Source organism: Persicimonas caeni (assembly GCF_006517175.1).
Lineage (GTDB): Bacteria > Myxococcota_A > Bradymonadia > Bradymonadales > Bradymonadaceae > Persicimonas > Persicimonas caeni.
Map to the genome: position 1 here is coordinate 5,529,583 of NZ_CP041186.1, position 56,555 is coordinate 5,586,137.

Consider the following 56,555-nt stretch of genomic DNA (forward strand, 5'->3'; position numbering starts at 1 on the left):
TGCACTGTTCGACAATTTAGAGATCGTCGAGCCCACGCTGTTGGTGGTGATCTCGCTGCCGCTGCTGGTGGCCGCCGGGTTGGCGTTCGACGACACACGCCGCGCAGCATCGCTGTTGGCGCCTTGGATGGCGCTGCCGGCGGTGCTGCTCAGTGTGGTCGTCTCGCCCGGTCACAGCGAGATGCTCGACTGGCTGGTGCTGGGCACGCTGCTCTCCTACGACGAGATCGGCCGCCTCTTTCTGTTCTTCACCGGCTGGATCTGGCTGTTGGCGGGCCTCTTTGCCAACTACTCCCTCGACGAGAAGGAGCGCAATGCCTTCTGGGCGTTCTACCTGCTCGCCCTGAGTGGCAACTTGGGCGTGGCGTTGGCGCGTGATTTGCCCGGATTCTTGTTCTTCTTCAGCTTGATGGGCTTTGCCTCCTACGGGCTGGTGCTGCACCGCCGGGACAAAGCGGCGATCCGAGCCGCTCGCGTCTATATCGTGTTGTTGGTCGTCGGCGAGGGCTTGCTGTACGCCGCGGCGGTCCTGGCCGCCATCAACGCCGACTCCTTCGAGGCCGCGGCCATCGCCGACGCCGTGGCGCGCTCGCCGCAATCCGAGCTGATCGTGGTGCTCTTCTTCGCCGGGTTCGCCACCAAGGCGGGCATCTTCCCGCTGCACATCTCGCTGCCGCCGGCCTATGACGCCGCCCCGGCGTCGGCCGGCGCGGTGCTCAGCGGGGCGATGAGCAAAGCGGGCGTGCTCGGCTGGATGCTCTTCTTGCCCGTAGGCCTCGACGTCTCGCCAGTCATGGGGCCAGACACGGTGTCTGACACCATGTCGAGCGCCATATCAAACGCCGGCCTGCTCTTTTTGCTCGCCGGGCTCTTCTCGGTCTACTACGGCGTGGTCGTGGGGTTGGCCCAACGCACGCCCAAGGCGCTGCTGGCCTACTCGAGCATCAGCCAGATCGGCTACATGGCCCTGCTCATCGGCGTGGGCCTGCAGAGCGGCCAGATGTGGGAGGCCGCACTGGTCGCCACCGCGGTCTACGCCTTGCACCACGGCCTCAACAAAGGCGCGCTCTTCTTGAGCGTGCGCATCTGCGAAGATGGCGTCTCGGGACGCTGGCCTCGCCGGCTGCTTCTGGGCGGTCTTCTGCTTCCGTCGCTCGCGCTGGCGGGCGCCCCGCTGACGACCGGCGCGGTCGCCAAGAATGCGCTCAAAAAGAGCTTGGACGTCGACATGCTCACGGTGGGCGCGTGGTTCGAGACGCTCATCGTCGTCGGCTCGGTGGGGACGGCGCTGCTCCTCGCCCGGTTTATCTTTCTGGTGTGGCCCGCGCCTCCCGAAGAGAGGGCCCGAGTCACCGATACCCCTCACCAGAATCCGCCGCGCGGGCTGTGGATTCCGTGGGGACTATCGCTCGTCTCCATCATCGTCGTCCCGTGGGTCTTTCCCTGGGACGAGATGCAGACGTTGACCGCCGACGTGCTGTCGTGGTCGAAGATCTGGGGCGAGGTGTGGCCCCTGTTGGTAGCGACCCTGCTGGTGATCGTTACGGTTCGGGCCTTCCGTCGTTATATGTGGGGTCAGGTCGTGCGCATCCCTCCCGGCGACCTGCTCTTGCCGCTGGGTTGGTTGACCCTCTTCTTGCTGCACTCGACCGGTCGCGTCCTCGATTGGGTGCAACGCGAGGCTGACCTGATCCAGGAGCGCACCATTCACTTCGTCACCCGTCCCACCGGCCTGGCCTCGAAGTCTCGCGAGTTCGAGGCGTGGCTGACCAGCTTCCACGTCGGCATCACCCTGGTGGTCGTGCTCGCCGCCGCCCTCATCGCGCTGGCCGCCGTTTGGCCCTGAGCCGCGCGTTTCCACAATGGAAATGTGGCAAAAATGTTGCTATGTAACTCGGCGTAAACAAGAAATGAGCCACTTTTGCTGAGGAAGTAGCGAATGAAGTACCGAAGTCTCTTTGTGATGCTGATCTGCTCGATGGCCCTGGTCGCCTGTGGCGACGACTCCGATGACGCCAACAACACCGCCAACAACACCCAGGCCGACGCCGGCACCGATGCCATGGGTGAAGACGCCGGGGAGGAGGACGTCTCCACCATCGGCGACGTCTCCCAGCAAAACGGTCTCGAAGACCACCGCTGCGGCGACGCCCCCATCGCCGACTGGCCGCTCAACGAAGCCGTGTCGACCGAGTCGATCACCTCCACGAACGCCGACGGTGTGACCACCCTCGTCATCGAGGCGGCCGCCGGCGGCTCGCAGGCCTCCGCCGACAACCCGTTCATCTATCTGGACCTGTCCACCGGTGAGAAGGTCGAGGTGAACGACGTCGAGGCGTACTCGAATACCGACTGGGACCTGGCCTTCAAACGCTACATCATCCGCTCCAACGGCGCCGACTCCGGCCCGGGCGACGTCTCGATCTCCAAGATGACCGGCACGACCTTCGCCGACGTCACCGAGGCGCCCACCGACGAAAACGCTTGGGAGCAAGACGTCTCCTACGAAGACGACTGCACCCCCATCACCGACCCCATCGGCACGCTGGTCACCGCGTTCAACTACGTCAATCCGGGCAAGAGCTCTGGCTCGTGGTACGAGTACCCGGGGATTTCGCCCACCGACGGTGAGATCTACTTCGTCGACGTCCCGGAGGAGAGCAAGACCTACAAGCTCGAGATCGAGAGCTGGGAGAGCGGCACGTACACCATCCACGTCGCCGAGCTCTAAGCAAAGCGTCACGATTTCGGCATAGGCTAACGGTCTTCCCGTGATCGTGATCGTGATCGTGATCGGTTGTTTGCCCGCTCAGGGAACCCACAGCCGATCACGACCACGATCACGACGACGAACACGGGGATGTCCGACCGCGGTTATTTGGAGCGCCCCGATGAAACTCGCCCCCACCTCGTACGTCCTCTCCGCCCTCATCCTCGCCGTCGGCCTCACCGGCTGCGGCGAGGTCGACGACTCCGCCCACTCGGGCGAGAATAACGGCCGCGTCCACGTCGAAACCCGCACCGCCCAACAGGAGCTGCGCCCGACGAACTCCTCCGATCCCTTCGGTTACGAAGGCGCCGAGGCGCAGTCGATTGTCAGCCCGGGCGGCGACTACCGAGTGTGGTGGACCGACGAGGGCGAGCACGCGGTGCCCGGCGCCGACGTCGACGGGAGCGGGGTGCCCGATTATGTCGAGATGGTCGCCGAGGTGGCCGACGAGGTCGCCCAGAAGCTGCACGACAACGGCTGGAAGATCGCGATGAACGACGACGCAGGCGGCGCCGGCGAGCCGCCGGGCGGCGACGGGCTCTTCGATATCTACCTGGTCGACTTCTCGGCCGGCGACGGCCACTACAGCCGCGATTGGTGCACCACCAACGAGCACGGCGTGCAGCAATGCGCCGGCCACTTTCGCCTCGAAAACGACTTCGCCGGGCTCAACTACCCGTCGCCGGAGTACGCCGCTCGCCTCGTGCTCAGCCACGAGTATTTCCACGCGGTCCAAAACGCCTACACCTCCGACTTGCCCCAATGGTTCAGCGAGGGCTCGGCGACCTGGTTCGAGGAGTATTTCGACCCCTCCCAGGACGACTTCGAGCGGCTGACTTCGCTCTACTTCGACGAGCACGACCGCACGCTCAACGACCGCGGGCGCGGCCCGTCGGACGCCTTCGCCTACGGCGCGTCCATCTTCGTGTACTTTCTCGAGTTGCATATCGGCGCCGACGGCGTGCGCGCGGTCTTCGAGCGCCTGGCCACCGGCGAGGAGCTCTTGGCGGCCATCGAGGCCGAGGTCGCCGACACGCTGGGCTCCCTGCAGGAAACCTTCGACTTGTTTGCGACCTACAACCTGTTCACCGGCACCTACTGGGTGAGCGACAACGGCTATCCCGACGCCGAGCGCTTCATGGGCGTCGAGGTCGAGTCGCAGGTTGTCGACGGGGCCTTCAACTGGAACCTCGACGCCGACCCGTGGGCGGCGCGCTACATTAAGCTGACCTTCGACGAGGCGATCACGCTTCAGAAAACCCCGCTCGACGACTTCGTGGGCATGCCCGAGTTCATCGCCGTGCGCCACGCCGAGTACACCGCCGACGGCACCATGCACGTCGTGGGCAGCGACGAGGCCACGCGCTTCGGCCCCGAGATGTCCCCGCTCTTCGTCGTCATCTCCAACGGCCACACCGACGATGTGCGCGCCGCCGCACTGCAGGTGCGCCTCGCCGGCCCCGACGACTCCGGCCAAGGCGACGAGATCATCGTCGAGCGCAACGACGACAACGCCGAAGAGGGCGGCTGCTCGACCACGCCGGGCGGCGTGCCGGCGGCGGGTCTGGTGTGGTTTTTGTTCGTGGCGGTCGCCTTCAGGAGGAGCGGCGCCGGCTATTAGGGGCGCCTGAACTGCGGCGCAAACTACAATTTGAGGGTCGTGACAATGCGGCTCATGTGGTGATTGAAACGACCCTCAAATTGTAGTTTGTCCGCTCAAATAGCCGCATGATTTGCCCACAACCCCCAATCGCCCCACATTCATAGCTGCGGGTTGTCGCAGTTATGATTCAGTCAGGGGCGTACGATGAACTACTGGTTATTCGTTGGGGGCGCGCTTATCGTGTTGTTCATTTTCATGGACGCCCTGTGGACCACCCTGTGGTCCGAGGGCGGCGCGGGACCGCTGACCGACCGGATCAGCACGATCATCTGGAAAGGCTTCAAGAAGGTCGCCGGCGCCGGCGGCAGCATGAACCACTTCTTACTCAGCCTGGCCGGGCCGGTGGTTTTGGTCGTCACGGTGGTCACCTGGCTGCTGCTGATGTGGACGGGCATGGTAATGATGTTCGGCGCCCACCCCGACGCAGTCGTGGTCGCCCTGACCAAAAACCCCGGCGATCTGACCGACCGCATCTGGTTCGTGCTCTTCACCACCACCACCGTGGGCAACGGCGGATTCGCACCCAATACCGACTTCTTCCAAGTGCTGGCCGGATTCATCGGCGCCAGCGGTATGGCGATGATGACCCTGGCGATCACCTACTCGTTCCAGGTATTGAGCGCGGTGGTCAACAAGCGCACCTTCGCCAGCCAGGTGCTGAGCCTCGGTGAGACCACCTCCGAGCTGGTGCGCGCCCTGCAGCACGCCCCGCCGTCGAGCATCGCTACCCAACTGTCGTCGATGGGCGAGCGCCTGGGCTCGATCACCGAGCAGCACAAGGCGTACCCGGTTTTGCACTACTTCCACCCCTCCGACCGCCACCGCTCGACCGCATGCGCCGTAGCCGCCATCGACGAGGCGCTGCGCATCTACTGCACGGGATTGTCCGACGACGACATCGTCGTCGATACTTCCGTCTTCCAGCCCCTGCGCCGCACCATCGGCACCTTCCTCGAGGAGCTGCGCGAGAGCTACCTGGTCGGCACCGAGGAGAGTCCTCCCAGAGCCGATATCGGCGAGATGCGCCAGCAGGGTGCGGACATCTCACACCCGCAACGCGTCCACGAGGCGGCCGAAGAGGAAGACGAACGGCGTAAGCTGCTCGAAGGGCTGGTCAGCTACGACGGCTGGCAGTGGGACGACGTGGTCCAGCGGACTTGAGGCGCGCCCCGGATGCTACGCCGGCGGCAAGCCCGGCACCGTGTCGATCACTCCGAAGCTCTCCAGGCTGATCCACACGACGAACACCAGATAGATGAACAGCAAGAACCACGCCTCGCGTCGGCTCAGAAGCATGTGAGTGCGCATCATCAAGAAGAGCGCCAGGGTCGCCACCGTCAGCACGGCCATCATGGGCGCGGCGATGCTGAAGTTGACCGTGGCCACCCCGGCGATGAGGACGCCGACGGGGATGCACACCAAGAGGTCGAAGATATTGCTGCCCAGCACGTTCGCCAGGCTGGTGGTCGCCTTGCCGGCGCGCGCCGTCTTGATGCTCACGAAGGCGTCGGGGATGCTCGTGCCCGCGGCGACGACCGTGATACCCCATAGGAAGCTCGGCGTGCCGAGTACCTCGCCGAAGGTCAGCGCCGACTGCACCAGGCCCTCGACGCCCGCCAAGATGATCGCCAGGCTCGCCAGCAGCAGCATCCACTGCTTGCCCACCTTGATGTCGGCGTCCTCGACCTCGGGTTCGTAGTCCATCGTGTCCTGCCATTGGACGAACACGTACAGCACGTACATGGCGATCGGCAGGGCAACGAGCACGCGGTTCATCTCGCCGAGGATGGCGCCGTCGCCGTTTTCGACCGGCGCGTAGATCGCCGCGAACGAGAACGTGATCAGCAGCACCGCCACCGACAGCATGTAGAACTGCGCCTCTTTGTAGACCAGGTCGCGGTTCGAGGTGAGCTCGCCCTTGCCGTACAGGCCGGCGAGGCCGGGGATGACCAAGATGTTGAAGAGCGCCGACCCGACGATCGCCGAGACGCCGAGCTCGAACTCACCGTGGACCAGCGTCGAGATGACCGTGGTCGCAAGCTCTGGAAAGCTCGAGCCGACCGCCACGACGATCGCGCCGGTGACGATGTCGGGCAGCTGGTAGTGGATGGCGAGCTTCTCGCTGGACGACTCCAGCATCTCGCTGCCTTTCCAAATGACCCCCGTCGAGACGATGGCGACGAGCGAATAGATTAGAATCGTAACCATAAATCACATTCCTTGACCAAGTGCTTTCGTTCGGTGCGTGGGTATCTCGCCCCCGCACCGATTAAAGTCGCTCGGCGAGCTCCTCCCACAGCTCCATGGCCATCAGCAACTCTTCTTCGAGCTCGTTCTGCTCGTCGGCCAGCTTGTGGACGGCCTCGTAATCGGCGGCCTGCTCGACCATCTCGCCTTCGATCTCGCCCAGCCGCGCTTCGATCTCCTCGATGCGCGCCTCGAGCCCCTCGAGCTCTTTTTTCTCTTTGTAGCTCAGCTTCTTGGGGCCTTCATCGGCCTTCTTGGGCTGGGCGGCGGCGCGCTCGGCCTCGCGCTCGGCGCGGCGTTGGGCGGCTTCGGCGGCCTCTTGCTCCTTTTTGTGGTCGTACCAGGGACTGTACGAGCCGGGGAACCGGTCGATGTGGCCCTGGTCGTCGAAGACGAGAAGGTGGTCGACCGCGCGGTCCAGAAAATGCCGGTCGTGGCTGACGACCACGAGTACACCGCCGAAGCTGTCGAGATAGTCTTCGAGAATATTGAGCGTCTCGACGTCCAGATCGTTGGTCGGCTCGTCGAGGAGCAAAAAGTTCGGCGAGCGCATCAGCACGCCGAGCAAGTAGAGCCGGCGGCGCTCGCCGCCCGACAGGTTCTTGATCGGCTCCCACTGCCGGTTGCGGCTGAACAAAAACTTCTCGAGCATCTGCGTGGCCGTCAAAAAGCCGTCGGCGGTCTCGACCTTGTTGGAGATGCCCACGATGTAGTCGTGGACGCGCTCGTCCTCGTCGAGGTCCATCGCCTCCTGGTCGTAGTAGCCGAAGACGACCGTCTCGCCGACGTCGACTTGGCCGCTGTCGGGCTCGGTCTTGCCGGTGATGATGTCGAGCAGGGTCGACTTGCCCGCCCCGTTCGGCCCGACGATGCCGAGGCGATCGTCGCGGGCGAAGTTGTACGAGAAGTCCTCGACGACGGTGAACGGGCTGCCGTCCTCGCGCGTCCACTCCTTGTGGATATGCTCGAGCACGACCGTCTTTTTGCCCAGACGGCTCTCGACGGTGTCGATCTCGACCTCGCCGCGCTCCTCGGGCAGGTGCGAAGTCTCCAGAAGCTTGTGGGCACGCTCGACGCGCACCTTGCTCTTCGAGGTCCTCGCCTTGGGCCCGCGTCGCAGCCACTCGAGCTCTTGGCGGGCGAGGTTCTTTCGCTTCTCCTCGCGCTTTCGGAGCATCTCGTAGCGCTCGGCGCGCTTTTCGAGGTACGTCGAGTAGTTGCCCTCGTAGCGGTGCAGCGTCTGCTGGTCGAGCTCGATGATGACGCTGCAGACCCTGTCGAGGAAGTAGCGGTCGTGGGTGACCATCAGCAGCCCGCCGGTGCGGTTTTGCAGGTAGCCCTCGAGCCACTCGATGGTGTCGACGTCGAGGTGGTTGGTCGGCTCGTCCAAAATGAGCAAGTCGGAGGGGCGAATCAGCGCGCGGGCGAGGGCGACGCGGCGACGCTGGCCGCCCGACATCGTGCCGATGCGCTTGTCGAGGTCGTCGATGCCCACCTTGGTCAAGATCGCCTTGGCGTCGTTCTCCAAGGTCCACCCGTCGACCCGGTCCATCTTCTCGGCGAGGTTGCTCACCTTCTCGATGAGCGAGGTATCCTCGGGATGCTCGGAGAGCTGGCGCGAGGCCTTTTCGTAGGCGCGCACCACCTCGAACTCGGGCGGCCCGTCGACGAGCACTTGGTCGAGCGCGCTGAGCTCGTCGTCGAGGTCTGGCTGCTGGTGCAAGAACTCCAGGCGCATGTTGTTGGCCGTCGAGATCGTGCCGCCGTCGGGCGGCTGCATGCCCGCCAAGATGCGCAGCAGCGTCGACTTGCCGGTGCCGTTGACCCCGACCACGCCGATCTTGTCACGGTCGGCCACGCTCAGGTTGACGTCCTTGAAGAGAGTGCGCACTCCGTAGGACTTGGAGATATTTTCGGCGGTCAGTAGGACCATGGTGGTGGGGGCTAGGGGTTTAGGGGTTTGGGGGTTTGGGGCTGCGAGTTGTGAGGCGCGGGCGATTCGCAGACCCCAATCCTTAAGTGCCCAAATAGGGAGCGCCGCGAGTCTGCACCACGCTGCGGCTCACCGCAACTTCTGCAAGGCGTACTCTCCTGTCAAATCCCAACGCAAAACAAAAAGGCCCGACGCCCCCAAGGGGCGCCGGGCTCTTCTCGTCGTTCGACAGGCGAGTCGAGAGGTTACTTCTTCTCGAAGAACTCGACCTTGCTCACCGTGACTTCGATCTTGTCGTCCCAGGCGTCGGGGGCGTTGGTGGCGTACTTGGTGAACTTCTTGCTGTGGCCCGGCTTGAAGGCTTTGGCTTCTTTGCCGTAGGCGAACACGGGGGTCGACGAGTCGGAGTGAATCTCCTTGCCGTCCTTGTCGAAGAACTTGATGGCCAGCTCGACGCGGTCGATGACCTGGTCGCCGTCGTTCTTCAGCTCACCGACGATGCGCTTGGAGCCGTACAGGTTTTTGACCTCGACGCCGTTGAGCGCGATCTTTTCGCGGTAGGCGTCCTGGGCCTTCTTCTTTTCGGCCTTGGCTTCCAGCTCGCTGATCTTCTCTTTGGCCTTCTCAGCCTTGATGGGCGGGAACTTCCAGTCCGGATTGATCTCGACGATTTTCTTGTAGTTGGCGATCGCCTTCTCGAACTCGTCTTCGCGCTCGAGCTTGCGGGCCTCGTCGTAGAGGATGGAGACTTCCAGGTTCTTGACGTCTTCCTGGGCCTCTTCGAGGTTGCGTTCACCCAGCTTCTTCTTGGCTTCCTCGAGCTTGGCCTTCGCCTCTTTGATCTTGCCCTTGATGGACAGGTCGCGGCCGGCGTCGACGATCTCTTTGACCTCTTCTTGGGTCTTCAGGTCGACGAAGACCAGCCACTTGTCGCCCTCTTTGCGAAGTTCGAACTTCTGGTCGACCGTCTCGGTGCCGAATTCCTCTTCTTCGAGCACGGAGGCGACGGCGTCCTGGATGGCTTTGTTCTGCTCTTCTTTGCTGGCGTCCTTCTTCTCTTTGGCGACCTCGAACATCTTGCCGATGACCGCTTTTTGCAGCTCTTTCTCGTTCGGCTGGGTGATCTTGGCGCTCACGTTCATCGTGTCGCCGTCGACCTTGGCCTCGGCAATCTCAACCTTGAACTGGTCACCGAGCTTGTTCTGAGCGAGCTCGGCCAGCTTGTCGGTGTCGATCTTGGAGTCTTTCTTCTCCTCGAGTTGCTTGTCGATGACCTCACGGTCGGCCTTGACGAGGTACTGCTTGACCGCGCCTTTACCGCCGAGCATGTCGGCCACGACATAGCCTTCGATGGTCGCCTTGGCCTTGTCTTGATCGCTCTGGCAACCGGTAGTCCACACCAGGCTGGTCACAAACAGCACGACGAGTGCAGCAAAAAGCTTGCGCGTCTTCATAGAATCTCCTTCTACGGTCGAATTTTTAGAAGTGCGATCCTGAATAGACGAAGTTGGGTGTGACTGTAAAGCAACATTTGAGGGGCATCTGGCCGGGGGTTTTACGCCGAGCGACGGTCGCGTTATCGTGCGCGCACACCAAATTAGATCTGTGGGACCTCAACGATAATCTGGCTGCGAGGAGACAATGATTAAGGATTTCGAACAGTTGCGTAAGAGTCTGAAGACCCCGTCGAACCAACGGCTGGCCGTGGCGGCGGCTACCGGCGTGAGCACATTGAAGGCGGTGTGTGCCGCCCGCGACAAGGGGATCGCCGATGCGATCTTGGTCGGCGACGAGCGCAAAATGCGCCAGAGCGCCGAAGAGGCCGAGCTCGACCTGGAGGGGTTCGAGATTCGTGACGTCGCCGACCCGGCCGCGGCGGCCCATGAAGCCGTCTCGGCGGTCAGCTCCGGCGAGGCTAGTGTGTATATGAAGGGCTATATCCACACGAGCGCCTTCTTGCGCGCGGCGCTCGACCGCGAGGTGGGCCTGCGCTCGGGCCATCTGTTGAGCCACGTCTTCATCCTCGACGCCAAGCGGCTGGGGCGCCTGCTCTTCGTGACCGACGGCGCGCTCAACATCGAGCCGGACCTGGCCGCCAAGGCCCAGATCGTGTCCAACGCGGTCTCCCTGGCCCACCACTTCGGCCTCGACGAGCCCAAGGTCGCCGTGCTCTCGGCGGTCGCCGCCGTCAAGCCGACCATCCCCACGACCATCGACGCGGCCAGCCTGTCGAAGATGGCCGACCGCGACCAGATCGAAGGCTGCATCGTCGACGGCCCCTTCGCCCTCGATAACGCCCTCAACCCCGAGGCTGCTGCCTATAAGGGCATCGTCAGCCCCGTGGCCGGCAAAGCCGACATCGTCTTGGTGCCCAACGTCGAGACGGGCAATATCCTGGCCAAGAGCTTCCCGCATATCGCCGGGGGCGCCATGGCCGGCCTGGTCGTCGGCGCTACTCACCCGATTGTGCTACCCAGCCGCGCCGACTCCCTCGAGAGCAAGCTGATGGGCATCGTCGCCGCGGTCTACCAGGCCCAGCAGATGACCGGCGACCGCCTCGAAGTACAGACGGTGCATTTCTAGAGCGTGAAACGTCGCCCCTCGAACCTACGTTTGAACTGGTTCGAGCCCGGGCGGCGTTATGCGAAAAGAGCAGCCAAATCATCAGTTTGTCGACCACACCGGCGAGGTCGAGCTGCATCTCGAGGCGGCCGACCTCGCCGGGCTCTTCGAAGAGGCGGCGCGTGCCCTCGCCGAGCTGATGCTGGGCGAGGCGGCGGGCGCCCTCGGTGAAGCCGCGCGCGTCGAACTCGCCGCCGAAGCGCCCGCCGAGCTTCTGTTCGACTGGATCAACGAATTGGTCTTCTTGTCGGAGACCCGAAAGCTCGTCTTCACCGACGTGTCGGTCGACGATATCAGCGACCAGCACCTCGTCGCCCAGATCTGCGGCGTCGAACCCAGCAGCATCCGCACCGCCGTCAAGGCGGCGACCTTCCACCATCTCAGCGTCGAAAGAGTCCAGGGGGGCGTGCGTGCGACCGTCGTCCTGGACGTGTGAGGCACCCATGGACCTTTCCAAACTCGAACGCGTCGAGGAGTTCATCTACGAGATTCCGGCCGACTACCGCGACGACATGAACGTGCCGGCCCGGATCGTCGCCGACCGCAGCCTCCTCGAGCAGATCAAAGACGACCTGAGCCTCGAGCAGCTCATCAACGTCACTACGCTGCCGGGGATCGCCTTCTGGGCTTTGGGGATGCCCGATATCCACCAGGGCTACGGGTTTCCGGTGGGCGGAGTCGCGGCCACGAAGCTGCCCGACGGGGTTATCTCGCCGGGGGGCATCGGCTTCGACATCAACTGCGGGGTGCGCCTGTTGCGCACGGGCATCGTCCACAGGGACGTGCGCGACAAGATCGAACCCTTGGTCCACGAGCTGAGCCGGTCGGTGCCCAGCGGCTACGGTCGCAGCGGCCGGCTGACGCTGGCGAACGCGCAGATGGTGGAGGGCGTGCTTGAGGGCGGGGTGCCGTATCTGGTCGAGCGTATCGGAGTGGGAGAGCCCGACGACGTCGAGTTTATCGAGTCGGGCGGGCGCATCGACGGCGCGAATATCGCGTTTGTCTCCGAAAAGGCGAAGCAGCGCGGCAGAGACCAGCTCGGCACCCTCGGCGGGGGCAATCACTTCTTGGAGGTCCAGGTGATCGACGAACTCTTCGACGAGGCGGCCGCCGAGGCGATGGGGCTCGTGCCCGGTGAGTTGACCGTGCTCATCCACACCGGATCGCGCGGGCTGGGTCATCAAGTCTGTACGGATTATCTGCGCGAGTTCGGCCGGGTGATGGCCGAGCACGACATCGAGCTTCCTGATCGTCAGCTCGCCTGCGCGCCGATGTCCTCGGAGGCCGGCAAACGCTACTTCGGGGCGATGTGCGCGGCGGCGAACTTCGCGTTTTGCAACCGCCAGGTGCTTACCCACCGGGTGCGCCAGGTCATCGCGCGCGAGCTCGGCGAGGCGGTCGACGCCAAGGTCGAGGTCGTCTACGACGTCGCCCACAATATCGCCAAGGTCGAGGAGTTCGACGGCGACGAGTACTGCGTGCACCGCAAGGGAGCCACGCGAGCCTTCGGCCCGTCGATGCCCGATGTGCCCACAGCCTATCGTGACATCGGCCAGCCGGTGTTCATCCCCGGCAGCATGGGCACGAGCTCGTTTGTGTTGGTGGGCACCGACGAGGCGGCGGCCGCGTCGCTCAACAGCACCTGCCACGGGGCAGGGCGCCAGATGAGCCGTACGGCCGCCAAAAAGAGGATCGGCGGCAAGGAGCTTCGCAAAGAGCTCGCCAGCCGCGGCATCGTGGTGCGCTGTCCGTCGAACGCCGAGCTCGCCGAGGAGGCGCCGCTCGCCTATAAGGACGTCGACCGGGTCGTCGACGTCGTCTCGCAGGCGGGCATCGCCAACAAAGTCGCCAGGTTGCGACCGGTGGGCGTGCTCAAAGGATAACGTTTACCGGACGGCTTGCTCGTCCTCCTCGGCTTCGATCTTCTCACCGTCGGGCGACATCAGGTACCACTCGGCGCCGAAGCCCTCTTTGTCCTGGCCCATCGTGTCGCCGGCGTTGGTATCCTTGACGAACGTGTAGAGCGGCCAGCCGTTGTAGGCGACCTGCATGGTGCCATCGGGGCGCTCGATGGTGCCGAGCATGGCGTCGTCGAGCTCTTCGCTGGCGGTGAGCATTTCGGCGCTCTCGACGGTCACCGGCGGCCACGCCTCGGCGCAGGCCGCGTCGCAGGCGCTCTTCTCGCCCTTGGTGTCCGCTTCGAACATGTACAGGCTCATGCCCTCGGCGTTGACCAAGTACTCGCCGAAGGGCTCTTTTTCGGCCACCTCGATCATGGCCATCTCTTCTTCGGCCTCGGCCATCTCTTCCTGGGCTTCGGCCATTTCCTCCTCGGCTTCGGCCATTTCCTCCTCGGCTTCGGCCATCTCTTCTTCGCCTTCGGCCATCTCCTCTTCGGCGCGGGCCTCTTCGGTGGTCGTCTTGGTTCGGTCAGTGTCACGCTCGGCTTGGTCGTCGCACGCCGTGAGTCCCAGCGAGACGAGGGCGGCGCATAACAGGGCTAGCAGGTTCTTCATGGTTCCTCCGTCGTGGAAGACATGTCAGACTGCGTGTGCTTCGTTTCCCTACATGCAGGCACATCTGTGGAATGTAGCCTCCGGGCGAGTTGAGGCGAATAATCCTGAGGCGAATAATCGAGGCGTTGTCTTTGCTGGTGCGCGGCGCTTGCTATTAGGGGCGAGGGCTGAAATGCGCCCTCGCGGAACAACAATTTGAGGGTCGTTTCAATGCGGCTTATGTGGTGATTGAAACGACTCAATGCGGCTTATGTGGTGATTGAAATGACCCTCAAATTGTAGTTTGCGCCGCAGTACAGGCGCCCAAAATAGATGGCGCCTCAACCCCGCAAGGCCATCGCTAGCCTCGCCTGTCGAGGGCGAGCTTGGAGAGTCCGAGCAGTGCAGCCAGGCCGAGCCCGCCGGCGAGTTTGGCGGCGGTGCTCGAGCGTTTCTCGGGCACGAAACGCACGCCGTTTTCGTCGGCCAGCGCCGGCAGCCTGATGTAGCGACCTTGCTTGGGGACGGCGTCGCGGGCGAAGTGACGCTCGAGCGCGTCGAGCTGGCTGCGAAGCTTCTCGCCGCGCATGGGTACCCCGTGGCCGGTGGCGGCGACTTCGGGACGAAGCTCGGTCAACCTGCGCACTGACTTCCACGCCTCGACCCAGTCGCTGGTGAAGTAGGCCGGAGGCCGATGAACCTTCTTGTGCTGGGTGAGCACGGCCAGCGCTGACTCCTGCTTGACAGTCACGAACGCATCGCCGGCAATCAGCACCCGGTCGCGGTCGCGAAACAACGAGATGTGTCCGTGGGTATGTCCGGGCGTGGGCACCCAGCGCCAGTCGCTTACGCCTGGCACCCGGTGATTAGTCGGCAAGGCGTGCGCGCGCTGGCCGAGATCGATGGGCTCGTTCGGGTAGAGGGGCGCGAGCCGTGCCATCAGACCTCCTCCCACGCTCGGATCGGGCGGCGGGTAGGCCGCCTGGCCGGTGATATAGGGCATCTCGAGCTTGTGCGCATAGACCGGCACGTCCCAATACTCGGCGAGTCTCTCGACCGAGCCGATGTGGTCGAAGTGCCCGTGAGTCAAGATGATCGCCCGCGGCCGGCTACTGGGGCCAAACCGCCGCGCCGCGGCTAGCTTGATGCGCTTAGCCGCGTCGGCAAGCCCGGCGTCGACGAGCACCCACTTTCCGGACGGAGCGCCCTTGGTGCCAACCAAGTAGGTGTTGACGATGTGGTCGGGTACACGCACGACATCGGGCGCGACCTCATGAGTTTTTCGGCTGCCCATAACTCTCCCTCCAATAAATCGGGAACTTGGTGGTCTGACGGGTCGAACATAACCACGTTCAGGGTAGGTGACGTCACTGGGAGCCCTTCGCCTGCCGATCATCCTGATGACTCATCCGGTAGATCATGGCGTTGGCGGTCGTGACAGCCCTGCAAGGCCATCACCTCGAAGAGTACGTCTTGCAGGGCGCACACGCCTGCTATTGACGTAGATACTATTGAAGGGCGGACGATTCGCGGCGTTTGCGCGAGGCGGTGCGTGTAGGCAATAGCCACGTGGCTTATCAGCAAATCGACCGCCTCGCGCAAACGTGTCGAATCGTCCGCCCTTCAATGCTAATTCCACCTCAATAGCGGTCGTGACAGCCCTGCAAGGCCATCCCCCAACCCACGCACCGAAAGACGAGGGCAAGATGCTCACGTGTCCGAAGAGTTTGTAAAGGAGCGATACCGCAGCATTTGGTTCGGCTGGTGCGCTGCCCGCCGTGCGAGCCGCGCGAGGTCTTGGTGGTGGTCCGACAGCTCGCAAACCGGATCGGGGTTGGCGGCATCGCCAGTGAGCGCGAATGCCTGGCAGCGACATCCTCCCCAGTCGATCTCGCGGCGATCGCAGCTTCGGCATGGCTCGGGCATCCACCCGGTGCCGCGAAATCGCTCGAAGGCCTGGGAGTGGCGCCAGATCTCGCCGAGCGGGCGATCTTCGACGTTGTCGAATTCGAGGCCCTCGATCGATTGCGCGGCGTGGCAGGGCAGGGCGAGTCCCGACGGGCTGACGACCAGCAGGCGCCGCCCCCAGCCGCCCATGCACGCCTTCGGGCGTCGGGCATGGTAGTCGGGGGTAACATAGTCGATCTGCATCTGACCGGCGTAGTCGTCGCGGGCCTCGTCGACCAGCCGGGTCGCCTCGCGCACCTGCTCGGCTGTGGGCATCAGCGCCGCCCGGTTTTCGAGCGCCCAGCCGTAGTATTGGGTGTGGGCGACCTCGAGCCGGGAGGCGTCGAGCTCGGCGGCCATCTCGATGATTTGGGCGAGCTCGTGCAGGTTTTGACGGTGGACGACGGCATTGATCGTCAGCGGCAGGTCGAATTGTCGCACCCAGCGCGCCACCTCGAGTTTCTTCGCGTGCGCTCCGTCGAGGCCTGCAACCCGGTCGGCGCAGCCGGCGCTGGCCGCCTGCACGCTCAACTGCACGTGGTCGAGCCCGGCGTTCACCAAGGCTTGCAGTCGGTCGCGGTCTAGCAGCACGCCAGAGGTGATCAGGTTCGTGTAGAGGTCGACCCCGCGCGCGGCTTCTACCAGCGCCTCGAGGTCTGGGCGCACCGTCGGCTCGCCGCCGCTCAGATGGACCTGGAGGACGCCCAGCTCGGCCGCCTGAGCGAAGACGCGCTCCCAACTCGCCGTCGAAATCTCGGCCGACTTGCGCTCCAGCGCGACCGGATTCGAACAGTAGACGCATCGCTGCGGGCAGCGGTGGCTCAGCTCGGCCACGAGCCCGATCGGTGGTTCGAGAGGAGGGTGGGCGTCGCTCATACGGTGACGATTCCCTTGTCGACGAGATCCTCGAGCATGATGCGCACGTCGCGGGCGATCTCTGCGCGCGACGCGTCATACTCGCCGGTGAGTTGGTCGATGAGCTCGGCGAAGCTCGTCTGGCCGTCGACTCTGCGTAGGATGTCGCGGCCGACGGCGTCGGGCACATACAGCCGCTCGGGCCCCATGATCACCCAACGGTCGCGCGACTTGTCCTCGCGCCAGCGCACATGCTCGGCGAGGGCGGGTTTGGCGTCGTCGGCGATGGTCGTGGGTCGGGTCATTATCGGTACCTTCGTGGCCGGTCGGTGGACTCGTCTTGCGGTGCGAATGCCCCCGGCGGGATATGCCCGGGGTCGACGTAGGCGTGGTACAGCGCGTCGAGCTGGGCCCACAGCACGTCACACTTGAAGCGCAATGCGTCGAGCACGCTCTCCTGTTGCTCGACGGTCTCGGCACGCTCGAGCACCCACTCGAGCGCGAAATCGACGTCGCGCGGCGCCTCGGTCAACCGGCGGTCGAAGTAGGCCATTGCCTCGTTGGAGACGAAATCGTAGTGGGCGAGCATGCCGCGCATGCGGTCGGCGATGATATCGGGGGCGAACAACTCGGTCAGTGACGAGGCGACCGCCTCGAGCAGCGACTTCTCGCGCACGAAGTGGACGTAGGCGTCGACCGCAAAGCGAGTCGCCGGCAGAAGCCCGTCGAGTGACTCGACCTTGCGGCGCTCGAGGCCGACGGCGGCGCACAGGTTGAGCCAGCGCGCGATGCCTCCGTGGCCCGGCTCGTCGCCGTCGTGGTCGGCCAGGCGCTGACGCCAAACGCGGCGCAACTCGGCGGAGTCGGCGCGCGAGATGAGCGCGGCGTCCTTCTTGGGGATCGAGCGCTGGTAGTAGAAGCGATTGAGCGCCCATGCTTGAACCTGGCCGCGCCCGAGTTGGCCGTTGTGCAGCAGCTCGTGGAACGGGTGCCGGTCGTGATAACGCCGACGACCGATGGCGCGTAGCTCCTCTTCGAGTTCAGAACGATTCAGCGCCGCGCTTGTCTTGGCCCTCATAGGGTCAGCTCCATGCCGTCGTAGGCGACCTCCCAGCCGGCACGCTCGACGGCTCGACGCTCGGGCGTATTTGGCAGGAGGACCGGATTCGAGTTGTTGAGATGCACAAAGATGCGTCGGGTGATGTCGAGCCCGTCGAAGGCCTGAAGGCTGCCGCCGTCGCCGCTCATGCTCACGTGCCCCATGCGTCGGCCGGTCTTATGGCCGAGCCCCTGGGCGATGAGCTCGTCGTCTCGCCACAACGTGCCGTCGAACATGACGGCCGCCGCTCCGTCGAGGCGCGCGGCGAGTCGGTCGGTGAAAGCGGCGCACCCGGGGATGTAGTAGAGCGATGATTGCGAGCCGCGCGCTGTGATGCGTAGACCGACGTTGCGGTCGTCTTCGGCGTCGAGCTGCGGGGTTTGGGCGCTCTCCTCTTGGTACAGCGCGACCTTGCCGGGCACCGAAAAGACGTCGAATTCGACACCCAGCGACTCACCATCGGCGTCGGCGGGCTCGAAGGGCGTGTCGAGCTCGAGCGCGCGTCGGCTGACCAGTTCTGCGTCGAGCGCCCCGAAGATCGCCGAGGCGTCGAGCGCCTCGAGGGTGGCCGGCGCACCGTAAATAGCGAAACGATGACCCTCGCGAAGATTCAGCAACCCGGCGACCTGGTCGACCTCCGCGCCGGTCAAAACAGCGGCCGCGATGGGGCTGTGCCGCCCGTCTTCGGCCGGCCAGAGCTGTCGGTTGTCGAGCAACTGCCGGCGCAGGTCCGGCGAAGCGTTGACGAGCACCCATCGCTCGCCGTCGGCGCTCACCGCGATCGACGACTGAGTACGCGTCGAGGTGCCCTCGGCGCCGCGTCGCACGCACCGACACACCCGACAGCGGCAGTTCCACTGCGGTGAACCTCCGCCTGCGGCCGAGCCGAGCACCAACACGCGGAGCGCAGGGGCGGGCTTTGCATCGCTCTGCATGAGTCTTCCGGCCTACTAGTCGCGCTCATCGGGCAATTCGGCGCTCATGTAGGCGGTGACCTCCATGCTGACGACGATTTCGACTACCTTCGGTGTGCGCCACGTCTTCATCGATATCCTCCCCGCTGGTTTGGGATGATAGGAAGTGATTGGAAGCTATGTGCAATGGAGTGCGGGTCAAGATTCGATGGAGGATGGCGCGACGCACCTGCAAGGCCGTCTCTATTCGCCTCGATGCCATCGCTCCATATGATGGCGGTGTGTCTCGAGATACGCCCCCGGCCCATAGAACTCGTCGTAGAAGTCGCGGTCGAGGTGCTGGGCCTGCAGGTACATCAGCGTGAAGATCGACGGCACCGTCGCCGGGAATTTGCCGAAGGTGTCGTAGATATACTGCGCCTGCAGGGCCACGCAGTCGATGAACTCCTCGGAGTGGACCTGGGCGGCTCCGCGCACTTCGTGCGAGTCCTTCCACGGCCCGGGCGTCTCCGGGTTGAAGGGGCCGCCGGCGCCGAATTTGCGCTCGTAGACCGAGCGCGTGGCCGCGTGCATGTCCTCGAAATGCGGCGGGCAGTGGCCCTCCATGACACCATCGAGGCCGGTGACGTTGGGCGTCGTCCAGCGCTCGTCCTCGTCGAAGCGAAAACCCAGCCCGGGCACGTCGGCTTCGCCGCTGGCGCCGAGCACCGAGAACGGGTCCATCCCGTTGTACATCCAGCCGCCCAGCCCCATCGCCTGCAGCATCAACGCGCCTGCGTAGCAGCTCGTGCCCACCTCGACCGACATCTCGCCCAGGCTCAACTGGTCGAGGAAGGTCACCGGCCACACCGCGCCCTCTTCGTACAGGTGGCTATACGCCTCGATGCCGGGCACCGGGCGGTCGTGGACGTCGTCGTAGACGACCTGACCGTTTTGCAGCATGTAGCACAGCCCCAGGAGGGTGTGTTGGGCGAGGTCGCCCACCGGGATGACGAGGAGGGTGCCCTCTTGGTTGGCGACCCACGTGTTGTGCGCCTCCACGAAGGGCACCTCGGCCGGAAGCCCGAGCCGGCCGTCTTGGAGCTTGGTGACCTGGCCGCGCAGCGCGTCGAGCACCGCGTCGAGGTCGAGGTGGCCGTCGGCGTCGGGCTCTGCCGAGGCCGGCGCGTCGCGGTTGTCGAGCACATAGACGCCGTCGTCGTCGGTGAAAAACGTCATGCTCGTGTGGAAGCCCGCCGCCGACGGAAACGTGCGCCCGCCGGCCGCGCCTGCGTAGTTCGACAGGTGCGGTGCGTAGCGCTCGGCGCGGTAGATCAGGTTGTTCCAGCCGGTGTTGCCGGCGCAGGCGCCCACGACCAGCAACTTCTCGAACTCCGACAGTGGCTCGGGATCGTGCTTCGATTTGTAGGCGAAGACGCCGTCGGGGAGCTCGGCCCCCATGAAGAACCGGCGTGAGCGCCGGCCCACGAGCGCTTCGACGAGGCCGAATTGGAGCATGCTTTCGAATCCCTGCGGGATTTCTTCGGTCATGGTTGCCTCCTTGGTCGTCTTGTTGTTTAGGAGTTACGACGGAGTAGGCCCTGCAGGTGAGCGACGCCCGCTATTTGGGGCGAGGGCTGAAATGCGCCCTCGCGGAACGGCAATTTGAGGGTCGTTTCAATGCGGCTTATGTGGTGATTGAAACGACCCCCAAATCGTAGTTTGCGCCGCAGCACAGGCGCCCCAAATAGATGGCGCCGCAGCCCTGCAGGGCCGTCGCATCTCAAGCCCGCGCCTTCGCCGGCCGGATATTGTGGTTGATCCGAAACAGGTTGTCCGGATCGTACTCGGTCTTGATGGCCACCAGACGGTCGTAGTTGTCGCCGAAGGCCGCTCGGATCATCTTGTCGTCCTCGTCGCCGAACAAAAAGTTGGTGTAGCCGGTGCCCACCGAGTACGGCTCGAGGGCCTCGAAGTATTCACGCACCCACTGCTTGATGGGCTCGAGGCCCTCGGCGGTCTCGGCGATGCCGACGATATTGGCCGCGTACTGCACGTCGCGGTAGTTGAACGCAGTCTCCTTGGGGCCGACCCGGTGCACGGCACCGTTGAGCGGATACATGTGCATCGTGGTGTGAATATTGGCCACGCGCGGGCCGAACTCCTTGTGCACTTCGATCGCCTCCGCAGGCAGGTCGCGCAAAAAGACCGACTTCCAGTAGTGGTGCAGGCCGTGGGGCATCAGCCCGTCGAACATGCTCTGGAGCTCGGTGTAGGCAATGGGGCCGACCATGCTGAACGTCGGCGGAATGCGCGAGGTCAGCGGCTCCATGACCTCTTTGGCCTCGGCCTCCGAGCCGTTGTAGCACCAGACGATCGCGCACATCGTCTCCAGATGATGATCCTTCGGGAAAGGGGGCATCGGGGGGACGATGTGGAAGCTGATAAACGCGCTGACCTGCGTGGGGGCGCGGCGGATGAACTGGTCGTAGGCGGCAAAGAGCTCTTCGGTGTGGTCGAGCGACCAAAACATCGGCCCGCCGATGATCGACTTGGCCGGGTGCGCCGCGAACTCGAAGGAGGTGACCACGCCATAATTGCCTCCGCCCCCTTTGATCGCCCACAGAAGGTCGGGATGGTGGTCCTTGTCGACGTAGCGAAGCTTGCCGTCGGCAGTGACGATGTCGGCCGAGCAGAGGCTGTCGCAGGTCAATCCGTACTGGCGAGACAAGTGGCCGAAGCCGCCGCCCAGGGTCAGTCCGCCCACGCCGGTCGTCGAGATAATCCCTGCGGGCACGGCCAGCCCGAACGCGCAGGTCGCGTGGTCGAGCTCGCCGATGGTGCAGCCCCCCTCGACACGCACGCGCCGCTTTTTGGGCTCGACGCGGATTCCGCGCAGGTTCGACAGGTCGATGAGCACCTCGTCGTCGACCGTGCCCAGCCCGCCCACGTTGTGGCCACCCCCGCGAATCGCCGCGGCCCTGCCAGTCTCACGGGCAAAGTCGACAGCGGCGATGACGTCGGCGACGTCGCGGCATCGCGCGATGAGGGCAGGATGGCGGTCGATATTGGCGTTGTAGACACGCCGCATCTGCTCGAAGACTGGATCTCCGGGCTCGAGCACCTCACCGCGAAACTTGTGGCGCAATGCGTCGGCTCTCGGCGTGAACTCACCCTCCATCGGTTGTCGTTGCTGCGTGCTCATCTGTGCCTCCCCTGACAGTCCCAAGATTCGGTGGCGTGTCTCCCTGCACCCACTCCGACGAAAGTGCGCACGTTAAAATGTGGTCAAATGATGAGCTGGGTTAACTTAACTGGATTCACGGAAGCCTTTCGCGATGTTTGTTCGGTGCGGGGGCATCTTGCCCTCGTCTGCGAGAGCTGGAAGCACTCGCACCGAAAGATGAAAGTCCTCCGTTTTTGCACTTAAGTAACTGCACGGAGATTGTGCGGGAAAGCTCGGCGAGCAATCGGCGGCAAGCACAAGGAGACAGCCCGCAGGCGATGCCAGCGGCATCGTCGAGGGATGGCGACGCAGTGATTGGCGTCGAGAGCCGCCGAGATGACCGACAGAATCTTCGTGTAGTTACTTAGGCCTTGCGGAGTTGAGCTCCTGCTACATAAGCAATTAAGGACATGAGGGTTGCGAGTTGGGACCACATGGCGATACGCAGCCCTATGTCCTCACACGTGGCGATACGCAGCCCCTATGTCCTTAATTGCCTATGTAGAGGGCGTTTTTGCATCCTGTAGGCCTTGCAATGGGAGTTGAATATGGGAATGGGTCACACGCACGAGCACGGGCATAGTCACGGTCACAGTCACCATCCCGAGCGCGGCAACCGCGAGCGCAACCGGAAACGGTTGGCTTGGACCCTCGCGCTGGTGATGATCTACATGGTCGCCGAGGTGATCGGCGGTATCCTGACCAACTCGCTGGCGCTTCTGGCCGACGCGGGTCATATGCTCTCGGACGCTGCGTCGCTCGCGCTGGCGCTCTTTGCCATGTGGATCGCCCGACGCCCGCCCACCGCCGAGCGCACATACGGCTACTACCGCGCCGAGATCTTGGCCGCGCTCTTCAACGGGGCGACGCTCGTGGCCATCTCCATCTACATCTTCTACGAAGCCTACCAGCGCTTTGCCGAGCCGCCTGAAGTGCTCGGGCCGTGGATGATGGCCGTCGCCGGCGGCGGTCTGGTCATCAACTTGGCCGGGCTGTGGCTTCTGCATGCCGGCAAGTCCGAGAACCTGAACATGCGCGGCGCCTGGCTGCACGTGCTCGGCGACACGCTCGGCAGCGTGGGCGCCATCGGCGCCGGCGCGCTCATCTGGGCGTTCGGCTGGACCTGGGCCGACCCGCTCGCCTCGGTCATCATCGGCCTTCTCATTCTGTTCTCGGCTTGGAACCTGCTCAACGAGTCGGTGGCCGTGCTCATGGAGGGCGCCCCCGGCCATATCGACGTCGACGAGGTGCGCGACGCCATGCGGAAGGTCGACGGGGTGCTCGCCGTGCACGACCTGCACATTTGGACCATCTCCAGCGGGCTGATCTCGCTGTCGGCCCACGTCGACGTAGGCACCCTCGACGGCTATTCGGAACTGCTGGGTGAGCTGCGCGAGCTTCTAAGCCAAGAGTTCGGCATCGGGCACACGACGATTCAGATCGAGCCGGCCGAATACGAGCACGAGGCGTTGGAGTATTGAGGCTCGCGATTTGTAGGCGTAGCTTTCTGGCGCCCCCCATCCGCCTCGCGCAAAACCGCGCGCTCGGCACCTTCCCCCCGGGGAAGGGCTGCCTTAGCGCGTCTGAACCACTTAGCTTTCTGGCGCCCCCCAAGAAGCTACGCCTAGCTTTCCGCAACAGCATCCCTTCCCCGGGGGGAAGGTGTCTGGCGCGAAGTACAGCGCCAGACGGATGGGGGGCCACAACAACCCAAACTTGACGAAATACAACGTGAGGGTTATCTATTTAACTACATAGTTAAATGGCTAACGGAGGCCCCGCACCATGCCCACAACCGCCCGAAACTTCAAAAACACCGTCTACGGCCACCTCGCCCGCGTCGGCAAAGCCCTCTCCACAGGCAGTCGCCTCGAACTCTTGGACCTGCTCGCCCAGGCCCCCAAGACGGTCGCCGAGCTCGCCGAAGGGGCAAGCCTGAGCGTGCCGAACACCTCGCAGCACCTCAGAACGCTACGCGAGGTCGGCCTGGTGACGAGCGAGCGCGACGGCAATCACGTCATCTACCGGCTCGCCGGTCCCGACGTCGCCGACTTCGTCAGCTCGATGCAGCAGCTCGCCACGCGTCGGCTCGCCGACCTCGAGGCGGCCGAGCGCAGCTTTTTTGCCGACTCCGGCGAGGAAGTCAGCGCCGATAAGCTGCGCGAGTGGATGCGCGGCGGGGCGGTGGAGTTGGTCGACGTGCGGCCGCGCGAGGAGTTCGACGCCGGGCATATCGACGGGGCGGTGTCGGTGCCCATCGACGAGCTCGAGGGCCGCGTCGAGGAGCTGCCGCGCGACCGAAATATCGTCGTGTACTGTCGCGGGCCGTACTGCACGTACGCCGCGCGCGGGGTCGAGCTTCTTCAACAAAAAGGCTTCGAGGCTCTGCGACTGCGCGAGGGGTATCCGGACTGGCGCGCTCGCGGCTACGCTAATGAGGACCAAGGCAAGGAACACCGATGAGCAGTAAGTCGAAGACATCGAAGATCCAGCTGGGCATTCGCGAAAACCTCGCCCAGTTCAGCCTGCTCGTGCTGGTCAACGCCTTCGTCGGCGCGATGGTCGGCATGGAGCGGAGCATCCTGCCGCCGATGGCCGAAGAGGAGTTCGGCCTGGCGGTGCGCACCGCCATCCTGTCGTTCATCGCGGTCTTCGGCCTGGTCAAGGCGGCCACCAACTACTTCGCAGGCCGCTTGGGTGACGCCTTCGGGCGAAAGTCGGTGCTCATCGGCGGCTGGCTTGTGGCCGTGCCCGTGCCGTTCTTGCTCATGTGGGCGCCCACCTGGGGCTGGGTCATCTTCGCCAACGTGCTGCTCGGGGCGAGCCAGGGGCTTACCTGGTCGACCACCGTGATCATGAAGATCGACCTGGCCGGCCCCAACAAGCGCGGGTTGGCGATGGGCCTCAACGAGTTCGCCGGCTACTTCGCCGTGGCCGGCGCGGCGTTGGCCACCGGCTGGGTCGCCTCCGAGTGGGGCCTCCGTCCCGAGCCGTTCTACCTGGGTGTCGGCTTCGTGGCGCTGGGCCTCTTGTTGTCGGTCACGCTCGTGCGCGAGACCAAAGCCCACGCCGACTACGAAGCCGCCCACCACGCCGATCACCTGGCCGACCGCGAGTCGCTCAGTCAATCGGAGGTCTTCAAGCGCACCTCGTTCACCGACCCCGACCTCTCCTCGACCAGCCAGGCCGGTCTGGTCAACAACCTCAACGACGGCATGGCCTGGGGGCTCTTTCCGCTCTATTTCGCCGCCGCCGGCATGAATATCGAGCAGATCGGCTGGCTGGCCGCGATCTACCCGGCGGTGTGGGGTATCGGCCAGCTCTTCACGGGCGCGTGGTCCGACACGGTGGGCCGAAAATGGCTCATCGTCGCCGGCATGTTCATCCAGGCCGGCGGCATCGCGGTGACCGCGCTCTCCGGCGAGTTCTGGGGCTTCGCGGCCGGCGCGGTGTTGCTCGGCGCGGGCACCGCGCTCGTCTACCCCACGCTGTTGGCCGCCATCGGCGACGTCGCCCACCCCTCCTGGCGCGCCTCGTCGGTGGGCATCTACCGTCTCTGGCGCGACTCCGGCTACGCCGTCGGCGCACTCTTGGCCGGCGCGGTCGCCGATACGCTCGGCTTCGAGTGGGCGCTGTGGCTCATTGCGGGGTTGACGGCGGTTTCGGGCTTCGTGGTCGTGTTTCGGATGCGTGAGACGCTTCGCTCGTGACGCTTCGTTCGTAACGCCTCGCTCTCCGCAAACACCTTCATTCATGAATACCAGCCATACACTCCACACCGATGTCATGCGCCAACGTTTTGGTTAGCTTTCTTCTCGTGACGAACACAGGGCAATGGAGCCCGTTCGAATGACACGAGGAGAGACCCAATGAGCAACGAGACAAAGACGGCGATGGTGATTGGTGCGACGGGAAGCTTTGGCGGCGCGGTGACCCGCGAACTGCTCGACCGCGGCTGGATGGTGCGGGCGTTGGTGCGCGATGTCGACGCCGCGCAGGCCAAGACCGAGTTCGGCGCCGACGTAAGCCTCGAGTACGTGCAGGGCGACGCACTCGTCAAAGAGGACGTGGCGCGTGCGGCCAAAGGCGCGGACCTGTTGGTCGACTCCTTTAACGTCTCCTACGACAAATGGGACCCGCTGGTGATCGAGTCGGCCGAGATCGTCGCCCAGGTCGCCGCCGAGGAGGAGCTGTTGGTGCTCTTTCCGGGCAACGTCTACGGGCTCGGCCCCGACTTCAGCGAGCCGCTCGACGAGGGCGCGCCCAAGGAGGCGCCGTCGAAGAAGGGCGCGCTCAGAAACCGCATCGAGGGCATCTTCGAGAGGGCTGCGGGAGGAGGCGAAGGGCAGGGCGCGCGCTTCGTCGTCCTGCGCTGCGGCGACTTCTTCGGGCCTGACATGCCCGAGGGGAGTTCGTGGTTCTCGATCCTCGTCGACAAGGCCCTCGACGGCGGCGCCATCGTCTACCCGGGCGACCGCGAGGTCGTCCACCAGTGGGCTTACCTCCCCGATGCGGCCACCGCCGGCGTCGATTTGGTCGAGCGCGCGCTCGACACCGGTGCGTTCGCCCCCTATGAGGTCTTCCACTTCGGCGGCCACGCCGTCACCGGCGACGAGATGGTCGGCGCGATTCGCCGCGCGCTGGGAGATTCGCAGCGCAAGGTCAAAGGGTTTATGTGGTGGGCGATCACCATCGCCAGCCCCTTCGTGCCCTTTCTGCGCGAGCTCAAGGAGATGCGCTATCTGTGGGACGAGCCGCTCGTGCTCGACGACGCCAAGCTGCGCCAGACCCTCGACCGCGTCCCGCATACCCAACTCGACGTGGCGGTCCATCGCACGCTCTCCGGACTCGCCAGCGAAAAGCAGATCGGCGGCGCGCAGCTCGACGAAGCCGATTTGCCCGGCCTGTCGGGCCGCTGATGCGGCGCGTTCGGTGCGTGGGCATCCCTGCTCTCGTACCGAAAGACGGTTCGGAGCATGGGCATCTTGCCCTCGGCATCAATTCGGTGCGTGGGCATCTTGCCCTCGTAAGCGAGAGCTGGAAGCACTCGCACCGAAAGTTCTCCCTAGAAGCGTCGGCGTCGCCACCCCGCGGCGAGCAAGAGCCCGCCGGCGCCAATGAGCCAGGCGAGGCCGGTGGGCGCTGGCGCCGGGGTGGTCGCGCAGCAGCCGCCGTTGTCGTCGTCGTCGCAGTTGACGCATCGGACATCTTCCGGGGGCTCGTCACACGCCGAGGCTCCGATTTCGCTGGCCGGGTAGATGTGGCAGATGCCGTCGATGTCGTCCTGATGCAGCGTGCGCTTTTCGGTCTCGCCGATATCGGCGCTGCGGTACATCGTCGCCTCTTCGACGGGCGTGTGGTCGAGGCCGATAAAGTGGCCGATCTCGTGGACCAGCGTGTTGCGCAGGTCGACGGCGTTCGCCTCGACCGGGTCGACCACCGAGATCGTGTAGATCTCGGCGTTGATCTCGATGTCGGCGTCGGCAATCTCGCCCGTGTTGGGGTTGTAGCTGACGCTCGTGAGCGCGAACGTCGAGTTGCTGGCCACCTGGTTCCAGTTCTCCTCGCGCCAGACCACCAGGTTCAGGTTCTGGGCGCCCGGGCCCTGGTTGAACCTGGCCTCGGTCACGTCGGTGCGGCCGCCGAAATTCATCTGCATGCGGCTGCAGCCGACCTGGTTCCATTCCTCGAAGGAGAGTTTGACCGCGTCGAGCAAGTCGTCACTCAGCCCCGCGGGCGTGTCGGCGTTGGAGGTGCCGATCTCGTTGACGTAGTAGGGCTGGCAGGCGTACGGCCACACCACCGGCTTGGGCGTCTCGCCGGTGCGACAGGCGTACGGTCCCGTTTCGTAGCAGGTCATCGTCTGTTCGAACGCAGAGACAGCCTGCGGGAGTACACAGAGTCCCGTCAGCACGAGCGTCGCTGCAAGTCGCCGAAAGCGTTTGATGATTGGCTCCTTTTTTAGCCAGCAAAACTTTGGCCAGCAGAACTTTGGCCAGTTAAACGAACGAGGGCGGCAGCGCTAGCCGCAGCAACCCGTCCGTCCGCATTTGGCAGCGACCTCGGGTTGAAAATGTTCTTCGAGGAATTCTTGGGTGAAATGCTCCGAGGCGATCTCGGGCTCGACCTCGAGGACCTGGCGGATCCAGTACTGGATGATATCGGCGTCGCTGCGCTCGGCCGCCTCCATGACGAGGCGAGTGGCCTCCTCACGGGCGTAGCTCTGCCACAACTCGCCGATGGCCTGGTCCCACTGGGTGGCCTGCTCGCTGTAGGGCGTGGTCTCGATCGCCGCGACCAACGCGCCCAACTCGCCGGTCTTGCGCGCATGCGCCGTACCGGCCGCCACCCCAGAGGTGCGCATCGCGCTCTTGGCGAGCAGCGCGAGCACCACGACAGTCAGAATAATCCCCATCCACGTCAACATGGAACACTCCGTGCTTCGGACAACATCCCCCAGCACTAGTACCACAAACGGCGACCAGTGCAAAAACTGTAGCTACACCGCAATTGTAAATTCGTGGGGTGGGTGCGTCTAGGTGTGCTTGGCGCCTGGCGGCGTGGTCTTGGCGCCTGCGGTGTGGTCTTGGGGCTTGTGGGGTAGTGGGGGGCACAAAAAAACGGAGGCCTTGCGACCTCCGCGTAAGTCCCCTGCGGAGCGTGAGCTCTGCAGGGGGATAGGTTCAGATTTTAGCCCGTGTGGCGACGCCTAGCGTCGTTGCACGTTGATCGCCTTGGGACCTTTCGGCCCCGGCTCGACCTCGAACTCGACGCGGGCGTCCTCTTCAATTGTCTTGAAGCCTCGGCCGGCGTCTTTGAGTTCACTGTAGTGGAGAAAGACATCTTCGCCACCGTCCTCACGCTCAATGAAGCCGTAACCTTTGTCTTCATTGAACCATTTCACTTTGCCGCTGATTCTCTCTGCCATAGTTGTGCTCTTTTCTCTGGTGCAGGTCCAAAGCCCACGCAAAGGCCCGGACTGTTCTCTCTCGGGACGGCGCGATCATTCGCCCGCCTCTTGTTGGACGCACCGGTGCTACCGATTCCGATGTCGCCTGCGTTGTTACCAAACTGTAAACAGCATCGGCGGAGAGGAAAGGCGCTGCGCGCCGGTCGACGAAGACCAACCCGTCGAGGCGGTCGACGCTCGAGCCTCTCGCAAGGGGGCCGCCCGTGGCGGCCTCCTCGCTCTCCAGCTCCCCCGCAACGCCTTCCGACCCCTCGGAGAAGCCCTCCAGCTCCCCCGCAACGCCTTCCGACTCCTCCGATCTCGTCGCTACCCTCTGCAAACCCCTCACCCGTCCCGACGGGTAGGGCCGTGCGCTCTCGACGAGGCTCGACCGTCCGACGGGTAGAGGGTCTGAGACAATGTAAAGGGGCTACCCGTCGAGTCGGGGATGATGAGTGCATATTGTGATGAGCACTTCCGACATGTCGGAGGTCATCAGTGCAGTATGTGATGAGGCTACACGTCGTTTCGTCGCCCTCAGCTTGATTGGAGGCGCCGATGGGGCCGCGGGGGCGGGGACGGATGCGGTCACGGTGTCCGGCACCCGGGACCGCGACCGTCTCACCATCCCGCACATCTTGGTTGGTGCGCCGCATTGACGGTTGGGGCGCGGTCGTCTCGACCGCCGGGGTCCGTCTCGGGCCCCGCACGTGTTCGAGCAAGGCGTGCGCCTTGCAAAAGACACGCAAGCAGGGGCGGTGACGCCCCAGGGCGGGCGAGGACGCCGCGCGGCCCGGCTGGGGCGGTGACGCCCCAGGGCGGGCGAGGACGCCGCGCGCCCCGACCCGTTTGTGCGCCTCTGCCACGGTCACGGTGTCCGGCACCGGTCACGGTCACGGTCACGGGGTAAATCGACCGTGGTAGCTGCCCTGTGTGGGCCTCGATGTGAGAAACGCCTGCTACATAAGCAATTAAGGACATAGGGGCTGCGAGTCGCGAGGTGGTTCCAATTCGCAGGTCGGCAACCTGGAACCTCTAGCAACACGCAGCCCCTATGTCCTTAACGCCCGCAGTTCAGGGCGCCCTATGTAGCAGGCGTCGCTCGCTTGCAAGGCCACCAAACTCGAATGTGCCCCTGCCTCCTCGATGACTCGGATCGAGTGGGCTTCGCACGGGGGGCAGGCGGCGGAGGCCGCCGGGGGGATCGCCGCGAGTCGGCAATGCCTACAGATCGAAACCTCCCAGCAGTCGTCCATGTACGGCGGGCCAGAGGCACCGCCGGCGGTCGAGACGACCGCGCCCCGGCCAAGCCCCGCGCTACGACGCACGCGCCCAAAGCGCGCCACGACTGCGGTGTAGCCGCGCCAAGGCGCCTACGCCGCCTGTCCGAGGCGGCGGCGCAGCACCGAGCTGAGGGCGTCGATGGCGGTGACGACCACGAGCAGGGCGAGCAGGGCGGTGGTCGCTTTGGCGTAGTTGAAGTTGTTGATGTAGGTGTACAGGTAAAACCCGATGCCGCCGGCGCCGACCACGCCCAGGATACTCGCCGAGCGCACGTTGTACTCGAACATGTAGAGGGTGTAGCCGAGCAGAAGCGGGATGACCTGCGGCAGCACGCCGAAGCGGAAGCGGTGGATGCGCCCGGCGCCTACGGTCTTCAGGGCGCGCAAGGGCTTGATGTCGATGGACTCGATGCCCTCGTAGTAGAACTTACCGAGGTAGCCCGAGGCGTAAAACGTCAGTGCGAGGATGCCGGGGAAGGGGCCGAGGCCGACGATGGCCACGAAGAACAAGCCCCAGATGATGCTCGGCACGGTGCGCAAGAGGTTGAGGACCAGGCGAGCGCCGGTGCGAAGCCAGCCCGGTGAGATGTTGCGGGCGGCCATGACCGCGATGGGGAGCGACAGGACCGCGGCCAGGCTCGTGCCCAAAAGGGCCATCTGGATCGTCTCGATGAGCGAGGCGAGCACGGGCTCTGTGACCCCGTCGGAGAAGTCGGGCGGGAAGAGGCGGCCCAAAAAATCGGCGGCGTTGTCGAGGTTGCCGAAGAGCTTCGAGGCGCTGAACTCCACGCCGATGGCCGCCCAGATAAACGCGGCGATGAGCCCGGCGCCGACCAGGGCGTAGAAGCCCTTGCGGTTCATGCCGGGGGAGAGGGGCTCGTCGGGCTCTTCTTTGCCGGCCTCTTGTCCTGCAACCTGACCGGCCAAGGCGCCGTCGGTCTCGGCGTCGTCGGGCGACGTCTCGACCGTGTCGCCGAGCTCTTCGAATTGACGGCACACCGCGTCGGGGTCGCCGTCGGCGACGAGGCGGCCGTCGCGCAGGTAGACGACGCGGTCGGCCCACATGCGGGCCAGGTCGAGGTCGTGGGCGACCATGACCACCGTTCCTTCGCCGTCGCGAAGCTCTTGGAGGGAGTCGACCGCGCGGGTCGCCCAGTGCACGTCGAGGTTCGAGATGGGCTCGTCGAGCAGGGCGACCGAGGGGTTTTGCAGCAGCAGGCGCGCCAGGGCGACGCGCTGGCGCTCGCCGCCGCTCAGCCGCGAGACGGGCACGTCGATGCGCTCGCCTAGGCCCAGGTGGCGAAGGTATTCTTCGGCCTTGGCGTCGTGCTCGGGGCGAAAACCAACGGCGGCCGGCCCGTAGTCGAACAGCCGGCCGCACAGCACGTTTCGCCGCGCGCTCAGCTGCGGGACGAGCCCGTGGCTTTGGAAGACGAGTCCCACGTCGCGGTAGTGCTCGCGGGGGATGGCTCCGTTGGGCCCGAGCCGGCGGCCGGCGACCTCGACGTGGCCCTCGCTGGGCTCGACGAGCCCGCTGAGCACCCTGATAAACGTCGACTTGCCGCTGCCGCTCGGCCCGATGACCGCCACCTTTTCGCCCTGGCGGATCTCGAGGGAGATCCCGTCTAAGGCGCGAACTTTGCGACCCTGGTCGAGGTACTCGACGCGAAGGTCTGCGACGGAGATGGCGGTCTGCGGGTGAGACATAGACTTACTTGCTCTGGTCAGCTTTCTTGTCCTGGTCGGCCTTCTTGTCTTCGGCGGCCTTCTGGTCGTCCTTGTCGCCGACCAATTCGAGCGCCTTCGACAGGGCTCCGACGTGCTCGTCGTGCGTACGCGCGACGAGCTTCTCGGCGCCGTAAACGCTCTTGAGAAGTTCCTTATTCTCCGGCTTGTTGAGCGTCAACAGAGCGTTTTTGATCTTCTCGGTCATCTCGTCGGAGAGCTCACCGCGAACGGCGATGCCGTGGGTGGGCACCGGCCCCTGCTTGGTGAGCACCTCGATCTTGGCGCGCTCCTCGTCGTTGAGGTAGCGGTCGTAGGCGTAGTCGGAGGCAGCGGCCGCGGCGACCTTGCCGTTGACCAGCGCCTTGAGGGCCTGCTCGTAGCCGCCGGCGTACAGAACTTCACCGAAGAACTTCTTGGGATCGCCCTGCTTTTCGACCAGTCCCTCCTCGATGACCTTGGCCAGCGGGAAGAGATACCCGGAGGTCGACGTCGGCGAGGTGAACGCGATGTCCTTGCCCTTCAGGTCGGCCAGCGAGTCGACGTCGCCGTCTTTGCTCACGTACCACTGCGAGTAGTAAAACGGCTTGCCGTCGCGCTCCTCGACCACGACCAGCTCGGCGCCCGCCTCCTTGTGGGCGACTAGGTAAGGCCAGCCGCTGAAGTAGGCCACGTCGGCGTTGCCGGCGCGAAGCGCCTCGACGACGCCCGCGTAGTTGGTCGGCATAAAGACCTTGGCCTCCACGCCAATCTCCTTGGACAGGTGCTCGGCGAGCTTCTCGGCGTCGGGCGTGAGCGCCTCGGGGTTGGCCTGCGGCTGGAAGGCGAAGACGAGCTCTTCGACCTCGGCCTCCTCCTTCTCGTCGGTCGTCTCCTCCGACTTGGCCTCCTCGGTCTTCTCGGCCGCCTCGCCGCCGGCGTCTTCTTGCTTCTCACAGCCGGCCAGCGCGACTAGGGCGCCGACAAGCAGCAATACGATGATGTTCTTTGCTCGATTCGACATAGCTCACTCCGATTAGGTTATTGCGTCCTGTGGGGACGGAAAGGTCGAAATGCGGCGCAATACATTGCATTTTTGAAAATGGTTTTCAATATCCGTTTATTCTCGGCTGCGTGATTGGGCTGGGAGCGCCAATAGGAGGCAGGGCTTCTAGCCCTGAAAGTTTGAGTGAGGTGGCCTTGCAGAAGTTGGCACGCCATCTACCCGAGCAATTAAAGATTTAGGGGCAGCGAATCGAGAGGAACGGACGATACGCAACCCCAAATCCTTAATTTCCCAAATAGAGGGCGCCACTGACCTGCAGGGACTCACGCCCCGCCGAGCCACGCATAACGGACCACCAACAGCACGGCGAGCACGTACAAAATGGGATGCACGTCGCGTCCCTTGCCCGACAGCAGGTGGATGACGACCCACGAGATGATGCCAAACGAGATGCCGTTGGCGATCGAGTAGGTCAGCGGCATGCCGATGATGGTCACAAACGCGGGCACCGACACGCGCACGTCCGACCAGTCGACCTCGCCGATATGCGACATCATCAGCGCGCCAACGATGATGAGCGCCGGGGCGGTGGCCACGAGCGGCACGGCGGAGGCGAGCGGCCACAAAAAGATGCTCAGGCCGAACAGAAGGGCGACGGCCACGGCCGTCAGCCCGGTGCGCCCTCCCTCTTCGACGCCGGCGGCCGACTCGACGTACGAGGTGGTCGTGCTCGTGCCCAAGATCGCGCCGAAGCAGGTGGCGATGGCGTCGGAGAAAAAGGCGCGCGAGGCGCCGGGGAGCCGGCCCTCTTCGTCCATGTAGCCGGCCTTGTGGCCCAGCCCGACGAGCGTGCCGGCGGTGTCGAAGAGGTCGACGAAAAAGAAGATGAAGACCACGTCCAGAAGGCCCAGCGACAGGGCGGCAGTGAGGTCGAGCTTGGCGAAGAGGTCGACCGGCCAGGCCGGCGCGCGGATGACACCCTCGGAGAGCCCGCCGAAGGCCTCGCCGTCGAAGACGGGCGCGCCCAGAACGACGGCGGCCACCGAGGTGAGCACGATACCCGCCAGAATCGCCCCGCGCACCCGCAGGGCCATGAGGACGGCGGTGATCAGAAAGCCGCCCAGGGCGAGGGCGACGCCCGGGCTGGCCACATCCCCCAGGGTGACCAAGGTCACCGGGTGGTCGGCAACGATGCCCGCGTTGCTCGCCCCGATGATCGCCAAAAAGAGGCCGATGCCCGCGCTGGTGGCGATCTGTAGGTCCCCGGGGATGGCGTTGACGATCGCCTGGCGCACCCCGCCGAAGCTGAGCAACACGAAGACGAGACCGCTGATGAACACCGCCCCGAGCGCCGTCTGCCAGGGGATGCCCATCCCCAACACGACCGTGAAAGCGAAGTAGGCGTTCAGGCCCATGCCCGGCGCCAGCGCAAATGGAAACCGGGCCACCAGACCCATCACGAGCGTGCCGAAGCAGGCGGCCAGCGCGGTCGCCGTGAGCAACTGCGCGGTGACGTTGGCGTCCTCGATCTGGATGGCCTGCGCGAGGATGCTCGGGTTGACGAACAGGATATAGGCCATCGTCAAGAACGTCGTCAGCCCGGCGCGCATCTCCGCGCCGGGCGACGTGTTGGCCTCGCTGAGGCCAAAAAAGCGGTCGAGTGGGCCGGGGTTCGGGGCTGATTCTGGTTCATCGGTCATCGAAGATACCCGCTGGGCCACGTCACTGAATTCCAAGCAGACGACCTCGCGCAAACGCTGCGAATCGTCCACCCTTCAATGATAACTCCTTCAATAGAGGGCGCTACTGCCCTGCAGGGCCTCGAGACTGCGGGCCTTGCAGGTACGCAACCTCAACCCCCCGCCGCCTCGCTACGCTCGGCGGCTGCCCCCCACGCTTCGCTTTGGGGGGCGAATGGTCGGCTCAATGATCACATATGGTTGATGGGGCAGCCATTGCCTCTCAACAACCACATATGGTTGATGGGGCAGCCATTGCCTCTCAACAACCACATATGGTTGATGGGGCAGCCATTGCCTCCCCAAACGGCGCCGTTTGCCGTTTAGGGGAGGTCCCGAAGGGGGAGGGGTTGAGGCCACGCACCTGCAAGGGCATCAATACCTGCACTCCTCACTCATCCTCATCATCATCAAAATCCTCCAGATCCGGATACTGGCTGGCATCCGGCTCGGGGTGACTGGTGATGACGTTTTCGAGCACCTTGCCGGTGGTGTCTTCGATGCCGCGGAACAGGGCGGCCTTGGCCAGCAGGTGCGCGCTGATGGGGGCGGTGATGAACAAGAAGATCGTGATGAGCAGCTCGTGGAGCGTGAAGGTCTGCTCGGCGGTGGCCGCGTAGATGACCGACGCGCCCAGCATCGAGCCGATGCCCAGGGTGGTCGCCTTGGTGGGCCCGTGCAGGCGCATGTAGAAGTCGGGCAGCTTGGCGAGGCCCAGCGAGCCGATAAAGGCAAAGGCCGCCCCGGTGACCAGCAGAAATGACAGGATGACTTCGACGAACATAGTGAGTGTCCTCAGTTGCGACGCGAGCGCCTATTCGATGATGTTGCCGCGAAGCAGGTACTTGCACAGGGCGACCGTGCCCACAAAGCCCATCATGGCGATAAGCAGCGCCGCCTCGAAGAACAGCGCGCTGGCCATGTAGATGCCGGCCAAGATGAGCAGGGCGATGGTGTTGATGTACATCGTGTCCAGGGCCACGATGCGATCGACCAGGTCAGGTCCCTTGACCATGCGCCACATATTCATGATGAGCGCGGCGGTGGTCAGCGCGAATGCGATGTAGATGGCAGTCTGTAGCATTACTCGAACATCTCCTCGAGCGGCGACTCGTAGCGGCGCTTGATGCGCGCGATTTCGGCCTCGGGATCGGGGCAGTCGAGGCTGTGGACCAGGAGCGTCTTGCGGTCCCCGCTCAGGTTCGACGACACGGTGCCCGGGGTCAGCGAGATGGTGCTCGCCAGGATGCTGATGGCGTAGGGGTGCTCGATGTCGAGCGGGATCTCGAGCCACTCGGGGCGCAGCCGCTTGTTGGGCCCGACGATGAGCCGGGCCACGATCAGGTTGGCTACGATGATGTCGAAGGCGACGATCCAGAAGTAGCGAATCATCGCCCCCAGATTCTGAAGGGCGGGCGCCTCGGGCCAAAACGTCCGAAAGAGCCAGGGCACGGCCACCGCGAGCAGGCCGCCCAGGAGCAGCGAGCCGACGCTGACACTTCCGGCGGCGAGCAGCCAGGTCAGCCAGAGCACCACGGTGAATACCGGGCGCGGCAGCACCCGCTCTCGCAGCGTCCTCGATTGTGTGGAGCTTTGGGTCATTTCGTCTCCTCGACCGACGGGACGATCGTTTCAATGTAGGTCGACGGCTCGGCGATCTGCTCGGCGGTCGCCGCGCTGAACTCGGCGAGCGGGCCGGCGAAGATGGTCATCGCGGCCACCAGCCCGAGCATGCCCACCACGGCGACGACGCGTCCGGCGGTGCGGGGGGCGGGGCTCGGGGTCTGCTCGGTGTCGTTGCGCCAGAAGAGCGCCACGCCGGCCTGGGCCAGGGTCACGACCGCCAGGAGGCTGGTGGCCAAGACGACGCCCCAGACCCAGAAGCCGTCGGGCTGGTCGACGGCGGCGTCGAGGATGAACACCTTGCCGAGGAAGCCGGACAGCGGCGGCAGGCCAGCCACGGCGATGGCGGTGGTGAAGAAGAGCACTCCCAGAAGCGACCATCGCTCGAGCTTGGGGCCGGGCAGAAGCTTGCCGCCGAGCTCGCCGCGCTGGCTGGTGATGACGCCGGCGAGCAAAAAGAGCGCCGCCGAGGCGATGGTGCTGTGAAGCATGTAGTACAAGCCCGCGGCGATGCCCTCGGCCGTGTACAGCCCGATGGCTGCGAGCATCGTGCCCATGGAGGCGACGATGAGGTAGGCGATCGTGCGGCCGAGCTCCTTGCTGGCGAGCGCCCCGAAGGTGCCCAACGCGAGCGTGACGAGGGCCAGCGGCAGCAAGAAGGGCTCGGCGATGTCGGCGGCGACGCCGCCTTCGGGGCCGAAGATGAGCGTGGTGACCCGCAAGATGGCGTAGACGCCGACCTTGGTCAGGATGGCGAAGACGGCGGCCACCGGCGCGCTGGCTGCGCTGTAGACGCTGGGCAGCCACATGTAGATGGGCACGAGCGCGGCCTTGAGCGCGAAGACGACCAGCAAGAGCATGGCGCCTGCCTGCACAAAGGCGGCGTCGGTCGCCGGCAACTCGGCCACGCGTGCGGCCATGTGGGCCATATTCAGCGTGCCGGTCAGCCCGTACATCATGGCGATGCCCAGCACGAACATCCCCGAGCCGACCAAGTTGAGGATGACGTAGTGCACCCCGGCCTTGAGTCTGCGCTTCGTGCGCCCGTGCAACAGCAGGGCATACGACGAGAGCAGCAACACCTCGAAGAAGACGAACAGGTTGAAGAGGTCACCGGTCAGAAACGAGCCGTTGATCCCCAGGACCTGCATCTGGAACAGGAAGTGGAAATGCTTGCCGCGCTCGTCCTGGCCCTGCACCGCGTACAGGAGCGCCAGGAAAGAGACCGCCGAGGTCAGAAGCACCATCATGGCGCTGAGCCGGTCGAGCACCAGCGTGATGCCAAAGGGCGCGGCCCAGTCGCCGACGTTGTAGGCCCAGATGGCGCCGCTGCCGGCGACGTCGACCAGCGCGATCGCGCAGCCCAGTGTGGCCACGCCCGTCAGCAAGCTGATGACGCGCTGGACGCCGATGCGACCCCAGCCGCCGAGGACGGCGACGATGGCCCCGAGCAGCGGAATCAGGATGGGAGTAATGATCAAGTGGTTCACGACTCGGGCTCCTCTCCGTCAACGTGATCGGTCTCGAGGTCGGTGTACGAGGCGATGGCGAGCACCATGACGAACGCGGTCATCGCGAAGCCGATGACGATGGCGGTGAGCACCAAAGCCTGCGGCAGCGGATCGGTGTAGGCGGCGGTCTCCATACCCTCGCGCAGAATCGGCGCCCCCTCCAGGGTCAGCCGGCCCATGACGAATAGAAAGAGGTTGACGGCGTAGGCAAAGAGCGCCAGCCCCAGGATGACCGGAAAGGTGCGCCCGCGCAGCATCAGGTAGATCCCCGAGGCGACGAGCACGCCGACGGCGACTGCGATCAGGGCTTCCATGGTGAATCCTCCTCACGGCCTTTCAATTTCTTGGGGTCGGCGGCGCCTCCCAGGCGGCCGAGCCGCCCGAGGATGACCATCATCGAGCCGATGACGGCGAAGTAGACGCCCAGGTCGAAGATGAGCGCCGACGCCAGGTGCAGCTTGCCGATAAGCGGCGGGTACACGTAGCCGTGCCAGGTGGTCAAGAAGGGCAGCTCGAACAGCAGCGCCGCGCCGCCGGTGACCACCGCCAGCGCCACGCCCCACACAGCCATGCGTCGGAAGTTGACGCGGGCGCGCTCCTCGGTCCAGTTCACCCCGCTGGCGAATTCCTGCATGACGAGCGCGACGGTGGCGACCAGGCCGCCGATAAAGCCGCCGCCGGGCAGGTTGTGGCCGCGGAGCATGATGAAGATGGACATCAAGATGATCATCGACAGCAGCGGGCGGCTAAACGAGACGAGCATCACCGGGTACGGGTCGGAGGCGCGGTCTTTGATGTCGCGGGTCTCCTCGATGTCCAAGCCGTCGAGCAGCATGAACACGCCCAACGCGGCGATGGCGAGCACCGAGACCTCGAGCATGGTGTCGAAGCCACGGAAGTCGACCAAGATGACGTTGACCACGTTGGTGCCGCCGCCGCCCGGATACGACTGCTCGATATGCCAGCCCGAGATCGTTTCGAAGGGCCGGGTGATGATGCCCCAGGTCAGGGCAGCGGCGCCGCCTCCGCCCAGGACTGCCAGGCCGATGTCGCGCAGTTGGCGCGGCGGCGAGGACTCCTTGGGCGTGCCTCGCGGCAACATGAAGAGGGCGAGTAAGAGCAGCAAGATGGTCACGACCTCGACCGACAACTGGGTCATGGCGAGGTCCGGGGCCGACAGGCGCACGAAGATGAGCGCGGCGACGAGTCCCACGGTGCTCAGCAGTATCACGGCCAGGAAGCGGTTTCGGTGCAAGAGCACCGTGCCCAGCGCGCCGGTGAGCATGATGGCGATCATGACCGCGCTGACCGGGTCGACCGGCGTGTGCAGCACGCCCGTGCCGTGCCAGCCGTGCTCCCAGAAGGGCCAGAACATCGCCAGGATGGCGAAGGCCAGAAGCCAAGCGATGTAGCGCTGCAGCGAGCCGTTTTCAATGGCTCCCGAGAGGGCCCGCGAGGCGCGCGTCAATCCCTCGAGCAGGTGCTCGAAGACCGTGCGGCCGGTCAGGCCCGGCCAGGTGCGCTCGGCGAAGGTGTACAGATCTTTGCGGCGCCAGTAGACGAGGCTGGCCCCGGCGAACGCGATCAGGCTCATGATGAGCGGGGCGTTGAAGCCGTGCCACAGCGCCAGGCTGTAGTAGGGCAGCTCGCCGGCTTGCCCGCCGAAGATGACCGCCGAGGCGGCCACGCCCAACAGCGGCTCGACGATGAGCTTGGGCACGATGCCGACGACGACCGAGATCGTCACCAGAAGCGCGACCGGCGCCATCATCAGCCACGACGGGTCGTGAGCCTTCTTGGGGGTTTCGACCTCTTCGCCGAAGAAGACGCCGTGGACGAACCGAATGGAGTAGGCGACGCTAAAGAGCCCGCCGAAGGTCGCCAGCACCGGCACGAGCCACGGATAGGCCTCCATCTGGGGAAGCTTCCAGGTCGCGTCGAAGAACATCTCCTTGCTCAAAAAGCCGTTGAACAAGGGCACGCCGGCCATCGCAGCGGCGCCGAGCAGCCCGAGGACCATCGTGTAGGGCATCAGGCGGCGAAGCCCGCCGAGCTTGCTGATGTCGCGGGTGCCCGCCTCGTGGTCGACGATGCCGGCGGTCATGAACAACGAGGCCTTGAAGGCGGCGTGGTTCATGATGTGGAAGACGCCGATGACCGCGGCGAACGGGCTGCCGAAGCCGAACAAGACGGTGATCAGGCCCAGGTGGCTGATGGTCGAATAGGCCAGAAGCCCCTTGAGGTCATCCTTGAAGAACGCGACATACGCGCCCACCGTCAGCGTGGCCAGGCCGGTGAAGGTGACGATGAAGAACCAGGGGTCGGTGCCCGCAAGCGCCGGGTGGAGCCGGGCGAGCAAGAAGACACCCGCTTTGACCATCGTCGCCGAGTGCAGGTACGCGCTGACCGGCGTGGGCGCGGTCATCGCGTTGGGCAGCCAGAAGTGGAAGGGGAACTGCGCCGACTTGGTGAACGCCCCGGCGAGCACCAGGCACAGCGCGGGGATATACAGGTCGTGGTTCTGAATGACGTCGGCCGAGGCGAGCACGTCGCTCAGCTCGAAGCTTCCGACGATATGACCGATCATGATCACACCGCCGAACAGACACAGCCCGCCGGCGCCGGTGATCGTCAGCGCCATGCGCGCGCCGGCCTGCGCCTCGGACTTATGTGTCCAGTAGCCGATGAGCAAAAACGAGCTCAGGCTGGTCATCTCCCAGAACAGCGCCATCAGCACCAGGTTCTCGGATAGCACCACGCCTAGCATCGCCCCCATGAACGCCATAAGCATGGCGTAAAAGCGCCCGATTGGGTCGCTCTTGTATAGGTAGGTATACGCGTAGGTGATGACGCACAGGCCGATGCCCAGGATGAGCAGGGCGAATAGAAAGCCGAGCCCGTCGAGGCGGAACGACAGGTTGAGCCCCAGCGACTCCACCCACGGCCAGCCCACCGTCAGGACCTCGCCGGCGAGCACTTGCGGCGCGAGGCCTAGGAGCAGCACCAACGAGATGACCGTTGGAATTGCCGCTGCGACTGCGCACGCCACACGTCCGAAACGATCGGCGAGTAGCGGAAGCAAGAGGCCTGCGAGGGGCAAACAAATGATCAGAAGCAGATTCATGTGTCCCTCGAATGAGACTCCAACACGTCATCAGAGCCGATTGCTGTTACTCTCATCCACACAACAAGTTCTCTCTCGCTGAGAAAAGTCAAGGTTTGCGTTACCAGTTGGATGCGTATAGTTTCGATTTGGTGCAATTATTATGCAGTAGATTCGGAGATCTCGAATGAACGAATGGCTCAATTACCACCACTTGCTCTATTTCTGGACGGTTGCGCGCACCGGCTCGGTGACCGCCGCGAGTGAAGAGCTGCGTCTGGCCCCCTCAACAATCAGCGGGCAGATTCACCAGCTCGAAGACGTCTTCGAGCAAAAGCTGTTCCGGCGCTCGGGCCGAAGCTTGGTCTTGACCGAGTTCGGGCAGGTAGTGTTCCGCTACGCCGACGAGATCTTCAACATCGGCCGGGAGCTGATGAACTTCGTGCAGGGACGCGCGGTTGGCGGGCCCCTGCGACTGCACGTCGGCGTCACCGAAGTCGTGCCCAAGCTGGTGGTGCGCAAACTCCTCGAGCCGGTCATTGCCATGGACGAAGAGGTCCACCTGATCATCTCGGAGGGCCATACCGACGAGCTGGTCGCCGACCTGGTGCGTCACCATCTCGACATCGCCATCACTGACGCGCCGGTGGGCCCCGAGTCGGCGGTGCGCACCTTCAACCACCTGCTCACCGAGTCGGGCATCGGCATCTTCGGCACCCCGGAGTTGGCCGACGGGGTGCGCGATGGCTTTCCGCAGTCGCTCGACGAAGCACCGTTTCTGCTGCCCACGTCGAATTCGGTGGTGCGGCGCATTCTCGAGCAATGGTTCGACTCGCTGGGCATTTATCCCAAGCTTGTCGGCGAGTTTCAAGACGCCGCGCAACTCAAGACCTACGGGGAGAGCGGGTTGGGACTGTTCCCCGCCCCCTTGCTCGTGGCCGAAGAGATCGAGGCGCAGTACCTGGTCGAGCGCGTCGGTGCCGCCGAGGGCGTGCGCGAGAAGTTTTACGCCGTCTCCATCGAGAAGAAGGAGCGAAACCCGGCGGTCATCGCGCTGCTGGGGCATGACTAGTTGCGCGTCCATCACGACACTGCCCGATTCGGAGGGTTCACCGACAGCGCCAGGAGCAACGAGTGCTCCGCGTCGGGCTGACTCTGGGGCTCCGGGATCCGGTCGAGGCGGCTGGCGATTTCAGCGACGTAGCGATAGTGGCGCGCAGCGTCTTCATCGGGGCTGAGCAAGAAGATGAAGTTCGAGATCGGTGCATCGTGCACCACGTGAGCGGTCGCTTCATCGAGGTGTAGCGGCACACCGCCGTCGACATGCACGACCATCACCTGCGGCTCCTCGAGTCCGTGATACAGGTGGTGGGGCACCGCGCCGTTGTCCTCGATGGGCATCATGCCCAGTCGGCTCTCCTCCATGAAGCAGTGGACCAGGTCGTTGGGATCGAGGTCGAGCTCGTCGGCGAGGATGTCCGAGGCACGCGCCATCATCTCGTCGAGGGTGATCGGCCCCTGCAGGCGAAGCTCCAGCGCGTTGTCGAACAGCTCGTCGAACTCATCGTCGTCGCGCAGGCCCTTATCGGAGACGACCCGTCGAAGCTCGTGGTGCAACTCTTCGTGGCGGCTTCGGCCCATGCGCTCGAAGACGTGACGGATCGCGCCGCGACGGTGCACGCGTTTTCGGGCGTAGAAGTGGAAGGCGACCACGCCCACGGCGACGACGCCCAGGCTGAAGCCGACCGCCAGCCAGCCCATCTCCCAGATGAGCCAGATGGGGATGACGATGCCCGCGATCTGCATCCATGGGTACAGCGGCGAGCGAAAGCCGGGTTGGTAGAACTCGAGCCGGCTCTCGCGCATGACGATGACCGCCGCGCTGATCAGCGCAAAGAGCACCAGTTGGAAGGCGCTGGCGAGCTTGGCCACCGCCGAGACGTCGAAGGCGATCAAACACACGATCATCGCCGCCGTGGTCGCCAGCACCGCCAGGACCGGGATGCCCTTGGCGGAGATCTCGCCGAAGCGGTCGGGGAGCAGGCGGTCACGGGCCATCGCAAACGGATAGCGGCTGGCGGACATGACCCCGGCGTTGCCGGTCGAGGCAAACGCGGCAATCGCCGCGATGACCATCAAGACCACGCCGGTCGATCCCGGCAGCCAGGTCATGAACGCGTCGGCAGCGGTCGCCACCGGCGTCAAGTCCTTGTAGAACTCGGAGGGGTCGAGCACCACGGTCATCACGTAGACCCCGGCGCAGTAGATGAAGGTGGCGGTCGCCAACGACAAAAACATGCCCAACGGGATGTTGCGGTCGGGTTTTTCGACCTCTTCGGCCACGCTGGCGACTTTGGTCAGGCCTGCATAAGAAACGAACACCATACCCACGGTGGCGATGATGCCCTCGAGCCCGTTGCGCGCAAAGGTGTAGTCGTCTCCCCACGATGCCCAGCCGCGCGGCGAATCGAGGGTGGCGGCGAATCCTTGAATGACGAAAAAGCCCAAGATGACTACCAGCACGGCCACGAGCACCCGTTGGAGGCGGCTACTCTCCTTGGCCCCGACCAAATTGAGCACGCCGAAGGCGAGCGTCAGCACCACGGCGACCGGGATGATGGGCAGGTCGAAAAAGATCACCAGGTAGGCGCCCATGCCAATGAGGGCAAACGCGCTCTTGAGCACCAACGCCACCCAGGTGCCCAGGCCGCCGATCATGCCGAACAGCGGCCCCATGGCGCGGTCGACGAAGAAATAACTCCCCCCGGCCCGCGGCATCGCCGTGGCCAACTCGGCCTGGCTGAGCATCGCCGGGATGATCATCAATCCTGCAAGAAAATACGCCAGCACCACCGACGAACCGGTCTGTGCTGCGGCAAGCCCGGGAAGCAAAAAGAATCCCGAACTGAACATCGCCCCGGTGCTGATGGCATACACATCCATCAGCCCCAGGTTCTTCTTCAGCTTCGCCATACTGTTCCCCAAAAAGTTCGAAACCAGCGCGCAAAATACGTCATTCGAAAAGAGCGCTCAGGCCTGCGGGACCAGGGCCCGGCCCGCGCACGTGGCTCAGCACGGCTCGGCCCACTCCCACCACACAACGGCTGATGGCACGATCGAGGCTGTCAGCATCCTCTTCGACGAGCATCGGCAGCCGGCCGTGAAAGAACACGACCATCGAGCAGCGGGATTTGCTGCCGTCGCCGTCGGCGCTGAACTCCGACAGGTACACTTCGATTTTATCGATGTGTCCGGTCACCGGAGCCAGCGTCTCGCCCAGTTGCTGCGCGGTGAGCTGGCGCGCAGTACGCGGCGGCGGAAAATCGATGCCTACAACTCGAATGTCCATGCTCGCACCTCCAGTGGCCTGACCTGGTGAACAGCTTGCGTCGCTTATCAAAGCTAAGGAGCAGCCTTGGCTTCGTCCATAAGGAAATGCCTCACGGAAGGTTTGTCTAAACCGAATGGTGCTCGCCCCTAAGAACTAAATCTAGCGGGGAAAGCTAGGATATAACGAATCCAAGCATGTGAAATTCCTGATAGACGAATTGTAGGACGGTTCCTAGCTTTGTAAGCACTTCGTTGTGAGGCTCGGCAGGCCGTGTCTCGAGGATCCCTTCCCCCGGAGTTGTCATGGAAACCCATCTTCCCAAGTCGACGCCCCAGCCCCCCGCTTCGAGGAGAGCCGAAGAGCCCAGGTTGCTCGACCACGTTCTGGTCGCGGTGGCCTCGGACGAAGATGCTCGCCAGACGTGTCGAGTGGTCCTGGAGTCGGTGGGCTCACAGCTCGGCTCAGTCACGGTGGTGACCGTGATTCCTCGCTACCGCCAGTGGTCCGACAGCCTTCCGAGCGATTATCGTCTCGAGAACGCCTACGCGACGTTGCATGTCGCCTGTGGACTTCTCGAAGACGCAGGGATCGACGTCGAGGTGTCTATCGAGCAGTCCTCGAATACGAGTCGAGCCATTCACGAGTTGGCCGAGCGTATCGACGCCTCCGCGATTATTTTCACGCCCAGAAGCGCCAATCGGCTGGTGGACTTTCTGGCCGGAGACACCACCTGGTCGTTGGTCAAGAAGTCGTCGCGCCCGGTGCTGGTGTTGCCTTTGGCTTAGTACGCACGAGGCGTTCTTGGTGGATCACTTGGTGGATCAGAGAAGGCCGAGAGGGCGAAAAGCGCGGTCCATGACGCGAAAAAAACGTGTCTTAACGGCATGATTGCAGTAGAGTGGAGGCCGTCACCTGCAGAAGCGCATTTCTCGCCTTCACGACGAGCCCCTTGGCATGTCCACAACTTCAAAGTCCGAGCAGACAAGTCAACTCTTCGAGAGTTTGGCCGGTGAGGTCGGCAAGCTTGCCAGGCAGATGGACTGGTCGAGCACGTCTCTCGGCCCCCCGACTACTTGGCCGCGCGCCCTGAGGTCGGCCGCGCGCTTGGTCCTCGACTCTTCGCTGCCAATGACGTTGGGGTGGGGGCCGGAGTTGATTCAGATCTACAACGAGGGGTATCTGCAGATTTTGGGGGACAAGCATCCCGACGCGCTCGGCCGGCCCGTCGCCGAAGTCTACTCCGAGATCTGGGCCGATATCGGGCCGATTCTGCAGAGTGTGTACGACACGGGGAAGGCCCTTTGGTTCGAAGACCTTTGCCTGCCGATTGCACGGCAAGGCTTTCCCGAGGAGATGTACTTCACGTTCTCATACAGCCCGGTGCGCGACGACAACGGCCAGATCGTCGGGTTGCTCTCCTCGGCGGTGGAGACCACCGCCAGCGTGCTGGCTCGCCGACGTGCCGAGATACTGCGTGATCTGGCGAGCACATCGAGCCGCTCGTCGATGGATGAAATGCTCGCTGTGTCGCTGCAAGCGCTGCAGGGGGCAACGGACGACATTCCGTGTGCCCTTTTGTGTCGTATGAACCGACGAGGCCGCAGGCTCGAGGTGATCGATTCCATCGGGCTGGAGCACGAACTGGCGCCGTCGGTAGACGAAATCGCGCGTTGGGTGCCGTGGGAGCGGGTGGGCGAAGACGTCGGTTTTCTCGAATTGCCCGAAGAGGCTTCGGAGGCGATCACAGGCCTGCCTGCCACGTCGGGTCTGGGGCTGATCCCCATATGCAGCGGCGGCGGTGCCAGAGACGACTGTGTCGCGGCGCTTATCGTCGGGCTGAGCGCATACCTGCCGTTCAACTCCGACTACCGTGATTTTCTCGACGGCGTCGGCCGTGAGTTGGCTCGCAAGGTCGCCGACGTACACTATCACCAGCTGCGCGTCGAAGAGGCCGAGAACCGCTACAGAGCCGTCTTCGAGTATTCGGTCGACGCGATGTTATTGACCGCTCCCGACGGTCGCATCTTGTCGGCCAATCCGGCCGCGTGTGAGTTGCTGGGCTACACCGAGAGCGAAATCTGTGAGCTGAGCCGTGAGGGCGTGGTCGACACGACCGACGAGCGTCTTTCGGAGCTGCTGGCCATCCGCGAAGCCACCGGCAAGTTTCAAGGCGAGGTCCAGCTGGTCCATCGAAGCGGGCGCAAGATTCCGTGCGAGGTGTCGAGCAATATCTACCGCGACGCGCGTGGCAATCTCCGATCGAGCATGGTGGTGCGCGATATCCGTCGGCGACTGGAGATGGAGTCGAACCTGCGCCAAGCCCAGAAGCTCGACATCGTAGGCAAACTCGCCGGCGGGATTGCCCACGATTTCAATAATTTGCTCACGGTGATTCAGAGTTCGGCCCAACTCTTGGAGGCAGCGCTAGATCCAAGCTCCGAAGAGGCCGAAGACGTGCAGATCATTCAAGCCGCCAGCGATCGTGCCGCCGCGATGACGCGTCGGCTGCTGGCATTTTCTCGAAGTCAGCCCATCCGCAAGACCGATCTGGACTTGGCCGAAGTCATCGCCCACATCGACGTGGTGCTGCGCTCCTTGATCGGCGAGCATATCGAAGTGGTCACTTCGCTCGAGCCCAACCCCTGGGCGGTGCGCGCGGATCGCCAGGCCATCGAGCAGATTCTGCTAAACCTTGCAGTTAATGCGCGCGACGCCATGCGGACCGGCGGCCGACTCACCCTCACCCTGGCGAACGTTGACCTGCAGGAGCCGCGTCACTGCGTGGTCGGCTCGCTCGTCCGTCCGGGCCGGTATGTCAGCCTCAAAGTGAGCGACACGGGCGGAGGAATTCCGGCGGACGTGGGGGTCAAAGTCTTCGAGCCCTTCTACACGACCAAAAAAGAGGGCACCGGGCTCGGACTGGCCACGGTGGCTGACGTCACGCTCGAATGCGGGGGCAATATCTTTATGCAAAGCGAGCCGGGTGAGGGGACGACGTTCGAGGTCTACTTGCCGGTTAGCCAGCAGTCGGCCACCAGTTTGTCGGGCGCTCACGCCGACACATCGGGCTGTGCGCTGCCGCGACTGCAGGCCCTGCTCGTCGAAGACCAGCCGCTGGTTCGCAAGGTGACCTCCAGGATGCTCGAGAACTCAGGGCTCGATGTGGTCGCAGTGGCGGGCGGAGCCGAAGCTCTCGAGGTGGCCGAGGAGCGTGGTGCAGGGGCGTTCGATTTGGTCGTCTGCGATGTCGTCATGCCACAGATCAGCGGTGAAGAAGTCGCACGACGGCTGCGTGAGATCTGTCCGAGTATCGAAGTGCTGTTCATCTCGGGCCATCCTGCCGACTCCTATCTTCGCGTGGACTCGGACATGGACGTCAACGTGTTGATGAAGCCCTTCGGCGGCGAGGAACTTGCCAACGCCATTCGCAAGATATTCGAAGCGCAGTAGTCCTCAGAGCGTGGTTGCACCGGCTCGGGTCGATCCAGTAGTCATGGCGTCAGTTGTGCTGTCACCTCTCCGAGTCTCAGGATACCCCTGACATGAAGTCCCGAGCCGTGACCTCCATCGCACGCTCGAAGATCATTCGTCGCAGCCGAGTGCTGTGTGGGCTGGTTTGCTGCGTGATGTTACTGGCGTTGGCTGCGCCGGCGCGGGCATTGGGGCCGGCCGAATCGGCCGACGAACCCCGCGGGTGGGACTATCTGATCCCTGTCGGCAGTATGCTCGGAGCCAATGTCGCCTTTTGGGCCACGGCGCGCTACCTGCTCGAGGAGGACTATGCCTTTATCGGCCTCGATTCGGTGGCGTCGAACTTCGAAGAAGGCTTCGAGTGGGACGCCGATGCTTTTCCGACCAACCAGATAGGCCACCCCTACCAAGGCGGCCTGTACCACACCGGAGCACGCGCGGTCGGCTTCGGGTTTTGGGGCTCTGTTCCATATACGGCGCTGGGAAGTCTCCATTGGGAGCTGTTCATGGAGACGCAGAACCCGTCGTACAACGACTTCATCACCACCACCATCGGGGGCGTGGCGCTGGGCGAGGTGCTGTTCAGGCTGTCGTCGGCGCTGCTCGACGATTCGAGCTGGGGTTGGGAGCGCGTCGGCCGCGAGGGTGGGGCGACGGCGCTAACCCCGATCTGGGGCATCGGTCGACTGGTGTCGGGCGAGGCATTCCACCGCGGCGAGGCGCCTGGCGAGTTTCCCGTGCGCACCCGCCTTGCGTTGGGGCTCGACGAGTTTCGTCCGGCCGACGTCGCCGATGTCACCGATGGAGGCATTCCCAGCCTGGGTCTGGACGCACGTGTGGTCTACGGCTCGTTTGTCGATGACGGCGAACCCTTCGAGCCCTTCGATTGGTTCGAATTGGGAGTCGGGGTCAACTACAGCCACAAAGACTTTTACGCCGCTCAACTCGACATCACCGGATTGCTGGCGCGTTGGGGGTTTGGGTGCGGCGAGGACAACCAGTGCGCTTGGGGGCCGATGATGCACTACGACTACTACGACAGCCCGCTGTTCAAAGTGGGGACGTCATCGGTGGGGGCCTCGGCGCTGGGTAGCTTCGAGTTGGGGTGGTGGTCTTTGCGCCTCTTTGCGCAGTTCGATCTCGGCGCCATTGCGCTGGGGGGCTTCGACTCGCCGTACGCCGAGGTGGTCGAGCGCGACTACAACTTGGGCGCCGGTGGGCTGGCGCGCACGATCTTGGTGTTGACCAAGCCGGGTTGGTTTCAGTTGCGCTCGATCAGCTCGCGCTACTACGTGCGAACGTTGCACGGCTCTGACGGCCACGAGATGGCGGGCATTACCCGCCAGGAGCTCGAAATCCCGATCACGCGCAGCTTCGCCCTCTCGGCTGGCAGTGTCCTTTACGACCGCGTCGGCGTGCCCGACAACCACGACCCGATCACCTCCAGCCACGTCGCCGGACAATTTCAGTTCGTCTGGCGCCTGCAGTAGCCCCTCCTCGTCGGCAGTCGCAGGGAGACACTCCCGCTTCAGATTCTCTTAAGAAGTCGTCCGTATAACGAAATACATGGGCCGAGGCAGCCTGCAGTCGGGCTGAATCGGGGTCCTCTCGGACGGTGAGATGGCACTCGCCGGTGTAATGAACCCGATGCGTGATGCATCGATTGATACGAGGAGCACGAGATGAAAAGGGCAATGGTAAAGGTTGGATTCGTCGCAGCGGTGGCAGTTGGCATGATGGTGAGTGTCTCGAGCAGCGCGTTTGCGTTGGACGATGTCACGGTGGTGGTCCAAGGCGCCGATAAAGCGAAGGCGCACAAGCGCAAGGCCAAGGCGCACAAGCGCAAGGCCAAGACGCACAAGCACAAGGCCAAGGCGCACAAGCGCAAGGCCAAGGCGCACAAGCGCAAGGCGAAGAAGGCCAAGGCGCGTAAGAAGAGAATGCAAGTCAAGCGGGAGCGGGCTCGAAAAGGCCACCGTCACATGAGGCGCGCTCAGCGTCGGTAGGAGCCGCGGATCATTTTGCCCCGGCGGCGCGATCGCCGCCGGGGTTTTTCTTGTTTCGGAATGGACTCGTCGAAGTCGGTGTTTAGATGAATGTGCAGCAAAGATGATGGCGTCTTTTTACCCGAGGCGAGTTTGAAGGAAGCGCAAAACAAGCACCCACAAGCCGGGTCGTCTCGGCGATGGAGTAACCTGGGACTGCTCGTGGCAGTCACCGCAGGTTTTTGGTGCTTGGCGGCCGGTCTGGCCGCGCCTGCCTCGGCGCATTGCATGTTTTCGGACCCCGGCGCTGGCGCCGGTACCGATTGCCGTGGCGATGCGTCCGCCCAACTGGCGCTTCTGCGCACCGGCAGCGCCGCGCGGGCCGAGACGGACACCTCATCTTGGCCTCCGCTCGACGCGAAGGCTTCTGCGCAGCCGCTGATCGCTGCCCAGGCACTGGACGGCTGGCAATCCCATCCCGGGCGTCAGTCTGCCCAATCTTCCCCCCAATTTCCGCTCTATCACGTCGCACCCAAGCAATCTCCGCCTGGCTCGGTTGGTTGAGTGAGTTCGTCGCCGAACTTGCTCTCGCGGCGTGTCCGCGCATCGGCATGCCCGTCCAGTCAGAATCAGCCCCTCGCGCGCCCTGTGAACCTGCATTCGAGCAGAGTGGTCGCGTGGTGGAGTAGTTGCCGTCATCGGTAAAGAGCCGGTGACGTGCGTAAAATCGCGACGTGAATCGAGTTATGAACAACGATACGACGATAGAAGTGCGCCCTCATTTCGGCGAGCCGAATGGTTCGACCCAGTCCGCTAGCTATGACGGGTTCGAAGATGAGTTGCGCTGGACTTGCCTGAAGCTGCTCTCCCTTATCGGCAAGGAGCCGCCGGCGCGTGGGCCCTATGTGCCTCGCCAACTCCTTCTCTACGCTGCCAATCGCTACCGTGGCGTGCACGAGGCGCGCTTCGAACACATGTGCCGGGGAATGCATCTCATGAGCGAGCGTCGCTTCCGCGAGGCGCTTCGCCAGTTCGAGGTGGTCCTGTCGGGGCGGGTCGATGCGGAGTTCGAGCCTCTGCGTGAGCTCGCGCTCGAAGCGCATGCTACCTGCTTGCAGCAACTCGACTATGACGATGAGGCGCTCGAAGAGTTCACGCGCCTGCTTCACCGGAAATTCACCGAGACGCGCGACAGTGGAGAAGCCGACCACGTCGCCAAGTTGCTCGGACTTGCACGAATGGATGCGGCCGAAGAGCGCTTTGCGCCGTCACTGTTCTGACGCGCCCCGTAGATAAGCAGCCTTCGAGAGCCCCGGCGTTTTTATCGAACGCCGGGGCTTTTTTGTGCGCTGTATTTGGCGCTGTCAGGAGCGCAGGCGCTTGTAGAAGTTGGTCACCCGCACGTCGCTCAAAAGGCGTCCACTGTCGACGTGGATGATCTCGACGTGGTGACGGATCATCGTCTCGCCGCGTTTGATGACGGTGCAAACGGCGCGCACCGTGCCCTCCCGGGCCGAGCTCAGGTGAGACCCGTTGATTTCGACGCCCACCGGAGCGACCTCGGTGAGATCGACACCCCAGCACGAGTGCATGCTGGCGGCGGATTCGGCGAGCATCATCGATACCCCGCCGTGCAACAGCCCGTAGGGTTGTCGAGCGTGATCGCCGATGGGCATCTCGAGCACGGCACGGTCGGCGTCGATGTCGACCAGGCGCACGTCATGAGCGCCGGCGGCGGTGAATTCACGGCTTTGGTCGAATAATTCGATCCAGCGCTCGCTATCGGTACCGGCGGAGAGGGCGAGTGTCATGAATTGTTCGGACATAGCTTGGTGGGGTGCAGGTCAGTCGGTTTTGCGGGCTATCACTGCTCGCTACCATACCCCAAATCCACTTGATTGGAATGGATGGACTGGACGTTGAGGGAGCTCATTCCTCCTCGCTATCCTCCGACGTCTCGGAATCGGACTGGCTTCCTTCGCCTTGCCAGGGCCATTTGCCGGTTAGTTCGACTTCGAGCGTAAAGCTCAAGAAGGTTCGGACCAGTACCAAAATGGCGAGGGTGATTACTCCGTGCAGGCTAAACTTGATGGCAACCGTCTTGATGATGTCGGCTGCCACGAGGAGTTCGAGACCGACGAGCGTGCCGCGAATCAGACCGTGGCGGTAATTCGTAAAGATTCGCTTGTACGATTTGCGTCGAATCAACTGCACCAGCGCGATCGCGGTCATGACCACTGCAATTCCGGCCACGACGATCGTTCCCAAGGCCTCGAGCCCCGCCGCACAGTACTCGGCGAGGAGTTTGGCAAAGTGCTTCACTTGGCCTGTGCTGGCTTCCAAGGTCGTCCCCCGCGGCCTGCTGTCGCGCTAGAACTCTCGAGGTAATGATAGACACGCGCCAAGTGCAGCGAATGCCTTCCGCTCTTTCAGCATGCACAGCGGCACCTGTGAAGTGGTGTCGAGCGCAATGGTGTCAGACACCGTGTTTGTGAAATGGTGTCAGACACCGTGCGGGCCAGCGTTCATGCGCCTGTAAGCACGATGGGGAGGCTCGAGCCTTCCCATAGGAAGACGTGTTTTTGATCGCGGTTTGAACTGCCGGTGAGGCGGCGCCGCATGGACGCGGCGCCGCCGGAGGGGAGGGCGGGAGGCTTACTCGAAGAACTCGACCTTGCCGGTCGAGATGTCGTACATCGCGCCGACGATCTTGATGTCGCCCGCCTTTTCCATCTCGGCGAGGATCTCGCTGCGCTCGCGCACGTCCTCGACGGTCAGCTCGACGTTGCGGTGGGCGATCTTGTTGACCAACTCAGTGTTGTCCGACGAGCAGGTCTCACCCTCGGGCGTGACGTCCTCGACGGCGGGCTTGATCTCTTCGACCAGCGAGCTGATGTGGCCGAGCTGGACGTTGTCGCAGCTACCCTTGACCGCGCCGCAGCTGGTGTGACCCATCACGACCACGACCTTGGAGCCGGCGACCTTGGTGGCGAACTCCATGCTGCCGAGCATGTCCTCGGTCTCGAAGTTGCCGGCCACGCGTGCCGAGAAGATGTCGCCGACGCCCTGGTCGAAGACCAGCTCGTGGGGCACGCGCGAGTCGACGCAGCCGAGCACGACCGCGAACGGATACTGACCCGCCGCGGTGGCCTGGACCTGCGCGCCCAAGTCACGATTGGTCATTTCACCTTTGACGTAGCGCGCGTTGCCCTCTTTGAGCTTTTGCAGCGCCTGATCAGGGGTCATCGCGGTCTGCGACTCTTTGGTCATCACATCCTTGATGGCCTCGTCTCCCTCGCCTGCCGGCTCCGTCTCCTGTTGCGCCTCAGCCGTCTGCGATTCCTTCGGGCTCTCGGCCTCGGCCTTCTCTTCGGGCGAGCTGCAAGCAGTGATCAGCGCGGCGCTGCATACAAGGGTCAGAAATAGATGCTTTTTCATTTCGTACATCTCCGAAGGTTGTAGAATTAGGTGATACAAATGGCGTTCGAATGCCTCAACTTAGTAATCGCTCGAATCAATATGGGGCGCGGTTGGCCTCACTGAGCGAACTCTAGCAGAGGTTAAGCACGCGGGGCGTGGCTGGCAAATTGGAAATGTGCCCCCTTTGATTCGCTTTTATCGAATAAGAATGTCTAAACTCATCAAAGAGCGCCGTTCACATGGTCCCACGATGCGGCAACCTTGCCTCGGCGCAAACCTCTCGCTAACACTACGGCACGTATCGATGAGTGCCATGAGGTAGAGATGCTTCCGAAGCGATTTTGGTGTGTTTTTGTCGCAACTGTCACATTCGGCTTGCTCGGTCTGCCGGGCTGTTCCGACGAGGTCGAGCCTAATGGAGACGGCGAATGCAAGACCGGCGAGACATTCAACGTGCTCAGCGGACGCTGTGAGCCGGCAGCCCAGCCGGATGCCTCCGTCGCGGACACGAGCCGCGCTGACGTGACTTCGACTGAAGACGTCGGCGCCGATGCTGACGCCGGGCCGGACGGGCAATGCACGCCCGGGGAGCGTCAGTGCGCGGATCTGTGGACCTTGGCCACTTGCAACACTTCGGGCGATGGGTTCGACGAGACAAACTGCGGCCAGGGGGCATTATGCCGACAGGGGCGCTGTGAGCAGGCCCAGGGAAGTTGTGCTGCCGGTGAGCGCACGTGCGCGACCCTGAGCGAGGCGCTTGTCTGCGCCGACGATGGGTTGGGATTCGACAGTGAGACGTGCGAATCGGACGAGCTTTGCCATCGGGGCACCTGCCAGGTTCTGACCTGCGTGCCGTCCCAGACGAGCTGCCAGGGCAACGACGTGGTGCGATGCAGCGACGATGGCAGCGCGCAGACGGCGGTGCAAACGTGTGGCTCGGGCGAGGTTTGTGAGGCGGGCGCCTGCGTGGCTGACACAGGGCCCTGCGCAAACCAGAAGGGCTATCTGGGCTGCGAGTTTTTGGCCGCCGACCTCGACCACATGGATCCGGGCGACGACCAGCAATTCGGAATCAGCGTCTCCAATAGCCACACCGCACCGGTCGACGTGACCATTACGACCGGCGACGGCTCGCAGGTCACCAGTCAGACAATCGCGGTCGGCCAATTGCAGACCTTCGAACTCGCCCGGCGCGATGTCGACAACACCGGGCTGACGCGCCAGAGCTACATCGTCGAATCGACCGGGCCGGTCACGGTTCACCAGTTCAACCCGCTCAACCGCTCCGGTGTGGCTTCGACCGACGCCTCGCTGCTGCTGCCATCACACGCCATCGGTACGGACTACATGGTGCTGGGGTGGCCCACCACCACGAGCTTTCGGGTCACCGAAGGACGCGCCTACTTCACGATCATTGCCGCCGAAGATGCCACGCAGGTCACCGTCGAACCGACTGCTCCCATTGAAGCGGGCGGCGGGGTATCTGCGCTCACGCCTGGTCAGCGCCAGACCTTTACGCTGGACCGGGGTCAAGTGCTCTCGCTGTCGACGCCCAACGAGGCGGGCCACGATCTGAGCGGGTCGACCATCACCAGCACCAAACCGGTGGCGGTCTATTCGGGGAGTGAGTGCGCTGACGTGCCGGTGGGCACGGCGGCTTGTGACCACCTCGAGCAGCAGCTCTACCCGACAGACACATGGGGGGCGACGCTGGTAGCCGCGAAATTTGCCCCGCGCGACGAAGAGGTCGACGTCTATCGACTCATCGCCAGCCAGGACGGTACGCAGGTGAGTTTCACACCCGCAGTCGGCGGCAGCTCGCAGACCACGCTCGACCGGGGCCAAGTCTACGAGTTCTCGACCGCCGAGCACTTTTTGCTCGAGGCCTCCGCGCCGGTGTTGTTGGGGCAGTTCATGGTGGGGGCGTCCGACGACGGCGTCTGCTCGGGGCTGTTCTGCTCCGGCTCGCCGGGAGATCCGGCCTTCTTGCTCAACGTCTCCACTCGCCAGTATCGCAGCGATTATATCGTGTTGATCCCGGCGGGATTCGGAGACAATTTTCTGAGCATCACCGCCCCCACCGGAACGAGCGTGAGCGTGGATGGACAGGCCGTGTCAGTGACACCGAGCGCCATCACCGGGACGAATTGGCAGGTCTACCAAGTCCCGGTGGGTGAGGGCGTGCATCGCGTCGAGGCCTCACAGCCGGTGGGGCTGACCGCGCACGGCTACGACCAATACGTGTCGTATGCCTACCCGGGCGGATTGAGCCTCGAGGCACGCTAGTGTCAGCGCCGTTAGAACCACTCCGGTTGCATCGACAAGGTCGTGTCGTCGAGTGAGCTCAGCAGCTCGCTATGGCGGGCGACCTTGGGAAGCTCCCACCGAAAGAAGTAGCGCGCGGCCTGAAGCTTGCCGTGAAGGAATTGCTCGCGCGCCGTGTCGAGCCCGTCTTCATCCAGTTGGTTGTGGGCGATGGTGGCTTGTTGCAGCCACATCCAGGCGATGACGATGTGCCCCAGCATCTCCAAATAGACACTGGCGTTAGCCAAGAAGAGGTCGACCTTGCCCTGCATGGCTGCGCCGGTGAGGGTCATGGTCGCCTTAGCGGCTTGCTGGGTCGCGGTCTCCAGGGCGTCGGCCAATTCGACCAGCTCGGGGGTTTGGCGCGCACGCTCGATGTCGGCGTTGACGCGGCCGAGCAGGAGCTGCAGCGCGGCACCGTTCTTCATGGTGACCTTGCGCCCGAGTAGGTCGAGGGCTTGGATGCCGTTGGTGCCCTCGTGAATGGCGTTGAGGCGATTGTCGCGGTAGAGCCGCTCGACGGGGTATTCGCTGGAGTAGCCGTAGCCCCCCATCACTTGAATGGCGAGCTTGTTGGCCTCGAGGCAGTGCTCGCTGGGCCAGGCCTTGGCAATTGGAGTGAGCAGGTCGAGCAGAAGGCTGGTCTGCTCGGCGCGCTCGGTATCTTCATCGACCTCGGCGAGCTTGATGTCGTCGACGAGTCGGGCGCAGAAGAGCCCGAGCATCAGCGCGCCCTCGGTGGCGGCTTTCTGAGCGAGCAGCATGCGGCGAACGTCGGCGTGCTCGATGATTGGGACGGGCTCGGACGTGGGATCCTTGTCGGCGGCCGGTCGCCCTTGCGGGCGCTCTTTGGCGTACTCGAGGCTGTGCTGGTAGCCGGCGTGGCCGAGCATCGTGGCACCGAGCCCCACGCCGATGCGCGCCTCGTTCATCATGTGGAACATGTAGCGCAACCCTTGGTGCTCCTCACCGACGAGCCAGCCGATGCAGTCGTCGTTCTCGCCGAAGTTCAACGCGGTGTTGATAGTGCCGCGAAAGCCCATCTTGTGGTTGAGCCCGGTCAACGACACGTCGTTGGGCTCGGCGGGGTTGCCTGCGTCGTCGAGGCGCATCTTGGGGACGATAAAAAGGGAGATGCCCTTCACGCCGGGGGGACCTCCGGGGATTTTAGCCAGCACGAGGTGGACGATATTTTCGCCCAGCTCGTGATCGCCGCCCGAGATCCACATTTTGTTGCCGCGTATCTTGTAGCGCCCGGCGCCCAACGGCTCGGCGACCGTCTCGATGTCGGTGAGCGAGGAGCCGGCCTGGGGCTCGGAGAGGCACATTGTGCCGAAGAAGCGTCCCTGGAGCATCGGCTCGAGGAAACGCTCTTT

General features: G+C 64.0%; 49 protein-coding genes (2 of these 49 only partly in view). 19 read left to right on the forward strand and 30 right to left on the reverse strand.

The window, feature by feature from the left end:
• The 4 genes from FIV42_RS20350 to FIV42_RS20365 all read left to right on the forward strand — a co-directional run.
• Nucleotides 1–1,846, forward strand: the 3' portion of a protein-coding gene (locus FIV42_RS20350) for a proton-conducting transporter transmembrane domain-containing protein (RefSeq protein WP_141199469.1). It extends 8 nt beyond the left edge of the window; 1,846 of the gene's 1,854 nt are visible here — the last part of the coding sequence; its start codon lies off the left edge, out of view; the stop codon is at nt 1,844–1,846.
• Between the two features lie 93 nt (nt 1,847–1,939).
• On the forward strand, nt 1,940–2,731 hold the full coding sequence (locus FIV42_RS20355; RefSeq protein ID WP_141199470.1) for an HmuY family protein: 792 nt from the start codon (nt 1,940–1,942) through the stop codon (nt 2,729–2,731).
• 160 nt (nt 2,732–2,891) lie between these two features.
• Nucleotides 2,892–4,391 carry an MXAN_6640 family putative metalloprotease gene (locus tag FIV42_RS20360; RefSeq protein WP_141199471.1) on the forward strand — a complete coding sequence of 500 codons (1,500 nt, stop codon included), beginning with the start codon at nt 2,892–2,894 and terminating at the stop codon, nt 4,389–4,391.
• A 186-nt stretch (nt 4,392–4,577) separates the two neighbouring features.
• Nucleotides 4,578–5,594 carry a potassium channel family protein gene (locus tag FIV42_RS20365; protein ID WP_141199472.1) on the forward strand — a complete coding sequence of 339 codons (1,017 nt, stop codon included), beginning with the start codon at nt 4,578–4,580 and terminating at the stop codon, nt 5,592–5,594.
• A gap of 15 nt (nt 5,595–5,609) precedes the next feature.
• Here the strand turns inward: FIV42_RS20365 and FIV42_RS20370 are convergent, their stop codons facing one another.
• From FIV42_RS20370 to FIV42_RS20380, 3 genes are all read right to left on the reverse strand, one after another.
• Nucleotides 5,610–6,641 carry a sodium:calcium antiporter gene (locus FIV42_RS20370; protein WP_141199473.1) on the reverse strand — a complete coding sequence of 344 codons (1,032 nt, stop codon included), beginning with the start codon at nt 6,639–6,641 and terminating at the stop codon, nt 5,610–5,612.
• A 61-nt stretch (nt 6,642–6,702) separates the two neighbouring features.
• Nucleotides 6,703–8,613 (reverse strand): ribosomal protection-like ABC-F family protein, encoded by a 1,911-nt coding sequence (gene abc-f / locus FIV42_RS20375; RefSeq protein ID WP_141199474.1) that lies wholly within the window; start codon nt 8,611–8,613, stop codon nt 6,703–6,705.
• Between the two features lie 245 nt (nt 8,614–8,858).
• Nucleotides 8,859–10,067, reverse strand: a complete 1,209-nt coding sequence (locus FIV42_RS20380; protein ID WP_141199475.1) for an FxLYD domain-containing protein — start codon at nt 10,065–10,067, stop codon at nt 8,859–8,861.
• 187 nt (nt 10,068–10,254) lie between these two features.
• Between FIV42_RS20380 and FIV42_RS20385 the strand changes: the two genes are divergently transcribed.
• The 3 genes from FIV42_RS20385 to FIV42_RS20395 are packed head-to-tail and all read left to right on the forward strand — an operon-like array spanning nt 10,255 to nt 13,118.
• A complete protein-coding gene (locus tag FIV42_RS20385) occupies nt 10,255–11,196 on the forward strand; it encodes a bifunctional enoyl-CoA hydratase/phosphate acetyltransferase (protein ID WP_141199476.1) in 942 nt (313 codons plus the stop codon).
• Nucleotides 11,197–11,254: 58 nt separating this feature from the next.
• Entirely contained in the window at nt 11,255–11,671 is a 417-nt protein-coding gene (locus FIV42_RS20390; protein ID WP_141199477.1) for an archease, read from the forward strand.
• 7 nt (nt 11,672–11,678) lie between these two features.
• Nucleotides 11,679–13,118, forward strand: a complete 1,440-nt coding sequence (locus FIV42_RS20395) for an RtcB family protein (RefSeq protein ID WP_141199478.1) — start codon at nt 11,679–11,681, stop codon at nt 13,116–13,118.
• A 3-nt stretch (nt 13,119–13,121) separates the two neighbouring features.
• Here the strand turns inward: FIV42_RS20395 and FIV42_RS20400 are convergent, their stop codons facing one another.
• From FIV42_RS20400 to FIV42_RS20440, 9 genes are all read right to left on the reverse strand, one after another.
• Nucleotides 13,122–13,751 carry a COG4315 family predicted lipoprotein gene (locus tag FIV42_RS20400; RefSeq protein WP_141199479.1) on the reverse strand — a complete coding sequence of 210 codons (630 nt, stop codon included), beginning with the start codon at nt 13,749–13,751 and terminating at the stop codon, nt 13,122–13,124.
• Between the two features lie 340 nt (nt 13,752–14,091).
• On the reverse strand, nt 14,092–15,024 hold the full coding sequence (locus FIV42_RS20405; RefSeq protein WP_141199480.1) for an MBL fold metallo-hydrolase: 933 nt from the start codon (nt 15,022–15,024) through the stop codon (nt 14,092–14,094).
• Nucleotides 15,025–15,440: 416 nt separating this feature from the next.
• A complete protein-coding gene (gene pqqE / locus FIV42_RS20410; RefSeq protein WP_141199481.1) occupies nt 15,441–16,553 on the reverse strand; it encodes a pyrroloquinoline quinone biosynthesis protein PqqE in 1,113 nt (370 codons plus the stop codon).
• Entirely contained in the window at nt 16,550–16,837 is a 288-nt protein-coding gene (pqqD, locus tag FIV42_RS20415; protein WP_141199482.1) for a pyrroloquinoline quinone biosynthesis peptide chaperone PqqD, read from the reverse strand. The genes pqqE and pqqD overlap by 4 nt, the downstream gene beginning before the upstream one ends.
• On the reverse strand, nt 16,837–17,610 hold the full coding sequence (pqqC, locus tag FIV42_RS20420; RefSeq protein ID WP_141199483.1) for a pyrroloquinoline-quinone synthase PqqC: 774 nt from the start codon (nt 17,608–17,610) through the stop codon (nt 16,837–16,839). Before pqqC ends, pqqD begins: the two co-directional genes overlap by 1 nt.
• Nucleotides 17,607–18,566, reverse strand: a complete 960-nt coding sequence (pqqB, locus tag FIV42_RS20425) for a pyrroloquinoline quinone biosynthesis protein PqqB (RefSeq protein WP_141199484.1) — start codon at nt 18,564–18,566, stop codon at nt 17,607–17,609. The genes pqqC and pqqB overlap by 4 nt, the downstream gene beginning before the upstream one ends.
• A gap of 15 nt (nt 18,567–18,581) precedes the next feature.
• On the reverse strand, nt 18,582–18,677 hold the full coding sequence (gene pqqA / locus FIV42_RS20430; protein ID WP_141199485.1) for a pyrroloquinoline quinone precursor peptide PqqA: 96 nt from the start codon (nt 18,675–18,677) through the stop codon (nt 18,582–18,584).
• A 111-nt stretch (nt 18,678–18,788) separates the two neighbouring features.
• Nucleotides 18,789–20,075, reverse strand: coding sequence for a hypothetical protein (locus FIV42_RS20435; RefSeq protein ID WP_141199486.1), 1,287 nt, complete (start codon nt 20,073–20,075; stop codon nt 18,789–18,791).
• A 232-nt stretch (nt 20,076–20,307) separates the two neighbouring features.
• On the reverse strand, nt 20,308–21,729 hold the full coding sequence (locus FIV42_RS20440) for an FAD-binding oxidoreductase (protein WP_222615278.1): 1,422 nt from the start codon (nt 21,727–21,729) through the stop codon (nt 20,308–20,310).
• A 575-nt stretch (nt 21,730–22,304) separates the two neighbouring features.
• On the opposite strand from FIV42_RS20440, the gene FIV42_RS20445 reads away from it, so the two are divergent.
• The 4 genes from FIV42_RS20445 to FIV42_RS20460 all read left to right on the forward strand — a co-directional run bounded on the left by FIV42_RS20445 (nt 22,305) and on the right by FIV42_RS20460 (nt 26,669).
• Nucleotides 22,305–23,231 (forward strand): cation diffusion facilitator family transporter, encoded by a 927-nt coding sequence (locus FIV42_RS20445; RefSeq protein ID WP_223178629.1) that lies wholly within the window; start codon nt 22,305–22,307, stop codon nt 23,229–23,231.
• A gap of 304 nt (nt 23,232–23,535) precedes the next feature.
• Nucleotides 23,536–24,213: an ArsR/SmtB family transcription factor gene (locus FIV42_RS20450; protein WP_141199488.1), complete on the forward strand. Its 678-nt coding sequence runs from the start codon at nt 23,536–23,538 to the stop codon at nt 24,211–24,213.
• Complete coding sequence (locus tag FIV42_RS20455) at nt 24,210–25,460, forward strand: MFS transporter (protein ID WP_141199489.1); 1,251 nt, start codon at nt 24,210–24,212, stop codon at nt 25,458–25,460. Before FIV42_RS20450 ends, FIV42_RS20455 begins: the two co-directional genes overlap by 4 nt.
• 159 nt (nt 25,461–25,619) lie before the next feature.
• Nucleotides 25,620–26,669 carry an NmrA family NAD(P)-binding protein gene (locus FIV42_RS20460; protein ID WP_141199490.1) on the forward strand — a complete coding sequence of 350 codons (1,050 nt, stop codon included), beginning with the start codon at nt 25,620–25,622 and terminating at the stop codon, nt 26,667–26,669.
• 146 nt (nt 26,670–26,815) lie between these two features.
• Here FIV42_RS20460 and FIV42_RS20465 read toward each other — a convergent pair whose 3' ends face one another.
• From FIV42_RS20465 to FIV42_RS20520, 12 genes are all read right to left on the reverse strand, one after another.
• Nucleotides 26,816–27,610 carry a matrixin family metalloprotease gene (locus tag FIV42_RS20465; RefSeq protein WP_141199491.1) on the reverse strand — a complete coding sequence of 265 codons (795 nt, stop codon included), beginning with the start codon at nt 27,608–27,610 and terminating at the stop codon, nt 26,816–26,818.
• 162 nt (nt 27,611–27,772) lie between these two features.
• A complete protein-coding gene (locus tag FIV42_RS20470) occupies nt 27,773–28,177 on the reverse strand; it encodes a hypothetical protein (RefSeq protein ID WP_141199492.1) in 405 nt (134 codons plus the stop codon).
• 282 nt (nt 28,178–28,459) lie between these two features.
• The gene (locus FIV42_RS20475) at nt 28,460–28,678 is read right to left on the reverse strand and encodes a cold-shock protein (RefSeq protein ID WP_141199493.1); all 219 of its coding nucleotides are present in this window, start codon (nt 28,676–28,678) and stop codon (nt 28,460–28,462) included.
• A gap of 1,394 nt (nt 28,679–30,072) precedes the next feature.
• A complete protein-coding gene (gene phnE, locus FIV42_RS20480; protein WP_141199494.1) occupies nt 30,073–31,689 on the reverse strand; it encodes a phosphonate ABC transporter, permease protein PhnE in 1,617 nt (538 codons plus the stop codon).
• 4 nt (nt 31,690–31,693) lie between these two features.
• Nucleotides 31,694–32,710 carry a phosphate/phosphite/phosphonate ABC transporter substrate-binding protein gene (locus FIV42_RS20485; RefSeq protein ID WP_141199495.1) on the reverse strand — a complete coding sequence of 339 codons (1,017 nt, stop codon included), beginning with the start codon at nt 32,708–32,710 and terminating at the stop codon, nt 31,694–31,696.
• Nucleotides 32,711–33,015: 305 nt separating this feature from the next.
• The gene (locus tag FIV42_RS20490; RefSeq protein ID WP_141199496.1) at nt 33,016–34,392 is read right to left on the reverse strand and encodes an NCS2 family permease; all 1,377 of its coding nucleotides are present in this window, start codon (nt 34,390–34,392) and stop codon (nt 33,016–33,018) included.
• A 430-nt stretch (nt 34,393–34,822) separates the two neighbouring features.
• The gene (locus FIV42_RS20495; RefSeq protein WP_141199497.1) at nt 34,823–35,215 is read right to left on the reverse strand and encodes a Na+/H+ antiporter subunit G; all 393 of its coding nucleotides are present in this window, start codon (nt 35,213–35,215) and stop codon (nt 34,823–34,825) included.
• Between the two features lie 30 nt (nt 35,216–35,245).
• Nucleotides 35,246–35,515 carry a K+/H+ antiporter subunit F gene (locus FIV42_RS20500; protein ID WP_141199498.1) on the reverse strand — a complete coding sequence of 90 codons (270 nt, stop codon included), beginning with the start codon at nt 35,513–35,515 and terminating at the stop codon, nt 35,246–35,248.
• Nucleotides 35,515–36,033: a Na+/H+ antiporter subunit E gene (locus tag FIV42_RS20505; protein ID WP_222615279.1), complete on the reverse strand. Its 519-nt coding sequence runs from the start codon at nt 36,031–36,033 to the stop codon at nt 35,515–35,517. The genes FIV42_RS20500 and FIV42_RS20505 overlap by 1 nt, the downstream gene beginning before the upstream one ends.
• Nucleotides 36,030–37,544: a monovalent cation/H+ antiporter subunit D gene (locus tag FIV42_RS20510; RefSeq protein ID WP_141199499.1), complete on the reverse strand. Its 1,515-nt coding sequence runs from the start codon at nt 37,542–37,544 to the stop codon at nt 36,030–36,032. Before FIV42_RS20510 ends, FIV42_RS20505 begins: the two co-directional genes overlap by 4 nt.
• On the reverse strand, nt 37,541–37,879 hold the full coding sequence (locus FIV42_RS20515) for a Na+/H+ antiporter subunit C (RefSeq protein WP_141199500.1): 339 nt from the start codon (nt 37,877–37,879) through the stop codon (nt 37,541–37,543). Before FIV42_RS20515 ends, FIV42_RS20510 begins: the two co-directional genes overlap by 4 nt.
• The gene (locus FIV42_RS20520) at nt 37,867–40,689 is read right to left on the reverse strand and encodes a monovalent cation/H+ antiporter subunit A (protein WP_141199501.1); all 2,823 of its coding nucleotides are present in this window, start codon (nt 40,687–40,689) and stop codon (nt 37,867–37,869) included. The genes FIV42_RS20515 and FIV42_RS20520 overlap by 13 nt, the downstream gene beginning before the upstream one ends.
• Nucleotides 40,690–40,855: 166 nt before the next feature.
• Between FIV42_RS20520 and nhaR the strand changes: the two genes are divergently transcribed.
• Nucleotides 40,856–41,740, forward strand: coding sequence for a transcriptional activator NhaR (gene nhaR, locus FIV42_RS20525; RefSeq protein ID WP_141199502.1), 885 nt, complete (start codon nt 40,856–40,858; stop codon nt 41,738–41,740).
• A gap of 11 nt (nt 41,741–41,751) precedes the next feature.
• Here nhaR and FIV42_RS20530 read toward each other — a convergent pair whose 3' ends face one another.
• Both FIV42_RS20530 and FIV42_RS20535 read right to left on the reverse strand, forming a co-directional pair.
• Nucleotides 41,752–43,641, reverse strand: coding sequence for an APC family permease (locus tag FIV42_RS20530; RefSeq protein ID WP_141199503.1), 1,890 nt, complete (start codon nt 43,639–43,641; stop codon nt 41,752–41,754).
• A 40-nt stretch (nt 43,642–43,681) separates the two neighbouring features.
• Entirely contained in the window at nt 43,682–44,017 is a 336-nt protein-coding gene (locus FIV42_RS20535) for a hypothetical protein (protein WP_141199504.1), read from the reverse strand.
• Nucleotides 44,018–44,301: 284 nt separating this feature from the next.
• On the opposite strand from FIV42_RS20535, the gene FIV42_RS20540 reads away from it, so the two are divergent.
• From FIV42_RS20540 to FIV42_RS20565, 6 genes are all read left to right on the forward strand, one after another.
• The gene (locus FIV42_RS20540; RefSeq protein ID WP_141199505.1) at nt 44,302–44,784 is read left to right on the forward strand and encodes a universal stress protein; all 483 of its coding nucleotides are present in this window, start codon (nt 44,302–44,304) and stop codon (nt 44,782–44,784) included.
• 169 nt (nt 44,785–44,953) lie between these two features.
• A complete protein-coding gene (locus FIV42_RS20545; protein ID WP_141199506.1) occupies nt 44,954–47,449 on the forward strand; it encodes a hybrid sensor histidine kinase/response regulator in 2,496 nt (831 codons plus the stop codon).
• Between the two features lie 92 nt (nt 47,450–47,541).
• Complete coding sequence (locus FIV42_RS20550) at nt 47,542–48,960, forward strand: DUF3943 domain-containing protein (RefSeq protein ID WP_141199507.1); 1,419 nt, start codon at nt 47,542–47,544, stop codon at nt 48,958–48,960.
• Nucleotides 48,961–49,203: 243 nt separating this feature from the next.
• The gene (locus FIV42_RS20555; RefSeq protein WP_141199508.1) at nt 49,204–49,476 is read left to right on the forward strand and encodes a hypothetical protein; all 273 of its coding nucleotides are present in this window, start codon (nt 49,204–49,206) and stop codon (nt 49,474–49,476) included.
• Nucleotides 49,477–49,566: 90 nt separating this feature from the next.
• Entirely contained in the window at nt 49,567–50,019 is a 453-nt protein-coding gene (locus FIV42_RS20560; protein WP_141199509.1) for a hypothetical protein, read from the forward strand.
• A 182-nt stretch (nt 50,020–50,201) separates the two neighbouring features.
• Nucleotides 50,202–50,735, forward strand: coding sequence for a hypothetical protein (locus FIV42_RS20565; protein WP_141199510.1), 534 nt, complete (start codon nt 50,202–50,204; stop codon nt 50,733–50,735).
• 84 nt (nt 50,736–50,819) lie between these two features.
• Here FIV42_RS20565 and FIV42_RS20570 read toward each other — a convergent pair whose 3' ends face one another.
• The 3 genes from FIV42_RS20570 to FIV42_RS20580 all read right to left on the reverse strand — a co-directional run bounded on the left by FIV42_RS20570 (nt 50,820) and on the right by FIV42_RS20580 (nt 52,893).
• The gene (locus FIV42_RS20570) at nt 50,820–51,266 is read right to left on the reverse strand and encodes a PaaI family thioesterase (protein WP_168210809.1); all 447 of its coding nucleotides are present in this window, start codon (nt 51,264–51,266) and stop codon (nt 50,820–50,822) included.
• A 118-nt stretch (nt 51,267–51,384) separates the two neighbouring features.
• Nucleotides 51,385–51,798, reverse strand: coding sequence for a DUF1622 domain-containing protein (locus FIV42_RS20575; RefSeq protein ID WP_222615280.1), 414 nt, complete (start codon nt 51,796–51,798; stop codon nt 51,385–51,387).
• Nucleotides 51,799–52,110: 312 nt separating this feature from the next.
• A complete protein-coding gene (locus tag FIV42_RS20580) occupies nt 52,111–52,893 on the reverse strand; it encodes a carbonic anhydrase family protein (protein WP_141199512.1) in 783 nt (260 codons plus the stop codon).
• Nucleotides 52,894–53,199: 306 nt separating this feature from the next.
• Here FIV42_RS20580 and FIV42_RS20585 point away from each other — a divergent pair, with 306 nt between their 5' ends.
• Entirely contained in the window at nt 53,200–55,161 is a 1,962-nt protein-coding gene (locus tag FIV42_RS20585) for an IgGFc-binding protein (RefSeq protein ID WP_141199513.1), read from the forward strand.
• Between the two features lie 11 nt (nt 55,162–55,172).
• On the opposite strand, the gene FIV42_RS20590 is transcribed toward FIV42_RS20585, so the two are convergent.
• A protein-coding gene (locus FIV42_RS20590) for an acyl-CoA dehydrogenase (protein ID WP_141199514.1) crosses the window boundary here: on the reverse strand, nt 55,173–56,555 show its 3' portion. The gene runs 432 nt beyond the window's last position; 1,383 of the gene's 1,815 nt are visible here — the last part of the coding sequence; its start codon lies beyond the right edge, outside the window; the stop codon is at nt 55,173–55,175.

What these genes read in the sequence shown, in the direction of transcription:
- FIV42_RS20355 (WP_141199470.1), top strand. Translation starts at nt 1,940, where the DNA reads ATGAAGTACCGAAGTCTCTTTGTGATGCTGATCTGCTCGATGGCCCTG.
- FIV42_RS20360 (WP_141199471.1), top strand. Translation starts at nt 2,892, where the DNA reads ATGAAACTCGCCCCCACCTCGTACGTCCTCTCCGCCCTCATCCTCGCC.
- FIV42_RS20365 (WP_141199472.1), top strand. Translation starts at nt 4,578, where the DNA reads ATGAACTACTGGTTATTCGTTGGGGGCGCGCTTATCGTGTTGTTCATT.
- FIV42_RS20370 (WP_141199473.1), bottom strand. Translation starts at nt 6,641, where the DNA reads ATGGTTACGATTCTAATCTATTCGCTCGTCGCCATCGTCTCGACGGGG.
- abc-f (WP_141199474.1), bottom strand. Translation starts at nt 8,613, where the DNA reads ATGGTCCTACTGACCGCCGAAAATATCTCCAAGTCCTACGGAGTGCGC.
- FIV42_RS20380 (WP_141199475.1), bottom strand. Translation starts at nt 10,067, where the DNA reads ATGAAGACGCGCAAGCTTTTTGCTGCACTCGTCGTGCTGTTTGTGACC.
- FIV42_RS20385 (WP_141199476.1), top strand. Translation starts at nt 10,255, where the DNA reads ATGATTAAGGATTTCGAACAGTTGCGTAAGAGTCTGAAGACCCCGTCG.
- FIV42_RS20390 (WP_141199477.1), top strand. Translation starts at nt 11,255, where the DNA reads ATGCGAAAAGAGCAGCCAAATCATCAGTTTGTCGACCACACCGGCGAG.
- FIV42_RS20395 (WP_141199478.1), top strand. Translation starts at nt 11,679, where the DNA reads ATGGACCTTTCCAAACTCGAACGCGTCGAGGAGTTCATCTACGAGATT.
- FIV42_RS20400 (WP_141199479.1), bottom strand. Translation starts at nt 13,751, where the DNA reads ATGAAGAACCTGCTAGCCCTGTTATGCGCCGCCCTCGTCTCGCTGGGA.
- FIV42_RS20405 (WP_141199480.1), bottom strand. Translation starts at nt 15,024, where the DNA reads ATGGGCAGCCGAAAAACTCATGAGGTCGCGCCCGATGTCGTGCGTGTA.
- pqqE (WP_141199481.1), bottom strand. Translation starts at nt 16,553, where the DNA reads ATGAGCGACGCCCACCCTCCTCTCGAACCACCGATCGGGCTCGTGGCC.
- pqqD (WP_141199482.1), bottom strand. Translation starts at nt 16,837, where the DNA reads ATGACCCGACCCACGACCATCGCCGACGACGCCAAACCCGCCCTCGCC.
- pqqC (WP_141199483.1), bottom strand. Translation starts at nt 17,610, where the DNA reads ATGAGGGCCAAGACAAGCGCGGCGCTGAATCGTTCTGAACTCGAAGAG.
- pqqB (WP_141199484.1), bottom strand. Translation starts at nt 18,566, where the DNA reads ATGCAGAGCGATGCAAAGCCCGCCCCTGCGCTCCGCGTGTTGGTGCTC.
- pqqA (WP_141199485.1), bottom strand. Translation starts at nt 18,677, where the DNA reads ATGAAGACGTGGCGCACACCGAAGGTAGTCGAAATCGTCGTCAGCATG.
- FIV42_RS20435 (WP_141199486.1), bottom strand. Translation starts at nt 20,075, where the DNA reads ATGACCGAAGAAATCCCGCAGGGATTCGAAAGCATGCTCCAATTCGGC.
- FIV42_RS20440 (WP_222615278.1), bottom strand. Translation starts at nt 21,729, where the DNA reads ATGAGCACGCAGCAACGACAACCGATGGAGGGTGAGTTCACGCCGAGA.
- FIV42_RS20445 (WP_223178629.1), top strand. Translation starts at nt 22,305, where the DNA reads ATGGGTCACACGCACGAGCACGGGCATAGTCACGGTCACAGTCACCAT.
- FIV42_RS20450 (WP_141199488.1), top strand. Translation starts at nt 23,536, where the DNA reads ATGCCCACAACCGCCCGAAACTTCAAAAACACCGTCTACGGCCACCTC.
- FIV42_RS20455 (WP_141199489.1), top strand. Translation starts at nt 24,210, where the DNA reads ATGAGCAGTAAGTCGAAGACATCGAAGATCCAGCTGGGCATTCGCGAA.
- FIV42_RS20460 (WP_141199490.1), top strand. Translation starts at nt 25,620, where the DNA reads ATGAGCAACGAGACAAAGACGGCGATGGTGATTGGTGCGACGGGAAGC.
- FIV42_RS20465 (WP_141199491.1), bottom strand. Translation starts at nt 27,610, where the DNA reads ATGACCTGCTACGAAACGGGACCGTACGCCTGTCGCACCGGCGAGACG.
- FIV42_RS20470 (WP_141199492.1), bottom strand. Translation starts at nt 28,177, where the DNA reads ATGTTGACGTGGATGGGGATTATTCTGACTGTCGTGGTGCTCGCGCTG.
- FIV42_RS20475 (WP_141199493.1), bottom strand. Translation starts at nt 28,678, where the DNA reads ATGGCAGAGAGAATCAGCGGCAAAGTGAAATGGTTCAATGAAGACAAA.
- phnE (WP_141199494.1), bottom strand. Translation starts at nt 31,689, where the DNA reads ATGTCTCACCCGCAGACCGCCATCTCCGTCGCAGACCTTCGCGTCGAG.
- FIV42_RS20485 (WP_141199495.1), bottom strand. Translation starts at nt 32,710, where the DNA reads ATGTCGAATCGAGCAAAGAACATCATCGTATTGCTGCTTGTCGGCGCC.
- FIV42_RS20490 (WP_141199496.1), bottom strand. Translation starts at nt 34,392, where the DNA reads ATGACCGATGAACCAGAATCAGCCCCGAACCCCGGCCCACTCGACCGC.
- FIV42_RS20495 (WP_141199497.1), bottom strand. Translation starts at nt 35,215, where the DNA reads ATGTTCGTCGAAGTCATCCTGTCATTTCTGCTGGTCACCGGGGCGGCC.
- FIV42_RS20500 (WP_141199498.1), bottom strand. Translation starts at nt 35,515, where the DNA reads ATGCTACAGACTGCCATCTACATCGCATTCGCGCTGACCACCGCCGCG.
- FIV42_RS20505 (WP_222615279.1), bottom strand. Translation starts at nt 36,033, where the DNA reads ATGACCCAAAGCTCCACACAATCGAGGACGCTGCGAGAGCGGGTGCTG.
- FIV42_RS20515 (WP_141199500.1), bottom strand. Translation starts at nt 37,879, where the DNA reads ATGGAAGCCCTGATCGCAGTCGCCGTCGGCGTGCTCGTCGCCTCGGGG.
- FIV42_RS20520 (WP_141199501.1), bottom strand. Translation starts at nt 40,689, where the DNA reads ATGAATCTGCTTCTGATCATTTGTTTGCCCCTCGCAGGCCTCTTGCTT.
- nhaR (WP_141199502.1), top strand. Translation starts at nt 40,856, where the DNA reads ATGAACGAATGGCTCAATTACCACCACTTGCTCTATTTCTGGACGGTT.
- FIV42_RS20530 (WP_141199503.1), bottom strand. Translation starts at nt 43,641, where the DNA reads ATGGCGAAGCTGAAGAAGAACCTGGGGCTGATGGATGTGTATGCCATC.
- FIV42_RS20535 (WP_141199504.1), bottom strand. Translation starts at nt 44,017, where the DNA reads ATGGACATTCGAGTTGTAGGCATCGATTTTCCGCCGCCGCGTACTGCG.
- FIV42_RS20540 (WP_141199505.1), top strand. Translation starts at nt 44,302, where the DNA reads ATGGAAACCCATCTTCCCAAGTCGACGCCCCAGCCCCCCGCTTCGAGG.
- FIV42_RS20545 (WP_141199506.1), top strand. Translation starts at nt 44,954, where the DNA reads ATGTCCACAACTTCAAAGTCCGAGCAGACAAGTCAACTCTTCGAGAGT.
- FIV42_RS20550 (WP_141199507.1), top strand. Translation starts at nt 47,542, where the DNA reads ATGAAGTCCCGAGCCGTGACCTCCATCGCACGCTCGAAGATCATTCGT.
- FIV42_RS20555 (WP_141199508.1), top strand. Translation starts at nt 49,204, where the DNA reads ATGATGGTGAGTGTCTCGAGCAGCGCGTTTGCGTTGGACGATGTCACG.
- FIV42_RS20560 (WP_141199509.1), top strand. Translation starts at nt 49,567, where the DNA reads ATGTGCAGCAAAGATGATGGCGTCTTTTTACCCGAGGCGAGTTTGAAG.
- FIV42_RS20565 (WP_141199510.1), top strand. Translation starts at nt 50,202, where the DNA reads ATGAACAACGATACGACGATAGAAGTGCGCCCTCATTTCGGCGAGCCG.
- FIV42_RS20570 (WP_168210809.1), bottom strand. Translation starts at nt 51,266, where the DNA reads ATGACACTCGCCCTCTCCGCCGGTACCGATAGCGAGCGCTGGATCGAA.
- FIV42_RS20580 (WP_141199512.1), bottom strand. Translation starts at nt 52,893, where the DNA reads ATGAAAAAGCATCTATTTCTGACCCTTGTATGCAGCGCCGCGCTGATC.
- FIV42_RS20585 (WP_141199513.1), top strand. Translation starts at nt 53,200, where the DNA reads ATGCTTCCGAAGCGATTTTGGTGTGTTTTTGTCGCAACTGTCACATTC.